This window comes from Burkholderia sp. Bp9140 (assembly GCF_003853425.1).
Classification (GTDB): Bacteria; Pseudomonadota; Gammaproteobacteria; order Burkholderiales; family Burkholderiaceae; genus Burkholderia.
This window is the reverse complement of sequence record NZ_QTPQ01000016.1, coordinates 1-57,411: the sequence shown is the minus strand read 5'-3', so window position 1 is coordinate 57,411 and position 57,411 is coordinate 1. Positions and strand designations below refer to the sequence as shown.

At 65.9% G+C, this 57,411-nt stretch carries 49 protein-coding genes, 1 tRNA gene and 2 pseudogenes (1 of these 52 only partly in view); 37 read left to right on the top strand and 15 right to left on the bottom strand.

Annotated features, from left to right (window positions below; genetic code table 11):
- From DIE21_RS15225 to DIE21_RS37770, 7 genes and pseudogenes are all read right to left on the bottom strand, one after another.
- A protein-coding gene (locus DIE21_RS15225; RefSeq protein ID WP_124498481.1) for a caspase family protein crosses the window boundary here: on the bottom strand, positions 1 to 378 show its 5' portion. It extends 594 nt beyond the left edge of the window; the window shows 378 of its 972 coding nt (coding positions 1-378); the start codon lies at positions 376 to 378; its stop codon lies off the left edge, out of view.
- Between the two features lie 9 nt (positions 379 to 387).
- Entirely contained in the window at positions 388 to 759 is a 372-nt protein-coding gene (locus tag DIE21_RS15220; RefSeq protein ID WP_124498480.1) for a TIR domain-containing protein, read from the bottom strand.
- An 837-nt stretch (positions 760 to 1,596) separates the two neighbouring features.
- Positions 1,597 to 1,865, bottom strand: a pseudogene (locus tag DIE21_RS37785) (hypothetical protein); the annotation flags it as partial.
- Positions 1,866 to 1,913: 48 nt separating this feature from the next.
- Positions 1,914 to 2,108, bottom strand: a complete 195-nt coding sequence (locus tag DIE21_RS37780; protein ID WP_124498479.1) for a hypothetical protein — start codon at positions 2,106 to 2,108, stop codon at positions 1,914 to 1,916.
- A gap of 57 nt (positions 2,109 to 2,165) precedes the next feature.
- Positions 2,166 to 2,486, bottom strand: coding sequence for a hypothetical protein (locus DIE21_RS37775; RefSeq protein WP_124498478.1), 321 nt, complete (start codon positions 2,484 to 2,486; stop codon positions 2,166 to 2,168).
- A gap of 32 nt (positions 2,487 to 2,518) precedes the next feature.
- Positions 2,519 to 3,109, bottom strand: a complete 591-nt coding sequence (locus DIE21_RS15200) for a hypothetical protein (protein ID WP_124498477.1) — start codon at positions 3,107 to 3,109, stop codon at positions 2,519 to 2,521.
- A gap of 268 nt (positions 3,110 to 3,377) precedes the next feature.
- Entirely contained in the window at positions 3,378 to 3,764 is a 387-nt protein-coding gene (locus DIE21_RS37770) for a hypothetical protein (protein WP_260432498.1), read from the bottom strand.
- Here DIE21_RS37770 and DIE21_RS15190 point away from each other — a divergent pair.
- The 20 genes from DIE21_RS15190 to DIE21_RS15090 all read left to right on the top strand — a co-directional run bounded on the left by DIE21_RS15190 (position 3,763) and on the right by DIE21_RS15090 (position 27,431).
- Complete coding sequence (locus DIE21_RS15190; protein WP_124498476.1) at positions 3,763 to 5,460, top strand: phage integrase family protein; 1,698 nt, start codon at positions 3,763 to 3,765, stop codon at positions 5,458 to 5,460. The two genes, DIE21_RS37770 and DIE21_RS15190, sit on opposite strands and share 2 nt — an antisense overlap.
- Before the next feature lie 309 nt (positions 5,461 to 5,769).
- Positions 5,770 to 8,112: a P-loop NTPase fold protein gene (locus DIE21_RS15185; RefSeq protein ID WP_124498475.1), complete on the top strand. Its 2,343-nt coding sequence runs from the start codon at positions 5,770 to 5,772 to the stop codon at positions 8,110 to 8,112.
- Positions 8,113 to 8,673: 561 nt separating this feature from the next.
- Positions 8,674 to 10,083 (top strand): 3-isopropylmalate dehydratase large subunit, encoded by a 1,410-nt coding sequence (gene leuC / locus DIE21_RS15180; RefSeq protein ID WP_124498474.1) that lies wholly within the window; start codon positions 8,674 to 8,676, stop codon positions 10,081 to 10,083.
- A 3-nt stretch (positions 10,084 to 10,086) separates the two neighbouring features.
- Positions 10,087 to 10,233, top strand: coding sequence for an entericidin A/B family lipoprotein (locus DIE21_RS15175; RefSeq protein WP_124498473.1), 147 nt, complete (start codon positions 10,087 to 10,089; stop codon positions 10,231 to 10,233).
- A gap of 65 nt (positions 10,234 to 10,298) precedes the next feature.
- Complete coding sequence (gene leuD, locus DIE21_RS15170) at positions 10,299 to 10,949, top strand: 3-isopropylmalate dehydratase small subunit (RefSeq protein ID WP_124498472.1); 651 nt, start codon at positions 10,299 to 10,301, stop codon at positions 10,947 to 10,949.
- 75 nt (positions 10,950 to 11,024) lie between these two features.
- Positions 11,025 to 12,092 carry a 3-isopropylmalate dehydrogenase gene (gene leuB, locus DIE21_RS15165; protein ID WP_124498471.1) on the top strand — a complete coding sequence of 356 codons (1,068 nt, stop codon included), beginning with the start codon at positions 11,025 to 11,027 and terminating at the stop codon, positions 12,090 to 12,092.
- Positions 12,093 to 12,212: 120 nt separating this feature from the next.
- Complete coding sequence (locus DIE21_RS37765; protein WP_039319027.1) at positions 12,213 to 12,332, top strand: hypothetical protein; 120 nt, start codon at positions 12,213 to 12,215, stop codon at positions 12,330 to 12,332.
- 82 nt (positions 12,333 to 12,414) lie between these two features.
- Entirely contained in the window at positions 12,415 to 13,536 is a 1,122-nt protein-coding gene (gene asd, locus DIE21_RS15155; RefSeq protein WP_124498470.1) for an aspartate-semialdehyde dehydrogenase, read from the top strand.
- Between the two features lie 546 nt (positions 13,537 to 14,082).
- Positions 14,083 to 16,143 (top strand): FimV/HubP family polar landmark protein, encoded by a 2,061-nt coding sequence (locus DIE21_RS15150; protein WP_124498469.1) that lies wholly within the window; start codon positions 14,083 to 14,085, stop codon positions 16,141 to 16,143.
- A complete protein-coding gene (truA, locus tag DIE21_RS15145; protein WP_185640517.1) occupies positions 16,143 to 16,955 on the top strand; it encodes a tRNA pseudouridine(38-40) synthase TruA in 813 nt (270 codons plus the stop codon). Before DIE21_RS15150 ends, truA begins: the two co-directional genes overlap by 1 nt.
- The gene (locus DIE21_RS15140) at positions 16,952 to 17,653 is read left to right on the top strand and encodes a phosphoribosylanthranilate isomerase (RefSeq protein ID WP_124498558.1); all 702 of its coding nucleotides are present in this window, start codon (positions 16,952 to 16,954) and stop codon (positions 17,651 to 17,653) included. The genes truA and DIE21_RS15140 overlap by 4 nt, the downstream gene beginning before the upstream one ends.
- A 56-nt stretch (positions 17,654 to 17,709) precedes the next feature.
- Entirely contained in the window at positions 17,710 to 18,903 is a 1,194-nt protein-coding gene (trpB, locus tag DIE21_RS15135) for a tryptophan synthase subunit beta (protein WP_124498467.1), read from the top strand.
- Between the two features lie 9 nt (positions 18,904 to 18,912).
- Positions 18,913 to 19,764: a site-specific DNA-methyltransferase gene (locus tag DIE21_RS15130; RefSeq protein WP_124498466.1), complete on the top strand. Its 852-nt coding sequence runs from the start codon at positions 18,913 to 18,915 to the stop codon at positions 19,762 to 19,764.
- An 88-nt stretch (positions 19,765 to 19,852) separates the two neighbouring features.
- Positions 19,853 to 20,668: a tryptophan synthase subunit alpha gene (gene trpA, locus DIE21_RS15125; protein WP_124498465.1), complete on the top strand. Its 816-nt coding sequence runs from the start codon at positions 19,853 to 19,855 to the stop codon at positions 20,666 to 20,668.
- 64 nt (positions 20,669 to 20,732) lie between these two features.
- Positions 20,733 to 21,605: an acetyl-CoA carboxylase, carboxyltransferase subunit beta gene (gene accD, locus DIE21_RS15120; RefSeq protein ID WP_044843820.1), complete on the top strand. Its 873-nt coding sequence runs from the start codon at positions 20,733 to 20,735 to the stop codon at positions 21,603 to 21,605.
- Between the two features lie 100 nt (positions 21,606 to 21,705).
- On the top strand, positions 21,706 to 23,016 hold the full coding sequence (gene folC, locus DIE21_RS15115; RefSeq protein ID WP_124498464.1) for a bifunctional tetrahydrofolate synthase/dihydrofolate synthase: 1,311 nt from the start codon (positions 21,706 to 21,708) through the stop codon (positions 23,014 to 23,016).
- 29 nt (positions 23,017 to 23,045) lie between these two features.
- Entirely contained in the window at positions 23,046 to 23,894 is an 849-nt protein-coding gene (locus tag DIE21_RS15110; RefSeq protein ID WP_124498463.1) for an SPOR domain-containing protein, read from the top strand.
- Between the two features lie 6 nt (positions 23,895 to 23,900).
- A complete protein-coding gene (locus tag DIE21_RS15105; RefSeq protein ID WP_124498462.1) occupies positions 23,901 to 24,395 on the top strand; it encodes a CvpA family protein in 495 nt (164 codons plus the stop codon).
- Between the two features lie 51 nt (positions 24,396 to 24,446).
- The gene (purF, locus tag DIE21_RS15100) at positions 24,447 to 25,979 is read left to right on the top strand and encodes an amidophosphoribosyltransferase (RefSeq protein ID WP_124498461.1); all 1,533 of its coding nucleotides are present in this window, start codon (positions 24,447 to 24,449) and stop codon (positions 25,977 to 25,979) included.
- 258 nt (positions 25,980 to 26,237) lie between these two features.
- Complete coding sequence (locus tag DIE21_RS15090) at positions 26,238 to 27,431, top strand: O-succinylhomoserine sulfhydrylase (RefSeq protein WP_124498459.1); 1,194 nt, start codon at positions 26,238 to 26,240, stop codon at positions 27,429 to 27,431.
- Between the two features lie 101 nt (positions 27,432 to 27,532).
- Here the strand turns inward: DIE21_RS15090 and DIE21_RS15085 are convergent, their stop codons facing one another.
- From DIE21_RS15085 to DIE21_RS15075, 3 genes are read right to left on the bottom strand one after another with little or no spacing between them, the layout of a single operon-like run.
- Positions 27,533 to 28,507: an NAD-dependent epimerase/dehydratase family protein gene (locus DIE21_RS15085; RefSeq protein WP_124498458.1), complete on the bottom strand. Its 975-nt coding sequence runs from the start codon at positions 28,505 to 28,507 to the stop codon at positions 27,533 to 27,535.
- A complete protein-coding gene (gmd, locus tag DIE21_RS15080; protein ID WP_124498457.1) occupies positions 28,494 to 29,540 on the bottom strand; it encodes a GDP-mannose 4,6-dehydratase in 1,047 nt (348 codons plus the stop codon). The genes DIE21_RS15085 and gmd overlap by 14 nt, the downstream gene beginning before the upstream one ends.
- Positions 29,541 to 29,575: 35 nt before the next feature.
- Positions 29,576 to 30,640 (bottom strand): acyltransferase, encoded by a 1,065-nt coding sequence (locus tag DIE21_RS15075; protein ID WP_124498456.1) that lies wholly within the window; start codon positions 30,638 to 30,640, stop codon positions 29,576 to 29,578.
- Between the two features lie 185 nt (positions 30,641 to 30,825).
- Here DIE21_RS15075 and DIE21_RS15070 point away from each other — a divergent pair, with 185 nt between their 5' ends.
- The 4 genes from DIE21_RS15070 to DIE21_RS15055 all read left to right on the top strand — a co-directional run bounded on the left by DIE21_RS15070 (position 30,826) and on the right by DIE21_RS15055 (position 37,274).
- Positions 30,826 to 31,029, top strand: coding sequence for a hypothetical protein (locus tag DIE21_RS15070; RefSeq protein WP_124498455.1), 204 nt, complete (start codon positions 30,826 to 30,828; stop codon positions 31,027 to 31,029).
- 104 nt (positions 31,030 to 31,133) lie between these two features.
- On the top strand, positions 31,134 to 33,326 hold the full coding sequence (locus tag DIE21_RS15065) for a hypothetical protein (protein ID WP_185640526.1): 2,193 nt from the start codon (positions 31,134 to 31,136) through the stop codon (positions 33,324 to 33,326).
- A 19-nt stretch (positions 33,327 to 33,345) separates the two neighbouring features.
- The gene (locus DIE21_RS15060; protein WP_124498453.1) at positions 33,346 to 34,812 is read left to right on the top strand and encodes a flippase; all 1,467 of its coding nucleotides are present in this window, start codon (positions 33,346 to 33,348) and stop codon (positions 34,810 to 34,812) included.
- Positions 34,809 to 37,274 carry a glycosyltransferase family 4 protein gene (locus DIE21_RS15055; protein ID WP_185642779.1) on the top strand — a complete coding sequence of 822 codons (2,466 nt, stop codon included), beginning with the start codon at positions 34,809 to 34,811 and terminating at the stop codon, positions 37,272 to 37,274. The genes DIE21_RS15060 and DIE21_RS15055 overlap by 4 nt, the downstream gene beginning before the upstream one ends.
- Positions 37,275 to 37,510: 236 nt before the next feature.
- Here the strand turns inward: DIE21_RS15055 and DIE21_RS15050 are convergent, their stop codons facing one another.
- The gene (locus DIE21_RS15050; RefSeq protein ID WP_124498451.1) at positions 37,511 to 38,686 is read right to left on the bottom strand and encodes an acyltransferase; all 1,176 of its coding nucleotides are present in this window, start codon (positions 38,684 to 38,686) and stop codon (positions 37,511 to 37,513) included.
- Between the two features lie 214 nt (positions 38,687 to 38,900).
- Between DIE21_RS15050 and DIE21_RS37215 the strand changes: the two genes are divergently transcribed.
- Both DIE21_RS37215 and galU read left to right on the top strand, forming a co-directional pair.
- Positions 38,901 to 39,044 (top strand): hypothetical protein, encoded by a 144-nt coding sequence (locus DIE21_RS37215; protein ID WP_006479318.1) that lies wholly within the window; start codon positions 38,901 to 38,903, stop codon positions 39,042 to 39,044.
- Between the two features lie 229 nt (positions 39,045 to 39,273).
- Positions 39,274 to 40,161, top strand: a complete 888-nt coding sequence (galU, locus tag DIE21_RS15040; RefSeq protein ID WP_027782643.1) for a UTP--glucose-1-phosphate uridylyltransferase GalU — start codon at positions 39,274 to 39,276, stop codon at positions 40,159 to 40,161.
- Between the two features lie 486 nt (positions 40,162 to 40,647).
- Here galU and DIE21_RS15035 read toward each other — a convergent pair whose 3' ends face one another.
- Positions 40,648 to 41,766 carry an acyltransferase gene (locus DIE21_RS15035; RefSeq protein ID WP_124498449.1) on the bottom strand — a complete coding sequence of 373 codons (1,119 nt, stop codon included), beginning with the start codon at positions 41,764 to 41,766 and terminating at the stop codon, positions 40,648 to 40,650.
- Positions 41,767 to 42,067: 301 nt separating this feature from the next.
- On the opposite strand from DIE21_RS15035, the gene DIE21_RS15025 reads away from it, so the two are divergent.
- The 3 genes and pseudogenes from DIE21_RS15025 to DIE21_RS15020 all read left to right on the top strand — a co-directional run bounded on the left by DIE21_RS15025 (position 42,068) and on the right by DIE21_RS15020 (position 43,530).
- A complete protein-coding gene (locus tag DIE21_RS15025) occupies positions 42,068 to 42,517 on the top strand; it encodes an HU family DNA-binding protein (protein WP_124498448.1) in 450 nt (149 codons plus the stop codon).
- 70 nt (positions 42,518 to 42,587) lie between these two features.
- Positions 42,588 to 42,755, top strand: a complete 168-nt coding sequence (locus tag DIE21_RS37210; protein ID WP_185642778.1) for a hypothetical protein — start codon at positions 42,588 to 42,590, stop codon at positions 42,753 to 42,755.
- A pseudogene (locus DIE21_RS15020) lies at positions 42,752 to 43,530 on the top strand (aminoglycoside adenylyltransferase family protein). Before DIE21_RS37210 ends, DIE21_RS15020 begins: the two are co-directional and overlap by 4 nt.
- 139 nt (positions 43,531 to 43,669) lie before the next feature.
- On the opposite strand, the gene DIE21_RS15015 reads toward DIE21_RS15020, so the two are convergent.
- From DIE21_RS15015 to DIE21_RS15005, 3 genes are all read right to left on the bottom strand, one after another.
- Positions 43,670 to 44,143, bottom strand: a complete 474-nt coding sequence (locus tag DIE21_RS15015; protein ID WP_124498447.1) for a VOC family protein — start codon at positions 44,141 to 44,143, stop codon at positions 43,670 to 43,672.
- A 364-nt stretch (positions 44,144 to 44,507) separates the two neighbouring features.
- Positions 44,508 to 45,665 carry a porin gene (locus tag DIE21_RS15010; protein ID WP_124498446.1) on the bottom strand — a complete coding sequence of 386 codons (1,158 nt, stop codon included), beginning with the start codon at positions 45,663 to 45,665 and terminating at the stop codon, positions 44,508 to 44,510.
- Positions 45,666 to 46,098: 433 nt separating this feature from the next.
- On the bottom strand, positions 46,099 to 47,019 hold the full coding sequence (locus DIE21_RS15005; protein WP_124498445.1) for a YihY/virulence factor BrkB family protein: 921 nt from the start codon (positions 47,017 to 47,019) through the stop codon (positions 46,099 to 46,101).
- A gap of 140 nt (positions 47,020 to 47,159) precedes the next feature.
- Between DIE21_RS15005 and fdnG the strand changes: the two genes are divergently transcribed.
- The 8 genes from fdnG (at position 47,160) to DIE21_RS14960 (ending at position 57,211) form a co-directional block, all read left to right on the top strand.
- Positions 47,160 to 50,231, top strand: a complete 3,072-nt coding sequence (fdnG, locus tag DIE21_RS14995) for a formate dehydrogenase-N subunit alpha (RefSeq protein ID WP_148092755.1) — start codon at positions 47,160 to 47,162, stop codon at positions 50,229 to 50,231.
- Between the two features lie 10 nt (positions 50,232 to 50,241).
- Positions 50,242 to 51,156 (top strand): formate dehydrogenase subunit beta, encoded by a 915-nt coding sequence (fdxH, locus tag DIE21_RS14990; protein ID WP_124498442.1) that lies wholly within the window; start codon positions 50,242 to 50,244, stop codon positions 51,154 to 51,156.
- On the top strand, positions 51,153 to 51,779 hold the full coding sequence (locus DIE21_RS14985) for a formate dehydrogenase subunit gamma (RefSeq protein ID WP_124498441.1): 627 nt from the start codon (positions 51,153 to 51,155) through the stop codon (positions 51,777 to 51,779). The genes fdxH and DIE21_RS14985 overlap by 4 nt, the downstream gene beginning before the upstream one ends.
- 109 nt (positions 51,780 to 51,888) lie before the next feature.
- On the top strand, positions 51,889 to 52,830 hold the full coding sequence (gene fdhE, locus DIE21_RS14980; protein ID WP_185642777.1) for a formate dehydrogenase accessory protein FdhE: 942 nt from the start codon (positions 51,889 to 51,891) through the stop codon (positions 52,828 to 52,830).
- A gap of 70 nt (positions 52,831 to 52,900) precedes the next feature.
- On the top strand, positions 52,901 to 54,340 hold the full coding sequence (gene selA, locus DIE21_RS14975; RefSeq protein WP_124498439.1) for an L-seryl-tRNA(Sec) selenium transferase: 1,440 nt from the start codon (positions 52,901 to 52,903) through the stop codon (positions 54,338 to 54,340).
- Positions 54,337 to 56,262, top strand: coding sequence for a selenocysteine-specific translation elongation factor (gene selB, locus DIE21_RS14970; protein ID WP_124498438.1), 1,926 nt, complete (start codon positions 54,337 to 54,339; stop codon positions 56,260 to 56,262). Before selA ends, selB begins: the two co-directional genes overlap by 4 nt.
- 41 nt (positions 56,263 to 56,303) lie before the next feature.
- Positions 56,304 to 56,399, top strand: a tRNA-Sec gene (locus tag DIE21_RS14965).
- 56 nt (positions 56,400 to 56,455) lie between these two features.
- A complete protein-coding gene (locus DIE21_RS14960; RefSeq protein ID WP_124498557.1) occupies positions 56,456 to 57,211 on the top strand; it encodes a Fic family protein in 756 nt (251 codons plus the stop codon).
- Positions 57,212 to 57,411: the final 200 nt, after the last annotated feature.

Here is a 57,411-nt window from a genome sequence, read left to right as displayed (position 1 = left end):
GAGAATGATAATTTTGTGTTGCGCTCGGCAGTTGGTCGCCATCGCGATAATGTCAGGCAGCGCGAGTCCCTCATCTCCCTGTTGTACATCGCTGCCGCAGATGTAGCCACCTGTAGACTCGACGTGCCCGTGGCCAGCGAAGTAGAGCAAGGCGACTTCGTCATCGGACTTGAAAAGCTCTTGGACAGCATCCTTCAATTGCCGGCGACTTATCGCATCACGATCGCTCGACGCAGTCATGAGCTTCATTCCGAAATTGGGCGATCCGTCTGCATCCCGCTCGAGCAACGTCTTGACGCCATATGCGTCGTTGACGCAGCCCCTTAAACTGCCGATGTGTTCGTAATGGTCGATGCCGACGACGAGCGCCTTTCGCATTTCAAACTCCTACAGCGAATTGATGAATGCCTTGATGTTGTCCCACGTCCAGTCTTTCACGGTAATTCCAGCGATTGTGCTGTTATCGTCTCGGTAGGCCCGAATACCAAGAATCTTCTTGCCTTCTTCTTTGGCGCACGCGATTTCCCACTTCTGCCCAGTAGACGCGGCCGAGTTCTTGCTCACCAGGACAATGACACCGTCTGACCGTTTGATCCGGGTGCGAACCTTCTCCTTCCAATCTGTTTCATATGCCTCCTTCACGGACATGTCGATATATTCGAAAGGGGAGTTGGTGAGCAAGGACTGCCCCTTGAGGAAGTTGCGTTGGTTCTCGTCCTCGATTGCAAACGCCACGAAAATCACTTTCTTGTTGGCCATTAGTGCTCCATTCAATCCGTCGAAAAATGTGCGACCACCATCGTATGATGGCGGGCGGGGTGGTTCGCCCGCGCTTGAAATGTTTCGCTTTAGTCAAGGGGGATGAGCCCTTAATCGAGCTCGTCTCCGAGGAGGGCGCTTACTTTTTGGGCTTACCCGCGCCATTGTGGGCCGGGCGGTCCATCGTATAGCTCTGCCCCGGCTTTGGCGTAGGCGGCATAGGCTTGCCTTTCACAGCCGTCCGCTCATCCCCGGTCTGGCCACCTCTCGGCCCCACAATTCCATACTCGCCAGATCGTGGCGCGATTTGCCCAGGTTTTAGTTTCTCGGTCATTGCTTGATGCTCCTAATTACACATGACAGATCCATGCCAGCGAGTTGCTGACATACAGTCACGATTGCCAAAGAAGCAGTCGCCTTGCTTGCCAAGATTTCGGCGGCTGACCAGGTGGCGTCACCCCGCAGTTTTTACATCGTTGTGCAACCACGAGTAAACTCTACCGCAAACGAAGCGTCTGAGGTTAACTCCGCACACAAAATACGATACGGAATTAATTGTGCGGCACAACATGTTGTGTTTTGGTGCACCCTGATCACACCGCCCAGGGGTGCGACCATTCATTGGAGTGCAGTAGCATCACGCGGCTTTGCTGCCATAGCGAGCCTGGCCCGCTCGATGCCGCGACCGTCAGCTGTCCGCCCCTTGCTCCCAGGGACAAAGCAGGCCCGAATGGTGAGAAAAGCCGACGACTCGCAGCCCGAGACGACACAGCAATGGCCATTCCAGTGTGAAACTTGCCGCAGCCCTCGCATTGGGGCGAAAGGCCGAAGGGGGATTCAATCGGTCGATGCGGGCTGGTTTACTATCGAACAGCGAACGCCTGATTTATCTGGCCGGTGCGTCGCTCGCAGGTAAATAATGGTGGTCGCGGTCGATGCATGAGCAGGTTATCGCGCACCGTCGTCAGTTCTGCTCCGCGACCAAGGGCGCGTGTTTCGTGGGTTTGGCCGGTCCAATGCAAGCTCGCGCGTCGCAACTTTTCGGTGATCACGAGATGGTCCGCGCCGATCACATCGACAGCCTGCCGGAAAAAACGCCGCATCACGTGTGCCGCAGGCGGGTAATGTCTCACATCATTCCATAGCACGCCGGGTTAGCTCGCCGCGGACTTCATTAGATACTCGGCTTCTTCTTGCACGACGGACCATCCCTCGTGCAGCATCCGCACGACTTCGTCGACTACGCCATAGCTCAGTTCACAACCATCGATGTCCGTGACGCCCATGAGCGCGAGGTCGGAGGCCGATGCCTCTCCAAGCGAAATTTTGAGGACCAGGGAATCAGCCATAGCGCCGGTGGGGCGCGACAATCATTTTGGCCGACCGGCCAAGCTGCTTGACGCTATCTAGCCGGTATCGTCCGTCTCGCCGCTCAGGATTTCTTCGGCCAACAGGCCGGCCATGCCGACGAGCATCTTCCAGTTCGCAGGCAGCTCGGGAGCGGCAAACCCATGGTTCAATGCTACCTTGTGCATCTCCTCAGGGCAGGTGCGGGGACGGAACTGGCCGAGCCACGCGCTCTCATCTGGATTGCCACTCTCGTTTTTCCACACGACTGCGTCGCCAGCGCCGCCGAAGCGCTCGTAAAGCATCTTGTGGCCCGCTTCGTGGTATGCGGCGTTTCGGAGTTCTCTGGCAGCTATCTGCTCTTCCGTGAAATCGACCATGTTCGTCAAAGGTGTCAGGCGCGGCTCTTTCCTTAAGCAGCATCTTCCATGCGTTTCTCTCGATAGCACCGGGCAATTTGAGTCCCCAGCCGCACCATCTCGAGTCCCAGTTCGGCCTGTTCGAGACACGTCATCAAGAGAAGTGCATGTTTGCCGCATTGCACTTCAGGCAACTGAGCCAAAAGCAATTCAGCGACCTGTCCGTTCCTGTCCAATTCCGCGCATATCCACTGCAAGGCTGCCACACCAGTCCTCGGACGAGCCGATTTCGGCAGTTCCATCATCTTCTCCGCCATGGCTTCAAAGAACCCGTTGCAAAAAAGTGCGAGGTCGACCTCGTGCAGGACTTCCTCTTCGGCGTTGCCACCAGTAGCTATAGCGCACCGCCAATTTGGATATTGGAGGGAGATTGCTTCGACCACTGCAGAGAGGTCGATGTCGCGCCAGAACCGCGGGTGTGGCTTGTATGCATACTCCAATGCCATTTCCCAAATCCCTGCTGTCAAGTCCCGGTCTGTCAGCCGGCAGTCCACAAGGAAGGCTACCGCGGTCTCCGCGACTTCGTTGCGCACGTTCGTTGCCGCGTTGTCGAGTAAGGAGGAGTTTTTATCTTTGGTGCTCATATCTTGCAAGTCAGGTGAGGCATCGTGTGCCTCGGAGATAGAGTATATGTACGCCGACGGACCATGTTTCGACATAAGTTGATATCTAGCCAACTGATTCCGAGATTTTGCGGCGGAGCGTTCTAAGAGGAAATTTTGAGGACTAGGGAATCCGCCATGGCGCCGGTATCCTCCGTCTCGCCGCTCCGGATTTCTTCGGCCAACAGGCCAGCCATGCCGACGAGCATCTTCCAGTTCGCAGGCAGCTCGGGAACGGCAAACCCATGGTTCAACGCCACCATTGTCCGAGCCACGCGCACTCCTCGGAATTGCCACTGTCGTTTTTCCACACGACTGCGTCGCCAGCGCCGCCGAAGCGCTCGTAAAGCAGCTTGTGGCCCGCTTCGTGGTAGGCGGTGCTTCGGAGCTCTCTGGCAGCTATCTGCTCTTCCGTGAAATCAATCATGGTCGTCGAATGTGGTCGGTGTGGTTCGGCCAGGGCATAGCTCAGTGAAAGGGCCATGACGCCGAATGTGAAGGGAGGATAGAAAAGCACGCCATCGCATCGGACGCCTGACCACAACAATTGAAAGCAATTTGTTTGTATTTGCGCGCATATGGGCAGATAAATAATATTATCGGTCCAGAATCGTTTTTGATCTAAACTGGCAATCATGAAAACGCGTGAGGTCCTTTCCGTCGACGACACCAGTTCCGACTTCCCGGGAGAGGCAGAGCTGGCGGCACTGCGCGGCTGGTACGCCGGCCTGGATGCACGGGCCGCCGTTTCCCGCTACCTGGGCGACCGCCGGCAAGCCGGTGTGTCGTCGCGCGGCATCCTCGGTCGTATCCGCCGGCAACTCGTCGCGTTTGCCGTACAGCGTCACCGCGCGGACCTGGCTGCTGTTTTCGTCGACCGCCCGTCGAAAGCGTCGGCCGATGGGGTGGCCCGTGCGATCGAAGCGCTGCGCAACGAGCCCATGCCGACGCCGTCGATTACCGACCCGCTCGAAGTGTGGTTCCCGCCGCGCATCGTTGCGGCGCTGCATGCACACAGCATCCGGACGCTGGCCGATCTGACTGTGCGGATTCCACGGCGCCGACGTTGGTGGGCAGCAATCGCCGGACTCGGTGTTGCTGGAGCGCACCGCATCGAGGCGTTCTTCGCCGCCCATCCGGCGCTGGCCGAACGGGCGCGGGCGCTGATCGTCGCTGCGCCGACTGGCAATATCGTGCCGTGGGAGCAACTGCGCGTGCCGCACGAAGTTGACGGCTCGCAGGGGCAGTTCCGGGCACCGCAGGCCGCCTGCCTGTTGAACGCTTCGAACGACTACGAGGCGATCCAGTCCTGGCTGGCGTTGCATGAATCGGTCGCCACGCAGCGTGCCTATCGCAAGGAAGCGGAACGCCTGATCCTTTGGGCCATCGTCGAGCGTGGCCGTGCGCTGTCGTCGCTCAACACGGACGATGCGATCGCCTACCGGGGCTTCTTGCGGAAGCCGACGCCACACGAGCGCTGGGTCGGGCCGTCGAGGCCGCGGCATAGTTTCGAATGGCGGCCGTTCACCGGCCCGCTCTCGGCTCGCTCGGCGGCATACGCGCTGAATGTCCTATCGGCGCTTTTTCGCTGGCTGGTCGAACAGCGCTACGTGCTCGCGAATCCGTTCGCCGGCGTCAAGGTCAAGAGCCAAGCACAGCGTGCGGGATTGGACGTGTCCCGTGGTTTCTCCGAAGGCGAATGGCTACTCATCCGCACGCTCGCCGACGGCCTCGAGTGGTCATGCGGCTGGAGCGTACCGGCCGCGCAGCGCCTGCGGTTCCTGCTGGACTTTGGCTACGCCACCGGTCTACGCGCGAGCGAATTGGTCGGCGCAACGCTCGGCGACGTCCGTCGCGACGAGCACGGCGATCACTGGCTGCATGTGCTCGGCAAGGGCGGCAAGCTGGGCAAGGTGGCGTTACCGTCGCTTGCTCGGACCGCGCTTGACCAGTATCTCGTTCAGCGTGGGCTGCCGGTCACGCCGAGTCGCTGGAACCCGGCGATGCCGTTGGTCACGAGCCTCGAGGAGGACGGCGCTGGCATTGAAAGCACGAGGCTTTGGCGCGTGCTGCGGCGGTTCTTCGTGCTGGTCGCCGACGCGATCCAGGACGAGCGGCCAGCGACGGCCGAAAAGTTGCGCCGCGCGAGCCCCCATTGGATGCGGCACACGCATGCGTCGCACGCGCTGGCGCGTGGGGCTGAGTTGCTCATGGTCCGCGACAACCTGCGGCACGCGTCAATCTCGACGACGTCGACTTATCTGCATAGTGACGAGGTGCAGCGAGCCAGGCAGTTCGATCAAGCTTTCAGTGCGGCGGCTGTCAAGCGGTAATTCGGCCTCGGAAAGCCAGCGTCATGCCGTCTCTCTCGAATCTGCCATTCGCTGCCCATTCGATTAATGTCGGCTGACTCGCCGTTAGCGGACGGGAAGAGCTAGGATGCGCAAACGCGGTGGGATCTCCTTGAGTATTACTGGGAATATAACTATGTGTCGAAAACGTTTCGAGAGTGGTCGCGGACGCAGAGGTAGCGAGAGACATTCGAGAGTCTCTATCCCGATGCCAGTGCCGTCGCTTCACACTTCGACGTCAGCGTTTCGCCCCGTCAGTGGCGCCGGCGATCCGATCGGCGTCGCTGCGCGATGACCGGACTGCTTGTCCGTCTGTCCGCCTGGCGTGCCCGTCGCCGTGCGAGGCTCAGTGCGGAGGCCGCAAGAACCGAACGGCCGGACGGCGGGATCGGTGCGGAGGCACCGATCCGGACTGCTTCCGAGGATCGCCTGAGAAGGGCGGACTTCGCAGGCCGCATAGCCGGCGTGCTCTCGGAACTCAGTTTGCGCGAGGGCAGGGTGTTCGCAATCCGAGGTGGGTGGGGTTTCGGCAAGTCCTCACTTAAGAACCTAATCACCGAGCGGCTCGATGCCAGGAGTGACGGGGCCGACTGGCTTGACTTCAATCCCTGGCAGTGGGGTGCGGGCGATGCGATCGCCCGTGCCCTCTTCGGACAGATAGCGGATCGTCTGGGAGGCGAACATTCGAAGGCAGCGCTCGCCCGCGCCGAAGCGCTTCGACGGTACGGCGCGATCCTTACGGGGGCCAGCGCGCCGCTAAAAAAGGCGGGCGGCTCAAGTCATCTTATCTCGACAGTGCTGACGAACGCCTCGGTGATCGCCGTCGCCTCGGCAATAGGCTTCGACCTCCCGACGGCAGCGAAGGTGGCGACTGGTCTTGCACTCCTCTCGATCGGCACGCCCGTGCTGGGACGAGCACTGTCGCATCTCGGACGTGATCGCGGCAGCGAACCGCTCGACAAGGTGCGCGATGCGCTGGAGGTTCGTCTTCGCGAACTCGACCGACCGCTGGTTGTCTTCGTCGACGACATCGACCGGCTCGAGCCCGAGCAGATCAGGATGCTTCTCCGGCAGGTGAAGGCTAACGCCAACCTGCCGAACATCGTCTTTGTCCTCCTGTTCCAACCCAGCATCATAGAGCGTGCGCTCGATCCGGTCGCAGACGGTGACGGTCGCGCTTTCCTCGAAAAGGTCGTGCAGGCTAGCTTCGATCTACCGGCGGTTCCGGTAGCGATTGTGCATCATATATTCGGTGAAGAGCTCTCCGAGCTGGCGGGAACGCATGCAACGGAGGCGAATGGGTTCTCGCAGACGCGTTGGGGTAACGCGTTCGTCGGCTGCATCCAGCCGCAATTGCGCAACATGCGCGATGCGCGCCGATTGATCTCGTCCATCGCTGTGCACTTACCGTTGCATGCGGCCGGCGACGTGTTTGAGGTCAACATTGTCGACTTCCTTCTTCTGGAGGCGCTCCGGGTCTTCGAGCCGGACCTTCATGAGGCGCTGTTCCGAGAGAGGGAACTAGTCCTCCAAGAGGGGCGTTTCCCGGGCTATGGCCGGCGGGATGAGGACAGGACGGCGGCCGAGCGACTTCTCGAGCTTGTGCCGGAGGAGCGCCGCGTCATCGCCCGGGACGTGCTCAAGGACCTCTTTCCGCCACTCGAATGGGCATACGGTGGCACGAACTACGCGGAGGGCTTCCAGCTCAAGTGGCTGACAGCCAAGAGGGTGTGCTCCCGGCGCTACTTCCCGCGTTACTTCGAACTCCAGACAGCGGCTGGCGAAATGTCGGAGCGCCGCTTCGTCGCGTTCCTCGATGCGACGGCGACGGAGGACGGGCTAGCTGCCGCGATCGCCGATGTCGAGACCGACGGCCTTCTGCCCTCGCTCGTCGCGAGGTTCGACGAGTCCGTCGACCGCCTTCCGGTCGACAACGCCGCCGTGCTGCTTCCCGCGATGTTCGGGATCGCCCAGAAGCTTGCTGGCCTGCGCGCCGGCGACCCCTTCAATTCGCCCTGGCTTTCAGCATGGCGAGCGACGAGCTGGTTTCTGAAACGGGTGCCGGAAGGTATGCGGGGTGGTCTGGCGCTTGAGGCGCTCCGCCAGACCAAGGCGCTGTCAATTGCTGCGATCCTGATTCATCTGAACGATCCCGCCGATCGGAAGGAAGGAGAGAACGACGCCTTCGATCCGGCGCTCGACACTGATACCGTCGAGGCAATGAAAGTCGAATGGCTGCGGTTGATGAGGAGCCGCGCCGCGGACGTCGACGCGCTGATCGTCGAACCGGACCTCATGTCGCTCCTGTACCGATGGAGGGACTATGCGGGTTCATTGGACGAACCACGCGAGTGGATGGTTGAGGCGATCCGGACCGACGAGGGCTTCGCAAGGATGGCCACACGCATGATGAGCCGAGGTACAGTCCACGCGTGGGGTGACAGAGTCTCTACACCGCACAACACATTCGACAAACAGACGATCGACGACTTCGTCGACATTGACGTGGCCAAGGTCAGGTGCGACGCGCTCGATCCCGCAGAATTTCCAGAGCACGGGGAGGCTCTGCGAACGCTGCGTCGCTCTGTTGATATATGGCTTGGACTAAGAGAGCGCGATCCATTCGATTTCTAATCGGTTGCCCATGTCAAGGCCGAATCCAAGCTATCCAACCAACGTGGGAGAATTTCGACGGAGGAGGAGGGCAGATTTGCTTGAATCGACAGGGCTGGCGTTGCTGATTGCGTATCGACGTGCTGCTGGAAACGAGGGTGCGTTTTTCCGCTGACGCCAAAGCCGTATCTCATTAGATGCGGATACGCGTTGTGCTGCGGGCGTGCCGGGCCGGTGGCGGCTACCCGTATCCGCATCTAGTCGACAGCTGTATCCGCTTCTAATCAAGTTCGACACACTTCGCGCATTCCCGAGGGCGGGATTAGTTCGTGAGACGTCTTGGGAGAGTAGGCCGGGCGGGCCGCTCGTGCATGTTGTCTCTAAAACTAATCGACCATAGTCTTCGAAACTAATCGGTAGGGACACCCGTTTGCCGGGTAATGCCGATACAGGTATTGGCACTACTAGCCAAACCACTGTTTTTAATGGGTTTTTTCGCGCCGGGCCTGCGCCGTGGCGCATTCTGCGTGGCATAATCGATCGCATTCGCAAGGCTTGTAGTCACAACGACCCCGCATACCCATGGCACAGACTCTCTACGACAAACTGTGGAATACCCACGTCGTCCACACCGAGGACGACGGCACGGCATTGCTCTATATCGACCGTCAGCTGCTGCACGAAGTCACGAGCCCGCAGGCATTCGAAGGGCTGAACGTCGCGCACCGCCCGGTGTGGCGCATCAGCGCGAACCTGGCCGTGTCGGACCACAACGTCCCGACCACGGATCGCAGCCACGGCATCGCCGATCCGGTCTCGAAGCTGCAGGTCGACACGCTCGACGCGAACTGCGACGCGTTCGGCATCACGCAGTTCAAGATGAACGACATGCGCCAGGGCATCGTGCACATCATCGGGCCGGAGCAGGGCGCGACGCTGCCGGGCATGACGATCGTCTGCGGCGATTCGCACACGTCGACGCACGGCGCGTTCGGCGCGCTTGCGCACGGCATCGGCACGTCGGAAGTCGAGCACGTGCTCGCGACGCAAACGCTGCTGCAGAAAAAGAGCAAGAACATGCTCGTGAAGGTCGAGGGCGCACTGCCGCGCGGCTGTACCGCGAAGGACATCGTGCTCGCGATCATCGGCAAGATCGGCACGGCCGGCGGCACGGGCTACGCGATCGAATTCGGCGGCTCGACGATCCGCGCGCTGACGATGGAAGGCCGGATGACCGTCTGCAACATGGCGATCGAAGCCGGCGCGCGCGCGGGCATGGTTGCCGTCGACGACACGACGATCGACTACCTGAAGGGCCGTCCGTTCGTGCCGACCGGCGCGGAATGGAATCAGGCCGTCGAGTACTGGCGCGAATTCAGGTCCGACGAAGGCGCGCAGTTCGACCGCGTCGTCGAGCTGAACGCGGCCGAGATCGTCCCGCAGGTCACGTGGGGCACGTCGCCGGAAATGGTCACGTCGATCGACGGTCGCGTGCCCGATCCCGAGCGCGAGAAGGATCCGGTCAAGCGCGACGCGATGGAACGCGCGCTGGCCTACATGGCGCTCGAGCCGAACACGCCGATGGAGTCGATCAAGGTCGACAAGATCTTCATCGGTTCGTGCACGAACGCGCGCATCGAGGATATCCGCGCGGCCGCGTATGTCGTGAAGAAGCTGAACCGTCGCATCGCCTCGAACGTGCGGCTCGCGATGGTCGTGCCGGGCTCGGGCCTCGTGAAGGCGCAGGCCGAGCGCGAAGGGCTCGACAAGGTGTTCACCGATGCCGGTTTCGAATGGCGCGAGCCGGGCTGCTCGATGTGCCTCGCGATGAACGCCGACCGGCTCGATCCGGGCGAGCGCTGCGCATCGACGTCGAACCGCAACTTCGAGGGCCGGCAGGGCGCGGGCGGTCGCACGCACCTCGTGAGCCCCGCGATGGCGGCGGCCGCGGCGATCGAAGGCCATTTCGTCGACATTCGCAAGCTGGGGTAACGCGTGACGGCATCGAAGCTCATCGCGCGGCTGGTTGCCGTGCTGGCGCTCGCGGGGCTGGGCTTCGGCCTGGCGGGCTGCAATACCGTCCGAGGCTTCGGCGAGGACGTCAATGCCGCCGGCAACGCGCTGCAGCGCGCCGCGGACTGACGCCCGCCGAGAATTTGTCGATGTGCGCCGGCTGAATGCCGGCCCTTCAACCGGATAGACGGATCATGGAAAAATTCAATGTGCATACCGGCGTCGTGGCGCCGCTCGATCGCGAGAACGTCGACACCGACGCGATCATCCCGAAGCAGTTCCTGAAGTCGATCAAGCGCACGGGCTTCGGTCCGAACGCGTTCGACGAATGGCGCTACCTCGACCACGGCGAGCCGGGCCAGGACAACTCGAAGCGCCCGCTGAACCCGGACTTCGTGCTGAACCAGCCGCGCTACCAGGGCGCATCGGTGCTGCTTGCCCGCAAGAACTTCGGCTGCGGCAGCTCGCGCGAGCACGCGCCGTGGGCGCTGCAGCAGTACGGTTTCCGCGCGATCATCGCGCCGAGCTTCGCCGACATCTTCTTCAACAACTGCTACAAGAACGGGCTGCTGCCGATCGTGCTGACCGAGCAGCAGGTCGATCACCTGTTCAACGACACGTATGCGTTCAACGGCTATCAGCTGACGATCGACCTCGACGCGCAGGTCGTGCGCACGGGCGACGGCCGCGAGTATCCGTTCGACATCGCCGCGTTCCGCAAGTACTGCCTGCTGAACGGCTTCGACGACATCGGCCTGACGCTGCGTCACGCGGACAAGATCCGCCAGTTCGAAGCCGAGCGGCTCGCGAAGCAGCCGTGGCTCAACAACAAGCTGGTCGGCTGAGATTGCCTCCGGGCGGGCGCGCATGACGCGCGCTCGCCGACTTGCCACCACCCCTTACCCAGTCAGGAATAACGCATGAAGATTGCAGTGCTGCCCGGCGACGGCATCGGTCCGGAAATCGTCAACGAAGCGGTCAAGGTGCTGAACGCCCTCGACGAGAAGTTCGAACTCGAGCAGGCGCCGGTCGGCGGCGCGGGTTACGAGGCGAGCGGTCATCCGCTGCCGGACGCGACGCTGAAACTCGCGAAGGAAGCGGACGCGATCCTGTTCGGCGCGGTCGGCGACTGGAAGTACGACTCGCTCGAGCGCGCGCTGCGCCCCGAGCAGGCGATCCTCGGGCTGCGCAAGCACCTCGAGCTGTTCGCGAACTTCCGCCCGGCGATCTGCTATCCGCAACTCGTCGATGCGTCGCCGCTGAAACCGGAGCTCGTCGCGGGCCTCGACATCCTGATCGTGCGCGAACTGAACGGCGACATCTACTTCGGCCAGCCGCGCGGCGTGCGCGCAGCGCCGGACGGCCCGTTCGCCGGCGCGCGCGAAGGCTTCGACACGATGCGTTACTCGGAACCGGAAGTGCGCCGCATCGCGCACGTCGCGTTCCAGGCCGCGCAAAAGCGCGCGAAGAAGCTGTTGTCGGTCGACAAGTCGAACGTGCTCGAGACGTCGCAGTTCTGGCGCGACATCATGATCGACGTGTCGAAGGAATACGCGGACGTCGAGCTGTCGCACATGTACGTCGACAACGCGGCGATGCAGCTCGCGAAGGCGCCGAAGCAGTTCGACGTGATCGTGACCGGCAACATGTTCGGCGACATCCTGTCGGATGAGGCATCGATGCTGACGGGCTCGATCGGCATGCTGCCGTCGGCGTCGCTCGACAAGAACAACAAGGGCCTGTACGAGCCGTCGCACGGTTCGGCGCCGGACATCGCGGGCAAGGGCATCGCGAACCCGCTGGCGACGATCTTGTCGGCCGCGATGCTGCTGCGCTACTCGCTGAATCGCGCGGAGCAGGCCGATCGCATCGAGCGCGCGGTGAAAACGGTGCTCGAACAAGGCTACCGCACCGGTGACATCGTGACGCCGGGCTGCAAGCAGGTCGGCACGGCGGCGATGGGCGACGCGGTGATCGCCGCGCTGTAACGCGCACGGCAATGCAGTACGGCAGTTGATTGTAGAAAGGGCGCGAACGGGCCGTGAAATCGGCCGGTTCGCGCACGGTTGGCCGTTGTGCGGGCAACCGGCTTTGTGTAGACTCGAACGATGGCGCTGATTTCCCTGATCTCCCCGGTCCTGAAACTCCACGGCAACACTGCCCGTGCGGGTACGCGCGCCATCGTCATCACGAAAACCATTACCACGAAAACGATCATTAAACGCTGATCGTCCGTCGTGCCCGCCTGTTTCCCCGCGCGGTCACGCCGGGGGCGGAAATGGCGGGGAAGCTCCATTCAAAGGGTTAGTCATGAACGTAGGTCTCGTAGGTTGGCGCGGCATGGTCGGCAGCGTGCTGATGCAGCGCATGCAGGAAGAAGGTGATTTCGACCTGATCGAACCGGTGTTTTTCAGCACCAGCAACACGGGCGGCAAGGCGCCGTCGTTCGCGAAAAACGAGACTACGCTCAAGGACGCGACCAACGTCGACGAGCTGAAGAAGTGCGACGTGATCATCACGTGCCAGGGCGGCGACTACACGAACGACGTGTTCCCGAAGCTGCGCGCGGCCGGCTGGAACGGCTACTGGATCGACGCGGCGTCGTCGCTGCGGATGCAGGACGACGCGGTCATCATCCTCGATCCGGTCAACCTCGACGTGATCAAGGACGCGCTCGTCAAGGGCACGAAGAACTTCGTCGGCGGCAACTGCACGGTCAGCCTGATGCTGATGGCGCTCGGCGGCCTGTTCCGCGAGAACCTCGTCGACTGGATGACGGCGATGACCTACCAGGCCGCATCGGGCGCGGGCGCGCAGAACATGCGCGAACTGCTGTCGCAGATGGGCGCGCTGCACGGCGCGGTGCAGGAACAGCTCGCCGATCCGGCTTCCGCGATTCTCGACATCGACCGCCGCGTGCTCGCGACGATGAACAGCGATGCGATGCCGACGAGCCAGTTCGGCGTGCCGCTCGCCGGTTCGCTGATTCCGTGGATCGACAAGGATCTCGGCAACGGGATGTCGAAGGAAGAGTGGAAGGGCGGCGCGGAAACCAACAAGATCCTCGGCAAGCCGGCGATGGGCGAGCCGGGCTCGATCCCGGTCGACGGCCTGTGCGTGCGGATCGGCGCGATGCGCTGCCACTCGCAGGCGCTGACGATCAAGCTGAAGAAGGACGTCCCGCTCGACGAAATCAACGGCATCCTCGCGTCGGCGAACGACTGGGTGAAGGTTGTGCCGAACGAGCGTGAAGCGTCGATGCGCGACCTGTCGCCGGCGAAGATCACCGGCACGCTGACGGTGCCGGTCGGCCGCCTGCGCAAGCTCGCGATGGGCGGCGAATACCTGTCCGCGTTCACGGTCGGCGACCAGCTGCTGTGGGGCGCGGCCGAGCCGCTGCGCCGCATGCTGCGCATCCTGCTCGACAAGTAAGGATCGGGCCGTGCCGCGCGCCGTTGGCGCGCGACGCGAGACGCCTGCCGGCCCTTCGCGGGGCGGCAGGCGTTTTTTATTGGCCGGCGCCGGCCCATGCCGAGCGCCCGAACCGCTCGCGCGGCCGGGCGCTTTCCTGGATCGAACCCTTCGATGCGAGGAGCGGCGGCGATGCGAAATATAGGGGGCCGAATTCGTTTCGGGCTCGATGCAGTGGCCGGGATTTTCATCGATTGATGATCGTTTTTTTGATAAAGCGCGTCGCGCGCGATTCGTTGTGGGGATCGGCACGGCAGTCGCGCCGATCCGCGCGCCGGCAGCCCGGCGCGGGCAGCGGTCGCGCCGACGCACGAGCGTGGACGGCCGCATCCGCCGGCGACGAATTCGGCCGGAATCCGATCGTGTGAAGTAAACTATGCGGTTACGACGCGCAGAGCCGCCGAAAGCGTCGCGTTCCGCGCGACGCTTTTGCATTTCTGCGGCGACTTTATTGACGCTTCCCTACGCGAATCCGAGCCGCGCCCGCGCGCGGCGATAGAGCCTACGATGTCCCGAATTTCCTTGTTTCCGCGTCAGTCCCGTCTGTCGCGTGCCGTGCGTGGCGCGCTGGCGATCCTCGCGCTCGGCGCGGCCGCGTCGGCCTGGGCGGCCGGCACCGGTGAACTGCCGGCGTCCGCCGCCGGCGGCGCCGTGCCGCTCAACGTGACGGTTCAGCCGGGCCAGTCGTTGAACGACCTCGCGAAAGCGGCCACGCAGTCGCACGACCCGGGCGTGCTCGCGCGCGCCGGCCGTGCGCTGTTCGACGCCAATCCGCAGGCGTTCATGAAGCACGACCCGAGCCGCCTGAAAGTCGGCGCGACGCTGACGGTGCCGGCGCTCGACGCGACGGGCGCGGCGCTCGTGCCGGCCGCTGCATCCGCTGCATCGGCAGCGGTCGTGCCGGCCGCCGCGTCGGGCACGGCCGCAGTCGCAGTCGCGCAGCGTGGTGCGTCCGCGCCGCACCCGGGGGCGGCCGTGCAAACCGCGCCGGCCGCATCGGCTGCGCATGCGGCGCCGGTCAGCGGCGCGAGCGTCGCGGCGGCGGGGGCGGGGGCGGCGGGGGCATTGGCTTCGATCGGCGCGTCTGCCGCACATGGCGCGTCGACGGTCGAACCCGTTCAGCCGGCAGCGCCTGCGGCCGGTGCGAGCGGGCCGCACGTGTGGAGCGGTGCGATTCAGTCCGCCCCGTCGTCCGCGAGCGAAGCCGCTGCCCAGCCCGCACCGGGCGGCTCGGCTCAAGGCATGCACGAACCGTCCGCGGCGGCACCCGTCGCGGGCGCGTCGCAACCGCGACCGTCGAGCCTGCAGCAACTGCTCGCGCTGAAGAACCGCGTGCTGATGGAGCTGCAGAAGCACGGAATCGGCAAGCCGGCCGCGACGAACAACCTTACGCCGGCACCGGCACCCGCTGCTCCGCGCCCCGCCGCGAATGACGCAGGTGCCTTCGCTGCCGCATCGTCGCCGGTCGCGAGCGAAGCGGCGTCCGGCGCGGCCGCCAGCGCGGTGCAGCCGGCATCGGCGTCGGTACGGCCGGCGGCGCCCGTGACGACAGCCGCGCCCGCGCGCGGTTCGGAACAGATCGACTGGCGTCCGGCTGCAGTGGCCGGCGCGGCCGTGGTCGTTCTCGCGGCCGGGTTCGCGTGGCGCAAGCGCCGCAAAGCGCGGCCTGCCGGTGCGGTAGCCGCGGAATCCGGCGGGACGGCTGCTGCCGATGCCGGCGCATCGTCGTCGTCCGTCGACCCGTTGCCGCCGATCCTTCCCGAGACGCCGGTTGCCCGCGACGCGGCCGCCGATGCGAATCTGATCGCGGCTACCGCGGCAGCGGCGCAGGCGAGCGATACGCGCGAAGCCGATCTCTCGCCGCCGCCGGAAGGGGGGAAGGCGCATGCCGATCAAGTGGAGGCGCCGTCCGCGCACGCCGCGCCGGAGCGCGACGCAGCACCGGCCACGCACGACGAGCAGCCTGTCACGGAAGCGGCCGCGGACAAGTTGCTTCAAATGCCTGCGGTGCCTTCGACGAACGACGCCCAGCACGCGGCACTGATGCAGAACGCGATCACCGCGCTCAACAGCCTCGACATGCCGTTGCCGCCGCGTACGGCGGACGAACCGGCCGCGCGGGAAGGGCAAGCCGAAAGCGAGCAAGTCGCAACTAACGGTCAGTCCGCGTCGCATCCGCCCATTGGCGCGGGCGATCTGTCCCCGGAACACCCGGCCGACCAGGACGACGCGTTCGACTGGGATCCGGAAGCGGCAACGCCCGCGCCGCATACGGGTGGTCCGTCCGCGCCGTCGTCGCTGCCGCCGCTCGGCGGCGCGCAGTTCGGCGCGTTGAAGCTGGATTTCGATCTCGATCTGCCGTCCGCGCCGGGTGCCGCGTTGCCGGCGCTGACGCCGGAAGAGCTGGCGCGCATCGCGCGCAACAAGCTGGATCTCGCGTCCGAGTACGTCGAGCTGGGCGACCTGTCCGGCGCGCGCACATTGCTGCAGGAAGTGGTCGACGCGAACGACGCCGCGACGCGCGACGATGCGCGCGCGCTGCTCGCGAAACTGGCGGAAGAGGCGTGATGCGGATCGCGCTGGGGATTCAGTACGACGGCGCGGCGTTCTGCGGCTGGCAGTCGCAGCCGCACGGCAAGACCGTGCAGGATGCGCTCGAGCGCGCGCTCGGCGAATTCGCGTGCGGGCCGCTGCACACGACGGTCGCGGGACGGACCGACACGGGCGTGCACGGGCTCGGACAGGTCGTGCACTTCGACACGGAGCTCGACCGCGCGGATTTCTCGTGGGTGCGCGGCACCAACGCATTCCTGCCGCCGACCGTCTCCGTGCAGTGGGCGAAGCCGATGCCGGACACGTTTCACGCGCGTTTCTCGGCGTTCGAACGCACCTACTACTACGCGCTGTACGTGCATCCCGTGCGCTCGCCGATGCTGGCCGGCCGTGCCGGCTGGATCCACACGCCGCTCGACGACGACGCGATGCGCACCGCCGCCGCGCACCTGATCGGCGAGCACGACTTCTCGTCGTTCCGGTCGTCGGAATGCCAGTCGAAGACGCCGGTCAAACACCTGTACCAGATCGACGTGCGGCGCGCGGGCCACTTCATTCATTTTCGTTTCCGCGCGAACGCGTTCCTGCACCACATGGTGCGCAACCTGATGGGCTGCCTCGTCGCGGTCGGGCGCGGCCGCTATCCGGCGGACTGGCTCGCCGACGTGCTGGCCGGGCGCGACCGCAATCTCGCCGCGCCCACGTTCATGGCCGACGGGCTGTATCTCGCCCATGTCGGCTACCCGGCGGAATTCGCCGTCCCGCCCGCGCAGCTCGGCAGCGTGCCGTGGAGCGGCGTCTGGGCAGATCTGGACCCACAACCATGACGGATCACGCCGTGTCTCCCTCGACTTCCGCCGCGACCGGTTTCGCGCCGCGCACGCGCGTCAAGCTGTGCGGCCTGTCGCGCCCCGAGGACGTGCTGCACGCCGCGGCACTCGGCGCCGATGCGATCGGCCTCGTGTTCTATCCGAAGAGCCCGCGCGCGGTGTCGATCGCTCAGGCGGCCGAGCTTGCGCGCCTCGCGCCGCCGTTCGTGTCGGTGGTCGGGCTGTTCGTGAACGCGACGGCAGCCGACATCGAGGCGGTCGTGCGCGACGTGCCGCTCACGGTGCTGCAGTTCCACGGCGACGAGACGCCCGAGCAGTGCGACACGCTCGGCCGCGCGGCGCGCCTGCCGTGGTTGCGCGCGGTGCGCGTCGGCCCCTCGACGCAGCCGTCCGATTTGGTAGAATCGGCTCTTCATTATTCGAAAGCGCGCGGCCTCCTGTTCGACACCCTGGTGCCGGACTACGGCGGTAGCGGCAAGGTCTTCGATTGGTCACTTATTCCCGCAGAGCTCGCGCATCGGGCCGTTTTGAGTGGTGGCTTGAACGCGCAAAACGTCGGTGATGCGATCCGCCAGTTGCGCCCGTTTGCTGTCGATGTCTCGAGCGGCATCGAAGTGGAGGGCGCGAAGGGCGTGAAGGATCACGCCCGGATGGCGGCGTTCGTACGCGCGGTGCGCGAAGCGGATGCCGGGTGATGCAAGTCGGTGCGGCCCCGAAAAGCGGCGCGCATCGACCAATCGAGAGTGACACCATGTACAACCTTCCTGATGATCGCGGCCACTTCGGCCCGTATGGCGGCGTGTTCGTCGCCGAAACGCTGATTCACGCGCTGGACGAACTGCGCACGGCGTATGAAAAATTCCGGAGCGACCCCGATTTCGTCGCCGAATACGAGCGCGAGCTGAAATATTTCGTCGGCCGTCCGTCGCCGATCTATCACGCGCAACGCTGGAGCGAGACGCTCGGCGGCGCGCAGATCTACCTGAAGCGCGAGGACCTGAACCACACCGGCGCGCACAAGATCAACAACGTGATCGGCCAGGCGCTGCTCGCGAAGCGCATGGGCAAGAAGCGCGTGATCGCCGAGACGGGCGCCGGCCAGCACGGCGTCGCGACGGCGACGATCTGCGCGCGCTTCGGGATGGAGTGCATCGTCTACATGGGCGCCGAGGACGTGCGCCGCCAGGCCGCGAACGTCTACCGGATGAAGCTGCTTGGAGCTACGGTCGTGCCGGTCGAATCGGGTTCGCGCACGCTGAAGGACGCGCTGAACGAAGCGATGCGCGACTGGGTCACGAACATCGAAAGCACCTTCTACATCATCGGCACGGTCGCGGGCCCGCACCCGTATCCGGCGATGGTGCGCGACTTCCAGCGCGTGATCGGCGACGAGTGCAAGGTGCAGATGCCGGAACTCGCCGGCCGGCAGCCGGACGCGGTGATTGCGTGCGTCGGCGGCGGCTCGAACGCGATGGGCATCTTCTATCCGTACATCGACGACACGTCGGTGCAGCTGATCGGCGTCGAAGCGGCCGGCGACGGCCTCGACACCGGCCGTCACGCGGCATCGCTGATCGCCGGCAGCCCCGGCGTGCTGCACGGCAACCGCACGTACCTGCTGCAGGACGACAACGGCCAGATCATCGAGACGCATTCGGTGTCGGCCGGTCTCGACTATCCGGGCGTCGGCCCCGAGCACGCATGGCTGAAGGACAGCGGCCGCGCGCAGTACGTGGCGATCACCGACGACGAGGCGCTGAAAGCGTTCCACGACTGCTGCCGGATCGAGGGGATCATCCCCGCGCTCGAGTCGAGCCACGCGATCGCGTATGGCGTGAAGCTCGCGCCGACGTTGCCGAAGGACAAGATCCTGCTCGTCAACCTGTCGGGCCGCGGCGACAAGGACATGCACACGGTCGCCGAGCGATCGGGCATCGCGCTCTGACCCCGACCGATGCGTGATCTGATCGAACAGCCGGGCGGCGGGGCCGCGAGCGAAGCGGAGGCGGGGCAGCCTGCCGTCGCCGTGCCGCGCGCACTGCCGTCCGGGATCGAACTGCACAACCGCGATTTCACGACCGAAGCCGCGCGCCTGCCGGATGCGTCGATCGACCTGATCGTCGCCGATCCGCCGTACGGGCTCGGCAAGGACTACGGCAACGACTCGGACAAGCGTTCGGGCGACGATTTCCTCGCGTGGACGCGCGAGTGGCTCGAGCTCGCGATTCCGAAGCTCAAGCCGAGCGGGTCGATGTACATCTTCTGCACGTGGCAGTACGCGCCGGAAATCTTCAGCTTCCTGAAGACGAAGCTCACGATGGTCAACGAGATCATCTGGGACCGGCGCGTGCCGAGCATGGGCGGCACGACGCGCCGTTTCACGTCGGTGCACGACAACATCGGCTTTTTCGCGGTTTCCAAGGCGTATTACTTCGATCTCGATCCGGTCCGCATCCCGTACGACGCCGACACGAAGAAGGCCCGCTCGCGCAAGCTGTTCGAAGGCAGCAAGTGGCTCGAGATGGGCTACAACCCGAAGGACGTCTGGTCGGTCTCGCGCCTGCATCGGCAGCACGCGGAGCGCGTCGATCATCCGACCCAGAAGCCGCTGGAAATCATCGAGCGGATGGTGCTCGCGAGCTGCCCGCCGGGCGGCCGCGTGCTCGATCCGTTCATGGGCAGCGGCACGACCGCGGTGGCCTGCGCACGGCAGGGGCGCGACTTCGTCGGCTACGAGATCAACGAAAGTTATTGTGCGATCGCGCATGAGCGCGTGAACGCGCTCGCCGCGCAGGCGTGCGCGTGAGTCGCGCCGCCGCAGTGCCGATCGCTGCTTTGCATGGGACCGGAGTAAGCGCTAAAGCGCTAACTCCGGTCGACAAAGGAAAATTGCCATGAATCGTATTCAGCAAACCTTCGCCGCACTCGCCGAACAAGGCCGCAAGGGCCTGATCCCGTTCATCACGGCCGGCGACCCCGATCCCGCGAAGACCGTCGAGTTCATGCACGCGCTCGCCGAAGGCGGCGCCGACGTGATCGAGCTCGGCGTGCCGTTCTCGGACCCGATGGCCGACGGCCCGGTGATCCAGCGCTCGTCGGAACGTGCGCTCGCGCGCGGCGTCACGCTGAGGAGCGTGCTCGCCGACGTGAAGCGCTTCCGCGAGACCGACCCGAAGACCCCCGTCGTGCTGATGGGCTATGCGAACCCGATCGAGCGGATGGGCGTCGACGCGTTCGCGACCGAAGCGCAGGCGGCCGGTGTCGACGGCGTGCTCGTCGTCGACTATCCGCCCGAGGAAGCGGGCGTGTTCGCCGAGAAAATGCGTGCCGCGCAGATCGATCCGATCTTCCTGCTCGCGCCGACGTCGACCGACGAACGCATCGCCGACGTGGGCAAGATCGCGAGCGGCTACGTGTACTACGTGTCGCTCAAGGGCGTGACCGGCGCCGGAAATCTGGATGTTTCGAGCATTGCGGGTAAAATCCCGGCCATCAAGTCGCGCGTGCCGGTTCCGGTGGGCGTCGGCTTCGGCATCCGCGACGCCGAAACGGCGCGTGCGGTGGCCGAAGTGTCGGACGCCGTCGTGATCGGCAGCCGCCTGGTGCAGCTGCTCGAGAGCGCCGCGCCGGAGGGTGCCGCCGCCGCGCTGAAGACATTCATCGCCGAACTGCGCGCCGCCCTGGACGGCGCCGGCGACACGGCGCGATAAACACAACACAGGAAGCGGGAACGGGCCGATTGGTCCGCCCCGCCACGGAACAGGAAACCATACGATGAGCTGGCTCGACAAACTGTTGCCGCCGAAGATCAAGCAGACCGACCCGAAAAGCCGCAAGGGCATTCCGGAAGGTCTGTGGGTCAAGTGCCCGTCCTGCGAGGCCGTGCTGTACCGCAACGACGTGGACGCGAACCTGCACGTGTGCCCGAAGTGCGATCACCACATGCGCATCGGCGCGCGCGAGCGCCTCGACGGGCTGCTCGATCCGGAAGGCCGCTATGAAATCGGCCAGGAAATCGTGCCGGTCGACTCGCTGAAGTTCAAGGACAGCCGCAAGTACCCCGATCGTCTGAAGGAAGCGATGGACGAGACGGGCGAGACCGACGCGATGGTCGTGATGGGTGGGGCGATCCACACGCTGCCCGTCGTCGCGGCCTGCTTCGAGTTCTCGTTCATGGGCGGCTCGATGGGTTCGGTCGTCGGCGAGCGCTTCGCGCGCGGCGCGCAGAATGCGCTGGAACAGCAAGTGCCGTTCATCTGCTTCACGGCGTCGGGCGGCGCACGGATGCAGGAAAGCCTGCTGTCGCTGATGCAGATGGCCAAGACCACCGCGATGCTGACCAAGCTGGCCGAAGCCAAGCTGCCGTTCATCTCGGTGCTGACCGACCCGACGATGGGCGGCGTGTCGGCGAGCTTCGCGTTCCTCGGCGACGTCGTGATCGCCGAGCCGAAGGCGCTGATCGGCTTCGCCGGCCCGCGCGTGATCGAGCAGACGGTTCGTGAGAAGCTGCCGGAAGGCTTCCAGCGCGCGGAATTCCTGCTGAAGACGGGCGCGATCGACATGATCGTCGACCGCCGCAAGATGCGCGACGAGATCGCGCAGCTGCTCGCGCTGCTGCAGCGACAGCCGGCCGACGCGCTGGCCTGACAGGCGGGCGTTGTGAACCGCGCGCGTCGCCCGGCTGAACCGCCGGGCGGCGCGTTTCGTTTTTTTGGCGTAGTGGCGGTACCGATTCAGATTTGATCCGATGAGCACTTTTCCCACTCTCGACGCGTGGCTTTCGCATCTCGAACGCGCGCACCCGGTCGGCATCGACATGGGCCTCACCCGCATCGGGCAGGTCAAGGCGGCGCTGCAGCTCGAATTCGCGTGTCCCGTGATCACGGTCGGCGGCACGAACGGCAAGGGCTCGACCTGCGCGTTCCTCGAGGCGATCCTCGTTCATGCGGGCTACAAGGTCGGTTGCCACACGTCGCCGCACCTGCTCGAATTCGGCGAGCGCGCGCGCGTGAACGGGCAGCAGGTCAGCGACGTCGAATTGCTGCCGCACTTCGAAGCCGTCGAAGCCGCGCGCACGTCGCTACCCGAGCCGGTGTCGCTCACGTACTTCGAATTCACGACGCTCGCGATCCTGCACCTGTTCGCGTCGCGCGGGCTCGATGCAGTGATCCTCGAAGTCGGCCTCGGCGGCCGGCTCGATGCGGTCAACATCATCGATACCGATTGCGCGATCGTCACGAGCATCGACATCGATCACACCGAATACCTCGGCGACACGCGCGAGAAGATCGCGTTCGAGAAGGCGGGGATCTTCCGCGCGGGCAAGCCCGCGATCTGCGGCGATCCCGCGGTGCCGAACACGCTGGTCGACCATGCCCGGGCGATCGGCGCGGACCTGTGGCTGGTCGGCCGCGATTTCCGCTATGAAGCGCAGCCGGGCGCGGAGCGCCAGCAATGGAGCTACCTCGGCCGCGAAAAGCGCTATCCGGCGCTCGCGTATCCGGCGCTGCGCGGCGCGAACCAGCTGATCAATGCATCGGCCGCGCTGGCCGCGCTCGAGGCGCTGCGCCCGGTGCTGCCGGTGTCCGCGCAGGACATCCGGCTCGGGCTCGCGAACGTGGAGCTGCCGGGGCGCTTCCAGGTGCTGCCCGGCAAGCCGGCGATCGTGCTGGACGTCGCGCACAACCCGCACGCGGCGGCCGTGTTGGAGCAGAACCTCGGCAACATGGGCTTCTTCCCGTACACGTACGCGGTGTTCGGCGCGATGCACGACAAGGACATCGACGGCGTGTTGCGGCACCTCAAGGGCGAGATCGACCACTGGTGCGTGACCGACCTGCCGCTGCCGCGCGCGGCGAGCGCGGAGCAACTCGAAGCCGCGCTGCGCAAGGCCGGCGTGGAGGAGGGGGCCGATTCGAGCGTGACGCGGTTCGCGTCGCCGGCCGAAGCGTTTCGCGATGCACTAAAAAGAGCATCCGAGAATGATAGAATCGTGGTTTTCGGCAGTTTCCATACGGTGGCAGGTGTGATGGCCTACCGGAAATCGCAGCAACACTGACTGACGGGCAGTTTCGGACTCAGCCATTCATGGGAATTTTCTCGTTCGGCAAGAAAGACGACGACGCGCCCACCCGGCGCGGCGGTCGTACCGGGGCCTCCCGGAACGTGCGCACGGAGCGCACTGAACGCGTCGAGCGACGCACGCGCCGTACCGAGCGTCCGGAATCGGACGCACTGCTCCTCGATCCGACCCTTCCTGAAAAGCAACGCGCCCGCCGGCGTCTCGTCGGCGCGATCGCGCTCGTCGTCGCCGCGGTGATCGTCTTGCCGATGGTGCTCGATTCGCACCCGAAGCCGGTGACGGACGATATCGCGATCGATATTCCGAACCGGCCTGCGCACCAGGCGGTCGCGTCGCGTGACGACGACGCGTCCGACGTGCAGGCGGGCGTCGCGCACGACGAACTGCCGGCCTCCGATGTCGCGGTGGCGGCCGCTCCAGCGCCCGCGGCGAAGGATGCGGCCAAGCCGGCCGCGAAACCCGATACCACGACCTCGACGACCACGGCGAGCGTGACGCCGCCGAAGCCCGCTGCCAAGCCGGCCGCGGCCGCCCCCGCGGCGAAGCCGGTCGCGCCGAAGCCGGCGCCCGCGGCGGTCGCGAACGCCGACGCCGCGGCCGACAGCGGCGACGCGTCGTCGCCGGCATCGCCGGCCGGTGCGCGCTTCGCGGTGCAGCTCGGTTCGTTCAAGGACGCCGCGACGGCCCGTTCGTGGGCCACCAAGTTGAAATCGGCGGGCGTGCCCGCATATGTCGAGCACAGCAAGCAGGCGGACGGCAGCGCGGCTACACTGCTGCGTGCCGGCCCGTTCGCGGATCGTGCGGCGGCATCCGCCGCGATCGCGAAGGTGCGCGAAGCCGGACTCACGCAGTAACGTGCGATGCTGACGGCTTTCGACTACGCTGTATTGGCGGTGATCGCGTTGTCTGCGCTGCGTGGCGCATGGCGCGGTTTCGTCTCGGAGATTTTCGGGCTGATCGGCTGGATCGCGGCGGTCGTGATCGCGGCCCGCTATGTCGGACTGGTGGTGCCGTATATTCCGGCGAACTGGCCGGGCGGCGCGCTGACACAGTGGGTGCTCGCGTTCGCGCTGATCGTGATCGGCGTCGTGTTCGTCGCGGGCGTTGCGAACGCGCTGTTGTCGCGGATCGCGCAGGCGACGGGCCTCGGCGGGGTCGATCGTTCGCTGGGCATGATGTTCGGGCTCGTCCGCGGCTGCGTGCTGGTGGTGCTGCTGGTCGCGGCGGCCGGGCTGACCGAATTGCCCAAACAGGATTTCTGGCGCAATGCGCTATTGCGTCCTTTCGCCGAACAGGGCGTGCACGAGCTGAAGCAGCTCCTGCCCGACGGCATGGCCCAGTATGTGCGCGTGTGACGACGCGGCCGGGCAGGACGGAACCGATTTTGTCATCTTGAAGGACATGCCATGTGCGGCATCGTAGGTGTTATCTCCCAATCCCCGGTCAATCAGCTGATCTATGACAGCCTGCTGCTGCTGCAGCATCGCGGTCAGGACGCAGCGGGCATCGCGACGGCGGACGGCAGCAATTTCCACATGTACAAGGCGAACGGCATGGTGCGCGACGTGTTCCGCACGCGCAACATGCGCAGCCTGCCCGGCACCTTCGGCATCGGCCAGGTCCGCTATCCGACGGCCGGCTCGGCGTCGAGCGAAGCCGAGGCGCAGCCGTTCTACGTGAACGCGCCGTTCGGGATCATCCTCGCGCACAACGGCAACCTGACGAACTGGGAACAGCTGAAGGACGAGATGTTCCGGATCGACCGCCGGCACATCAACACCAATTCCGACAGCGAAGTGCTGCTCAACGTGTTCGCGCACGAGCTGCAGCTGGCGACGACGGGCCTCGAGCTCGATCCGGCCGCCGTGTTCAAGGCCGTCGCGGGCGTGCATCGCCGCCTGCAGGGCTCGTACGCGATCGTGTCGCTGATCGCCGGCTACGGCCTGCTCGCGTTCCGCGATCCGTTCGGCATCCGCCCGCTGTGCATCGGCAAGCTCGAGACCGAACACGGCACCGAGTGGATGGTCGCGTCGGAGTCGGTGGCGGTCGAAGGCATCGGTTTCGAATTCGTGCGCGACGTGCGGCCGGGCGAAGCGATCTTCATCGACAGGGCCGGCAATTTCCACAGCCAGCAGTGCGCGGAGCACCCGACGCTGAATCCGTGCATGTTCGAATACGTGTATCTCGCGCGTCCGGACTCGTGCCTCGACGGCGTGCCCGTCTACAACGTGCGCCTGCGCATGGGCGACTACCTCGCCGAGAAGATCAAGCGCGAGCTGCCGAACGTGCCGATCGACGTCGTGATGCCGATTCCCGATTCGTCGCGTCCGGCCGCGATGCAGGTCGCCGCGAAGCTCGGCGTCGAGTACCGCGAAGGCTTCTTCAAGAACCGCTACGTCGGCCGCACCTTCATCATGCCGGGCCAGGCCGTGCGCAAGAAGTCGGTGCGCCAGAAGCTCAATGCGATGAGCATCGAGTTCAAGGACAAGAACGTGCTGATCGTCGACGACTCGATCGTGCGCGGCACGACCTCGCACGAGATCGTGCAGATGGCGCGCGATGCGGGCGCGAAGTCGGTGATCTTCGCGTCGGCGGCACCGCCCGTGAAGTTCCCGAACGTGTACGGCATCGACATGCCGACGCGCGGCGAGCTGGTCGCACACGGCCGCACCGACGACGAAGTCGCGAAGATCATCGGTGCCGACTACCTGATCTATCAGGACGTCGACGACCTGCGCCGCGCGGTACGCGACATCAACCCGAAGCTCGAGCGCTTCGAGGCGTCGTGCTTCGACGGCAACTACATCACCGGCGCCGTGACGCCCGAGTATCTCGATGCGATCGAGCGCGCCCGTCTCGCGCCGGCGTCGCAGGCCGATCGCGACACGGCGGGCGACACCGCGCGTTCGCAGATGAACCTGCAGCTGTCGGTCGAGTGATGCCGGCGCACGCTTCCGACGAAGCGTGATAGGATGTGGCCTTGCGTCGATTTGATTCAGCTTGCGGACGCGGGGCGATTTCCCAAAACAGCTAAAGCGAAGGCCGGCGCCAGCCGGCCCGAGTCGATCGCTGTCGTACCGCACCGAAGCCCGCTGATGCCGACGCATAGCGGGCTTTTTGTTTTGGCCTGATTTTGTGGCTGGGTTCGCGCCTGATGCATGACCCTCGGCGCGACCCTCGAATACGGAAAACGGAACATGGACGACTCCCTCAACTTCGACACGCTCGCCGTGCGTGCGGGCACGCTGCGCAGCAGTGACTTCAACGAGCATTCGGAAGCGCTGTTCCTGACGTCGAGCTTCTGCTTCACGAGCGCGGCCGAGGCGGCCGAGCGCTTCGCGAATTCGGAAGACTATTTCACCTATTCGCGCTTCACGAACCCGACCGTCACCATGTTCCAGGACCGTCTCGCCGCGCTCGAAGGCGGCGAGGCCTGCATCGCGACGGCGTCGGGCATGGCCGCGATCATGTCGGTCGTGATGTCCGCGCTGCAGGCGGGCGATCACCTCGTCAGTTCGCGCAGCCTGTTCGGCTCGACGCTCGGGATGTTCTCGCAGATCTTCAGCAAGTTCGGCATCACGACGACCTTCGTCGATCCGACCGACCTGAACGCGTGGCAGGAAGCCGTGCGGCCCGAGACGAAGATGTTCTTCCTCGAGACGCCGTCGAACCCGCTGACCGAACTCGCCGACATCGAGGCGATCGGCAAGATCGCGAAGGCCGCGAACGCGCTGTTCGTCGTCGACAACTGTTTCTGCAGCCCGGTGCTGCAGCAGCCGCTGAAGCTCGGCGCGGACGTCGTGATGCACTCGGCGACGAAGTTCCTCGACGGCCAGGGCCGCGTGCTCGGCGGCGCGCTGGTTGGCTCGAAGGCATTCATCATGGGCAAGGTGTTCCCGTTCGTGCGCAGCGCGGGGCCGACGCTGTCGGCGTTCAACGCGTGGGTGCTGCTGAAGGGGATGGAGACGCTGTCGCTGCGCGTCGAGAAGCAGTCGGCGAATGCGCTGGAAATCGCGCGCTGGCTCGATTCGCATCCGGCCGTCGCACGCGTGTTCTATCCGGGGCTCGAATCGCATCCGCAGCACGAACTCGCGAAGCGCCAGCAGAAGGCGGGCGGCGCGATCGTGTCGTTCGAGCTGAAGGGCGACACGCCCGAGCAGCAGCGCGCGAACGCGTGGCGCGTGATCGACAGCACGAAGCTGATCTCGATCACCGGCAACCTCGGCGATACGCGCACGACGATCACGCATCCGGCGACGACGACGCACGCGCGCATCACGCCGGAAGCGCGTGCGGCCGCGGGGATCACGGAAGGGCTGATCCGTCTCGCGGTCGGCCTGGAGCATGCGGGCGACGTGCGCAACGATCTCGCGCGCGGCCTCGAGGGCTGAGCGCGGCGGCTCCGATTTCAGGGCCGACATGACGACGGGCCGCTCGACAGAGCGGCCCGTTTTCTTTTGACTGGCGACGAACGCGCGTTGTGTTGCCGGAATCAGCCGGTCTGCCCAACCTGCTCGGGCCGCTGCACATTGCGCATCGCTTCCATCATCCAGCGCAGCGTGTCGTCGAGCGGCGTCGCGGGCAGCTCGCCCACCGCGCGCCGCAGCTTGTCGCGCGACCCGCTCAGGCGCTTTACTTCGTTGTGCCGCACGAAACGCGGATAGATCGTCACGTCGATCACGTAGCCGGCAATCCTCGACAGCATTGCCAGCACTTCCTTCAGCGAATACGCGCGCTCCGAGCAGACGTTGAACGTCTCGCCGGCCGGCGCGGCTTCGAGCAGCTTCAGATAGGCTGCCGTCACGTCGCGCACGTCGGAGAAATCGCGGCTCACGTCGAGATTGCCGAGCGAGATGCGCGGCGCGTTGCGCGCATAGTGCGACACGAGCTTCGGCAGCAGATACGCGTCGTCCTGGCCGACGCCCGTGTAGTTGAACGGCCGCGCGATCACGATCGGCAGCCGGTCGGCCCACAGCTTCGCCGCGTATTCCATCGCGAGCTTGCTGACCGCGTAGTCGTTCGCGGGCGCGGGCGCGACGGTCTCGTCGAGCACGCCGGCCGTCGAATTGCCGTAGACGTTCGCGCTGCTGGCGAGCAGCACCGCCGACGGACGGCGGTCGAGGCCGGCGAGCGCGGCCAGCAGGTTGCGCGTGCCGGCGATGTTGACCGCGTAGGTTTGCGACGGCTCGTCCTGCGCGACATGCGCACGCGCGGCGAGATGCACGACCGCATCGGGCCGCGCATCGGCCGCCGCTGCCCGCATCGCGTTCGCATCGAGCAGGTCGACCGGCAGCAGCGTGCAGTTCGCGAACGCCGGATCGTCCTGCCGTGCCGCGCCGGGCGCCACGGTACCCCACACGTCGTAGCCGGCCGCTTCGAGGCGTTGCGCCATGTAGCGGCCGGTGAAGCCCGTCAGGCCCGTGACGAACGCACGCCGCGACGGGCGTGCGGCTTCAGTACGTGTCATGGTGACGATTCCGCGTCAGGTCCGCTTCGACCATCATCTGGCAGAGCTGTTCGAGCGTCGTCTCCGGCGCCCAGCCCAGCTTGGATTTGGCCTTGTCCGCGCAGCCGATCAGCAGGTCGACTTCGGCAGGGCGGTAGAACTTCGGATTCACTTCGACGAGCACGTTGCCGTTCGACGCGTCGAGGCCGCGCTCCTGCTCGCCCTTGCCGGTCCATTCGAGCTGGTAGCCGGCGGCCGCGAACGCCATCCGCACGAAGTCGCGCACGGTCTCGGTGCGGTTGGTCGCGAGCACGTAGGTATCGGGCTCGTCGACCTGCAGCATCCGCCACATCCCTTCGACGTATTCGAGCGCGAAGCCCCAGTCGCGCTTCGCGTCGAGGTTGCCGAGCTCGAGCCGGGTCGCCTTGCCGAGCTTGATCTTCGCGACGGTGTCGGTGATCTTGCGCGTGACGAACTCGCGGCCGCGCAGCGGCGATTCGTGGTTGAACAGGATGCCGCTGCAGCCGAACAGGTCGTAGGATTCGCGGTAGTTCACGGTCATCCAGTGCGCGTACAGCTTCGCGACGCCATACGGGCTGCGCGGATAGAACGCGGTCGTTTCCGTCTGCGGGATCGACTGCACCTTGCCGAACATCTCGGACGTCGACGCCTGGTAGAAGCGCGTCTTCGGGCTCACCACGCGGATCGCCTCGAGCAGGTTCAGCGGGCCAAGGCCCGTGACTTCGGCGGTCGTCGCCGGCTGGTCGAACGACACGCCGACGAAGCTCTGCGCGGCCAGGTTGTACAGCTCGTCGGGCTGCGTGCGTTCGAGCAGCCGCAGGCTGGAGCCGGCGTCCGTCAGGTCGTGCTCGACGAGCGACAGGTTCGGGTGCGTGTCGACGCCGAGCTCGGCGATGCGCCAGAAGTTCACCGAGCTGGTGCGGCGGTAGGTGCCCGTGACCTCATAGCCCTTGTCGAGCAGCAGCTTGGTCAGGTAGGCGCCGTCCTGCCCCGTGATCCCCGTGATGATGGCCTTCTTGCGGTTTTGGCTCATGGCAATGTCCTGGTCGAAACGATGGATTGAGAAAGTCAGGCGGTCGTGCGCGCGGCGGCGGGCACCGTGGGGCGCGCCGGGCCGCGTGTCAGGCGCCGCTCGAAGCCGTACCAGCTCAGGGTGGCGTACGCGAGCGTGATGGCGAGTGCGAGCGCGGCCGTGACGAAGCGGTTCAGGTGCAGCGGCCACAGCGCGTACAGCACGCTCAGGTGAATCAGGTAGACGGTGTAGCTGACGGTGCCGACGTACACGAGCAGCGGGTTCGTCAGCACGCGCTGCACGAAGCCGCGTCCGCGCAGCGCGATCACGACGATCGACGTGCACAGCAGCAGCGAGATGCTGTAGAGCGCGGCATTCGACATCGGCGTGTTCGCCGCGCGGAAGCGCGGGAACGACAGGTGCAGCCAGCCGAGGATCGCGAGCGACACGAGCGCGCCGACGATCGCGAGCGGGTAGAACGGTTCCAGCGCGCGCCGGTCGCGGCGCAGCACGATCGCGAGCAGCGCGCCGGCGGCGAGCAGGTCCATCCGGAACGGCGTCAGGTAGTAGATCGGCCAGAACGAATCGAACCACGGCGTCGCGATCGCGCGCAGCACGGGCGCCGCGACGATCAGCGCGGCGGCGATCCACAGCAGCGCGCGTTCCGAGCACCACAGCACGACGAACGGCCAGAAGATGTAGAACTGCTCCTCGACGGCGAGCGACCACAGCACGTTCAGGCTGTCGTGGCCGATGCTGCCGAGCGACAGGCCGATGTTGGTCGAGAAGAACGCGAACCACGGCCAGTGCGGCAGCCAGCTCGCGCCGAACAGCAGCGTCGACACGACCAGCAGCAGCACGTACGGCGGCAGGATCCGGCGCACGCGGCGCGCGTAGAAGTGGCTGAAGTACGACTGCCCGCGCGCCTTGCGATCGAGCAGGATGCCGGTGATCAGCAGGCCGCTCAGCACGAAGAACAGGTCGACGCCCATCCACAGCGGCGCCTTCAGCGCGTGTTGCAGGAACACGGCGCCGACGGCGATCGCGCGCAACCCGTCGAGTTGCACGATGCGGCCGTGTTGCGGCGGGGCGAGGTCGGCGGTGCGCGAGATGCCCGTCATCGCGCCGCTCCTTCGCGACGCGCGGCCGATGCCGTGGCGCGCCGCGCATCCGATGCGTGAACGTAATGCATGCGTTTAAATGAAATATTGAGTCGAAATCGATTCTAGGGAAAAGAAATCGGCAAAAAAACGCATGGCATTTATCCGATTGAAAACATTCAAATGCCGGTCGTTTCAATCGCGACATGAAAGGTTTGCAGGCTGTGCGCCCCGTCGGACGGGCTGGAGCGGCATTTTCTACGGATCGTCGCGTGAAGGGCGGTCGATATTTCCGCTTCGCCGGGCCGATTCAAGTCTGTTCCGGCTCGATATTTCAGGCGGAAACATCCCCAAATATTTCCAAATTTCTTGTGATTATTTTTGCTTGTAACCTGCATCGCGACGTTTGAAACCTATTTAGCGACAGGGCATCCGGGCAGGCAGTTTCGCCGCGGCGCCGGTCGCTTCCGCATCGAGTCTGGAGAGCGCATTGCGACGTCTGATTCTGGTTGGCATGACGGTATGCGCGGCGCTGTCCGCGAGCGCCGCTCCGGCTGAAACCGTGTTGCCCGCGACCACGTCGTGGATCGGCAACACGTTCGGCTATGGCGACGGCAGCTGGACGCAGATCGACATCCGCGCGATCGCGGTGACGCCCGACGGCAAGGTGTATACGAACGCGCCGTGGGACGAGAGCGGTGCCGAGGCGAGCGTCTACCAGGACGGGAAGATGCTCGGCTTCGCAGGCGGCACGCACGGCTGGGGCAACCTCGGCGGCAACGCGGTCGCGGTGAACGGCAAGTATGCATACGTCGCGATCGGCGTCGGCAACGAGCGCGGCCACCTGCAGTCGCCCGGCATCTGGCCGGACAAGGGCAAGCAGTGGTTCGGCATCTCGCGGCGCACGATCGGCGACATGAAGCAGCCGGCGCCGTTCCGCGCGGCGCCGCAGGTCGCGCCCGGCGGGCGCGCCGATGCCGGCCGCGCGCGGATGGCCGCCAGCTTCATGGTGATGAACGAGGTGGCGGCCCCCGCGCGCTCGGAGGTGGGCGAGGCGAAGGCTGAAGTGGGCGGCCTTGCGGCGGACGACAGGACGCTGTTCGCGACGAACCCGGCGCATGACGAAGTCGACGTGTACGACGCCGAGACGATGCAGAAGAAGGGCACCTGGAGTGCGCACGAGCCGGGCCGCATCGCGCTTGCCGGCGACGGCACGCTGTGGCTGCTCACCGATACGATCAACGGGCCCGCGCATCTCGTGCACGTGCGCGCGGACGGCCGCAAGCTCGACGACGCGCCCGCGCTGCCCGAAGGCACCGAAGCGGTGGACGTGGCGGTCGATGCGAAAGGGCGCGTGCTGGTGGCGGACAACGGTCCGCGCCAGCAGGTGCTGATCTTCTCGAAAGGCGGCAAGGGCTATGCGCCGTCCGGCACGCTCGGCGAGCGCGGCGGGATCTTCACGGGCCCGGTGCCGGGCCGCCCGGGGCCGCAGCGCTTCAACGGGCTGACGGGCGTGGGCGTCGATCGCGCGGGCAACGTGTACGTGTCCATGAACGGCATCGGGCCGCGTCACGACACGATCGGCGCGGGGCTCGGCGCCGTGCTCGAGAGCTATACGCCGGACGGCAAGCTGCGCTGGCAGGTACAGGGGCTGCTGTTCGTCGACGGCGCGTGGCTCGATCCCGCGCGGCCGAACAGCGTGTATACGGGCAACAAGCGCTTCGAGCTCGACCTGTCGAAGCCGCCCGGCCAGGACTGGAAATACGCCGGCTTCCTGTCGAACCGCTTCAAGTATCCGGACGATCCGGTGTTCCACACGGACCAGTATCCCGGCATGCCGTTCGCACGGCGCGTCGACGGCCGCACGTTCCTGTACCTGACCGACATGTACGCCGATCACCTGAAGATCTACCGCTTCGACGCGAAGCGCGACGGCGAGGTCGCGATTCCGTCGGGCCTGATCGCGGGCCGCGCGCGGCCGGTCGACAAGGTGCCGAACAAGCCGCCGGGCGGCGACTGGATCTGGCGCGATGCGAACGGCAACGGCCGGCTGGACGAGGACGAGTTCACGACCAACACGACGGGCAAGGCGAAGGCGGGCGGCTGGGGCTGGTGGGTCGACACGAAGGGCGACATCTGGCGCACGAGCGACGTGCGCGGGATCCACCGCTTCGGCTATGGCGGCGTCGACAAGGCCGGCAACCCGGTCTACGCGTACGACAAGGTCACGACCTATCCGATGCCGCAGCCGTTCACGCAGCTGCGCCGCGCGATCTACGAACCGCAGACGGACACGCTGTACGTGACCGGCTACACGGCCGACGCGCCGCCGCAGCCGGGCATCAACAAGGAAGTCGGCCGCGTGCTGGTGCGCTTCGACAAGTGGTCGACCGGCTCGCCGGTGGTGCGCTACACGGTCGCGCTGCCGTGGCAGCTCGACGCGAAGCCGATCCTCGACCTGATCGGGATCACGGTCGAGGGCCGCTACCTCTTCACGGTGGAGCCGGTCGGCAAGATCCACGTGTACGACAAGGAATCCGGCAAGGAAGTCGGCGTGATGAGCCCGGGCGCGGAGGTCGGCAAGGCGTCGGGCTGGGTCGACGTGCCGTTCGGCATCAGCGCGTTCCGGCGCGAGAACGGCGAATACCTGGTGTTCGTCGAGGAAGACGCACGCGGCAAGGTGCTCATGTACCGCTGGAAACCGTAACAGGCCCATGGGCAAAAGCATGGACAAAGGCATACTCAAGAACGTTTCGATCAACTTCATCGGGCTGATCCTGCCGACCTTCGTGTCGCTGGTCACGGTGCCCGCGTATATCCACGCGCTGGGCGTCGAGCGCTACGGCGTCGTCAGCCTCGTGTGGACCCTGATCGGCTATTTCGGGATCCTCGATCTCGGGATGAGCATGGCCGCGCAGAACCACATCTCGAAGGCGCTCGCGAGCGGCAACGCGGACGAAAGCGCGCGTGTCTTCTGGAGCGCGTTCTGGCTGAACCTCGGCACCGGCATCGTCGGCGGCCTGCTGATCTATTTCGGCGCGTTCGTCTACACCGCGTATTTCACGAAGGCGTCGGCGGCCATGCAGCACGAGGTGTATCTCGCGCTGCCGTGGCTCGCGCTCGCGATTCCGCTCGCGAACGTATCGTGGGTGTTCGCCGGCGCGATCAACGGCGCCGAACGGTTCGGCGTGTTCAACACGAACCAGACGATCGGCACGTTCCTGTTCCAGCTGCTGCCGCTCGGCGCCGCGTGGTGGATCGCGCCGAACCTGCAGACGGTGCTGGCGGCCGCGGTCGTCGCGCGGCTGATCGCGGCGGTGATGCTCGGTCACGCGAGCATCAAGGTGCTCGGGATCCGGCGCATCGACCCGCCGCAGTGGGGCACCGCGAAGGGGCTGTTCAACTTCGGCGGCTGGATGCTGATCGCGAGCACGACGAGCATGATCGCCGACACGCTCGATCGCGTGATGCTCGGCGCCGGCATGGGCGCGAAGTTCGTCACCTACTACACGGTGCCGCAGAACCTCGTCACGCGCCTGAACATGCTGCCGAACGCGCTGGTGCGCACGCTGTTCCCGCGCCTGTCGGCGGTCGGCCGCGATCACGCCGACACGCTCGCGCGCCAGTCGCTCGAATTCCTGAATGGCGTGTTCACGCCGGTCGGCATCGTCGCGATCTTCGCGCTCGCGCCGTTCCTCACGCTGTGGGTCGGCGCCGATCTCGCCGCGCATTCGGCGCCGGTCGGCCGCGTGCTGGTGGTCAGCGTGTGGCTCGTCGGCCAGGCGAGCGTCACGCGGATCCTGATCCAGTCGCAGGTCAACCCGGCGCGCGCCGCGTTTGCCGGCCTCATCGAAATGCCGTTCTTCGTCGGCGGCCTGTGGTTCGGCATTCATCACTTCGGGCTGATCGGCGCGGCGGTGGTCGTCGCGACGCGGGCGCTGGTCGACTACGGCGTGCTGCTTTACCTGTCGGCGATCCGGATGCGCGCCATCGTGCTCGACATGCTCGCGCATCTCGCCTTCCTGCTCGCGAGCCTGTTGCTCGCGCAAGCGTGGTCGGGGCTCGGCGAGTCGATCGGCCTGTGCGCGGTCGTGCTGGTGCTGAACCTGGCGTGGTCGTTCACGATGACGCCGGGGCTGCGCGCGCTCGTGCGCGACCTGTTCGTCCGTCTCAATGCGAGGAAAACCATATGAATCGCGATCTGGCGGAACACGCCATCCTGAACGTGGCCACGGCCGATGCCGCCGTGGCCGAAGCCGGCGACGCCGCCGCGCTGCGCCGGTCCGGGCCCGCCGGGCGGGCAGGCGCACGCGATGCGTGGCGTCCGCTGCGCGTGGCGATCGTCCACGACTGGCTCGTCACGTACGCCGGCGCCGAGCGCGTGCTCGAACAGATCGTCGCGTGCTTTCCCGACGCGGACCTGTTCAGCCTCGTCGACTTTCTCGACGATCGTGCGTTCGTGCGCGGCAAACCGGTGACGACCTCGTTCATCCAGAAACTGCCGTTCGCGCGCACCAAGTACCGCAGCTACCTGCCGCTGATGCCGCTCGCGATCGAGCAGCTCGACGTGTCGGACTACGACCTCGTGATCTCCAGCAGCCATGCGGTCGCGAAGGGCGTGCTGACGGGGCCGGACCAGATGCACATCAGCTACGTGCATTCGCCGATCCGCTATGCGTGGGACCTGCAGCACCAGTATCTGGAACAGTCGAACCTCACGCACGGGCCGAAGTCGCTGCTCGCGCGGATGATCCTGCACTACATCCGCAACTGGGACACGCGCACCGCGAACGCGGTGGACGGCTTCGTCGCGAACTCCGCGTTCATCGCGCGACGCATCCGCAAGGTGTATCACCGCGATGCGGCGGTGATCTTCCCGCCGGTCGACGTCGACGGCTTCTCGCTGAACGAGGTGAAGGACGATTTCTACCTGACCGCGTCGCGCATGGTGCCGTACAAGAAGATCGACCTGATCGTCGAGGCATTCTCGCGCACGCCGGAGCGCAAGCTCGTCGTGATCGGCGACGGCCCGGAGATGCAGAAGATCCGCGCGAAGGCCGGCCCGAACGTCGAGATCATGGGCTACCAGCCTTTCGCGGTGCTGCATGACCGGATGCGCCGCGCGAAGGCGTTCGTGTTCGCGGCCGAAGAGGATTTCGGAATTTCGGTGGTCGAGGCACAGGCGTGTGGCACGCCCGTGATCGCGTACGGCAAGGGCGGTGCGCTCGAAACCGTGCTCGAACCGCGCTCGCACGCGAACCCGACCGGGCTGTTCTTCGACGAGCAGACGCCGCACGCGATCGTCGCGGCGGTCGACGATTTCGAGCGGGCGCCGCAGCGCTTCACGCCGCACGCGTGCCGCGCGAATGCGGAGCGCTTCTCCGCCGGCACGTTCCGCCGGCGTTTTCTCGATTATGTGGAGGCCGCGCTGCCCGGCTCGACCGCGCAGCGCGGCACGGCCGTCGCGCCGATGCCGGCCGCGCGCGGCCCGGCGACGCTCGTGCTGGACCAGAGCGGCGTGCTCGGCGGCGCGGAGCTGTCGCTGCTGGAGATCATGAAGCACATGCGCGCGAACGCCGACGTGCTGCTATTCGACGACGGCCCGTTCCGCGCGGCGCTCGACGAGATCGGCGCGCGCGTCGACGTGCTCGACCAGGGCGCGCTCGCCGGCGTGCGCAAGCAGGGCGGCGTGTCGGCCGGTGCGTTGAAGCGGCTCGTCGGCATGGTGCGCGACGTCGCGCGGCGCGCGCGGCGCGCCGAGGTGATCTACGCGAACACGCAGCGCGCGATGGTGGTCGCGGCGCTGGCCGGGCGGCTCGCGCGCAAGCCGGTGGTCTGGCACCTGCGCGACATCGTCAGCGGCGACCACTTCGGCAGCAAGCAGCTGATGGCGATCAAGTACGGCGCGCGGTTCGGCGTCACGCGCGTGATCGCGAACTCGGACGCATCCGCGCAGGCGTTCCGCGCGCTGACGGGCTTCACGCCGCAGCACGTCGACGTCGTGTTCAACGGCATTTCGGCCGCACCGTTCGACGCGCTGGACACTGTCAGCCAGGCCGCGCTGCGTGCGCGCTTCGGGCTGCCCGAGCACGCATGGCTGGTCGGGTCGTTCAGCCGCCTCGCGCACTGGAAGGGGCAGCACCTGCTGCTGGAGGCCGCGGCCCGCCATCCCGACATGCACGTGGTGCTGGTCGGCGCGCCGCTGTTCGGCGAGGATGAATACGCGGCGCAGCTGCACGAGATCGTCGCGCGCCACGGGATGGACGACCGCGTCCACTTCCTCGGATTCCAGCGCGACGTGGCCGCGTGCATGAAGGCGGTCGACGTGGTCGCGCATACGTCGATCACGCCCGAGCCGTTCGGGCGGGTGATCGTCGAGGGGATGCTTGCGCGGCGGCCGGTGGTCGCGGCCCGCGCGGGCGGGGTCGTCGAGATCATCGAGGACGATGACAACGGGCTGCTCTGCGAGCCGGGCGATGCGGCCGCGCTGGCCGCTGCGCTGGGCAGGCTGAAGCACGACGCCGCGTTGCGCGAGCGGCTCGTCGCGAGCGGGCGGGCGACCGCGGTGCGCCGGTTCGGCACCGACACCTATGTGGAGCGGGTCGAGAAGATTCTCTCGGATACGGCGAAGGCCGCGAAGGCGAAGAAGCGGTAGGCGCGGCGCGAACTGATGCGCCATGCATCGGGAAACGAGCCCTCATGCGGTGTCGCGCTGCATGAGGGCTTTGCTTTGGGGGGGGCGGGCGCCTGTCGCGCGGTCAGGCGGAGGTTTGTCGGATGGGCCGGCGATGCGCTGGCGCATGCGTCACCGGGCTCGCTCGTCCCACCCAGGAAAATGCCCCCGCGCAGCCTGACGCCGGGCGGGGGCAGTGAGCGCGGGAACGATGCCGCTCAGACAGCCCGTTCGGGCGCCGGTGAGACGACGCGAGCGGTGCGCGTCGGTTTCAGGCTGGCCGACCACATCATCGCGGGGCGTTCGAACAGCCGGTAGAACACGTAGGCGACCGGAATCGCGGCGGCCATGAACGCGAACGACGGCCAGATCGACAGTTGCAGCTCGGAATGGAACAGCACCGAGCCGAGGCAGACGAACAGCGGCAGGTGAACGAGGTACAGCGAGTAGCTGAAGTCGCCGAACCAGCCGAGCACGCGCAAGAGCGGCGTTGGGCGCGGCGGGCAGGCGAGCGCGCGGTACAGGAAGCACGCGAAGCCGGCCGCCCACAGCTGGAACGCACCGTACTGGCCGACATGGAAGGCGCCGCAGCCCGCGGCCAGCAGCACGCCGGCCGCGAGGTACCACGCGCGCGACGGCACGGTGGCCTTGCCGCGCGCCGGCTGCGCGCGCACGTCGGCGATCCACGCGCCGATCGTCCAGGACAGCCAGTACGACGTGAAGAACTGCAGGTCGTGCCGTTCGAGCAGCCAGGCCGACGCAACGTTGACGAGCGCGACGGCCGCGACGATCGCCGGCATCCCGATGCGCCGGCGCAACGCGAACAGCAGCGGGTAGATCGCATAGAACTGCACTTCGAGCGACAGCGTCCACAGCGCGCCGTTCGACCCGTACGTATAGCCGGCGACGCCCTGCAGCGAGAACAGGTTCACGAGGAACGCGGTGAGGCCGACGTCGCGGATCTTGTGGCTGACGGGCGCGATCTGCAGGCTGACCGCGTCCATCGCGAGCGTGAACAGCAGCGCCGCGAGCAGCACCGGGTAGATGCGGGTGAAGCGGCGCGCCCAGAAGTTCGGCGCGTCGAGCCGGTACGCGGGGTTGGCCGCAAGCTTGAGCGCCGCGTTGCGGTGGATGCAGTAGCCGCTGATCACGAAGAAGATCGGCACGCCCGCGGATCCCCACCCGAACGGAAAGGTCAGGTAGCCGACGATCACGCTCGGGTCGAGCGCATGACCGTAAGCGCGATGGAAGCTCTGCATGCCGACCCAGACGACCTGGCGGCAATGGAAATAGGCGACGAGCAGCGCCGCGAACCCGCGCATCGCGTCGATCACGTGTTCCTTGTGGTCGGCGACGGGCGGCGCAGTCAAAGACGGTCCGCTGAAAGCTTGCATGCGATTCGATTCCTTGCGACGGATGAAGGGGATGGTCCAATCGTAATGCGCAAGAATTCGATCGAATGAATAAAAAAATCCCGTCGCGAAATAACGGCATTTCAGATGGTGGTTTTATTCGGGTCTGAAAGCGGTTCCGCTGGCGCCACAATTATTTGCCGATTTTTTTCTGATAGCTTGAAGCTTCCAGTTGATTGATGCAAGGAGCGGCAAGATGGACATGCATTGGATCGCGAGCGCGGCAGTACTGCTGGTCATGGCCGTGCTGTCGGCGTACCGCGAGGCGCTGAAGAACGAGCCGATTCGCCCCGGTCTCGAGCGGGGCGGCGTCCCGTATATCGAGGAATTCGAATCGTAAGAATTTGTATCCGGAAAATCGGTAATTTGTTTCTGTTTCGGCAATCGGTTCGGCAATATCGACCGGGTTCGCGGATTATCTCTTTTTACGGAAACATGGGCAATCAGTCCATATCGAAAATGAGCGGAGTGGAATTGGCCGTGCCGTCGGTTCTCGATATGCCGTTCGGAAAACAATCGCGCCGGGTCGCAGGGCGACGCGGCGCAGTCAACGCAATCAGGATGCGAACATGTTGAAAGTCACCAGGGCCGTGTTCCCCGTTGCCGGTCTCGGCACGCGGTTCCTCCCGGCAACGAAGGCGAGCCCGAAGGAAATGCTGCCCGTCGTCGACAAGCCACTGATCCAGTACGCGGTCGAGGAAGCGATCAACGCCGGTATCACCGAGATGATCTTCGTGACCGGGCGCAGCAAGCGCGCGATCGAGGATCACTTCGACAAGTCGTACGAGATCGAGGCCGAGCTCGAGGCGCGTGGCAAGGAAAAGCTGCTCGAGCTCGTGCGCGGCATCAAGCCGAGCCACGTGAACTGCTTCTACGTGCGCCAGCCGGAAGCGCTGGGTCTCGGCCATGCGGTGCTGTGTGCGGAAAAGCTGGTGCACGGCGAGCCGTTCGCGGTGATCCTCGCCGACGACCTGCTGCACGGCGAACAGCCGGTGCTCAAGCAGCTCGTCGACGTGTTCGACCACTATCACAGCTCGGTGATCGGGGTCGAGACGATTCCGCGCGAGGACAGCCGCTCGTACGGCGTCGTCGAAGGCCGCGAGTGGGAAGAGGACATCATCAAGCTGTCGGGCATCATCGAGAAGCCGGCGCCGGAAGACGCGCCGTCGAACCTCGGCGTGGTCGGCCGCTACGTGTTCATGCCGACGATCTTCGATCATCTGCGCAAGCTCAAGCCGGGCGCCGGCGGCGAACTGCAGCTCACCGACGCGGTGCAGTCGCTGCTCGCGAACGAACAGGTGCTTGCCTATCGCTACTACGGCACGCGTTTCGATTGCGGCAGCAAGATCGGCTATCTCAAGGCGACCGTCGAGCTCGCGCTCCAGCATCCGGAAGTGAGCCGCGAATTCGAGGCGTACCTGCGTACCTGCCTGCCCGCGCTGGCTGCTGTCGCATAAGCAGCCGCGCTGCTCCGCTGTTTCAGGTGGTGGTTGTTCCGTTGGCCCCGGCTGCCTTGTGCGTCGGGGCTTTTTTGCGTGCGGGCGGGCGAGGCGGAGCCGCGGGGTGGCGGGCGATCGACGGTGTTGAATCCGACGTGAACAAACAAGGAGGGGCGTGGCGATTCTGGTGCGCCGCCAGGCGGCGATGCTGTTTCCTGGTGCGCGCGATGCCGGGCGCCATGGCGATGAAGCCGGTGCCGACATGCCGGTTGCATGCGGCCCGATGGGCGAGGGCTGTGCTTCGCAATAGCCGCCGTTGATACCTGGTCCAGAGTGTCGAATCGCCGCGGACGTCAACGCGGCGCCGCGGTGCCGTGCGGCACGTTCATCTTCCGGCGCAACGCGTGTCCCGGCGGGGCGAACCGGCCGGCGGCCGCACCGCTTCGGCGCCCGGCGTCGCCGGCCCCGGCGCACGTTTTCCGGTTGCGTCGCGCCGTGCCCCGCTCAGCGCGGCGACGTGCTCGGCCGTGCGACGAAGTACCGGGCCAGCATCGCGGTGATCGGCTTCTTGAAGTCGAGCAGGCGCCTTTCCAGATAGCGCCACGACAGATGGGCAAGCAGCACGGCGAGCGCGAACTGCAGCAGTTCGGGCAGCGCTTCCCGGACGCTTGCGGGCATCGGCACGCGTGCGAACAGCGCGGGCATCTCGCCGAAACGTGCCGGAATCAGGTTGTGGAACAGGTAGAAGCCGTAGCTGATCGTGCCGAGATAGACGAGCGGCGCCCGGTCGAGCAGCGCCACGGCCGGATGGTCGGGCTCGGTGACGATCCACAGCATCAGCGTGCCGAGCGACACGGACAGTCCAAGATCCGCGAGTCCCGTGACGACATCCGGCAGCGTCGCAAACGCGGGCAGCGCGAGGAAGAACACCACGCCGGCGGCGCCGAGCCAGCCGGGCGGAATGCGACGGACGACGCTCGGGCCGCGATCGGCAAGTGCGATCGCGCCGACGCCGCCCAGCGCGATCAGTGCGAAATTCCACGGGGAAAACGCGTAGATCAGCACCGGCGATGCGTCGAGCGCGTAGAGCACGAGATGCGCGAGCGCGCACAGCGCGACGGCCGCGACGCCGAGCGCGACGTGGCGCGCGGCCGGCACCGCGAGCAGCGCGAGCGGCGCAATCAGATAGAACTGCTGCTCAACCGCGAGGCTCCAGAAGTGCGACGTGGAGCCCGGCCAGCCGTCCTTGACGACGCCGATCCAGTAATTCGACAGGAACGCGGCGTGCCACGCGAGCCCGAGATTGACGCCGCGCTGGTAGAACAGCGCGTGCGCGATCGCGAGCGCGGCGAGCAGCAGGTAGTAGACGGGAAAGATCCGCAGCGCGCGCTTCGCGAGGAACAGCGCCAGCGCGTGGCGGCGCGTCATCGTGCCGCGCTCGATCGCCTGGCGGTTGCGATGCAGCTCGCCGACGATCAGGAATCCGCTGATGAGGAAAAACGTCCACACACCGAGCTTGCCCACGTCGACAGCGAGGACGTGGCCCTTGTGGGACAGGAAAACGAGGATGACGGCGAGGGCTCGCAGGCCGTCGAGTCCTTTGACGTATCTGACTTCGCGCATGAAGGCATCCGGGGCACTGAGCGAGGTCAGTATAGGTGCGCAAATATCGAACGTAATTCGCGTTCGGACGTATACGTGAAGGCGTTTTTCGATGCGGGGGGCTGTTTGCGCATCTGCGTTACAGGCGTAAACAGACCCTGGAGCGTCGATGAAGTCGGTCTCGCGCAACAAAACCTGCGGGAAACCCCGCGAAAACGCATAAAAGTACTGCACGAAGCGTCAAGGCGCTTGTAGAATCCGGCGTTGAAGCGCGCGCGTTGCACGCTTCGTGTATCCAACGACCACACCTGGTAGGAGAAACATGGCGACTTCCGCAAAAAAGGTGGCCAAGAAGGCTGCCGCACCGGCCACCAAGAAAGTGGCTGCCAAAAAGGCTGCGCCCGCGAAGAAAGTAGTGGCCAAGAAGGCTGTCGCGAAGGCAGCACCGGCCGCTCCGACGCCGCTGAAGGACAAGTTCACGAAGGCATCGCTCGCAACGCACATCGCTGAGCGTGCCGCTGTCGAACTGAAGGCGGTCAAGGCAGTGCTCGTCGCACTCGAGAACGTCGTGCTGGGCTCGGTTCACAAGAAGGGCGCAGGCGAGTTCACGCTGCCGGGTCTGCTGAAGATCACGGCGCAAGTCGTGCCGGCGAAGAAGAAGCGCTTCGGCAAGGATCCGTTCACGGGCGAAGAGCGCTGGTTCCCGGCAAAGCCGGCCAGCGTGCGCGTGAAGGCACGTGCGCTGAAGAAGCTGAAGGACGCGGCTGCGTAATGCCGCGTAACGGTTGCCGAATGCATGTCGGCGACCGTTGCGATGTCCGACGGTCCCCGTACGCGAAAGCGTGCGGGGATTTTTTATTGCGCTGCGCAAATCGCGCGGCGACGACGTGGTGCAGCGCGGATGCGGCAGACGTGATGCGCATCCGGTGCTGCGGGCCGCTCGTGTGGATGGCCGGATCGTCATCGTGCCGGCCACGGCCTTGCATCGCCGCGCGTCGCGCACGTCATGAGCGCAGCGATCGTTCCTGTCGAGATCACCGGCCCGGTGGCTGCCGCGTGCGCCGTGATCGAACGGCATCTCGGCGCAACGCTGCAGGCGCTGCATCTGTTCGGCTCGGCGCTCGACGGCGGGCTGAAACCGCGCAGCGACATCGACCTGCTGGTGACGGTCGCTGCATCGCCGGACGAAGCGGTGCGGCGTGCGCTGATGCTCGACTTGCTCGATGTGTCGGCGCCGCCGGGGGGCACGGCGCGCATGCGCGCGCTGGAAGAGACGGTCGTCGTGCGCGGCGACGTGGTTCCGTGGCGTCATCCGGCCCGGCGCGCGCTGCAGTTCGGCGAGTGGCTGCGCCGCGATCTGCACGCGGGCATCGTCGAGCCGCCATGCGTCGATCACGATCTGGCGATTCTGTTGACGACGGTGCGGCAGCATGACGTTGCGCGGCGGCGTGGTTCGAGCCGGTGCCCGCGCGCGTCTTCGCCGCCGCGCTATTGGCCACCGTTGCGCAGTGGCATGCCGAGCCGGACTGGCGCGGCGACGCATGCAACGTCGTGCTCGCGCTCGCACGCATCTGGTACAGCGCCGCGACCGGCAGGATCGCGCCGAAGGATGTCGCCGCGGCGTGGGTGCTGGCGCGCCTGCCCGACGCGTACCGCCCCGTCCTGTCGGCCGCGCGTACCGTCTATCTGCGCGGTGAGGGCGACGATGCGCTGCTGTCCGGCGAACCGGTCGCTGCGTTCGTGCGCGACGCGCGACGGATCGTCGAAGCAATGCTGCCGGTGTAGCGGCGCAAGAATGACCGCTGTCCGCGATTGCGTCGCCGCGCGATGCAATCGCGTCGACGGATGCGGTCAGGCGCGGGCCGCACGTGCGCCACGAACGTGCCAGTACCCCGCGAAGGACGTGCAGCGCCCCGTTGCTTCGTCAGCCCGCCGTGCCGGCATGCGCGGCCTTCAGCGCGGCGACGTCGAACTTCGTCATCTGCATCATCGCCGCGGCCACACGCGCCGCCTTGACCTCGTCGCGGTCGGCCATCATCGGGATCAGTGCGTCCGGAACGATCTGCCACGAGACGCCGTAGCGGTCCCGCAGCCAGCCGCAGCCGTCGGCCGTGCCGCCGTTGTCGAGCAGCGCGCTCCAGTAACGGTCGAGTTCGGCCTGGTCGGCGCAACTGATCATCAGCGAGATCGCGTGGTTGAACGTCTCGGTGCGCGGGTGGCTCATCGCGATGAACGGCTGCCCGAACAGTTCGAACTCGACCATTCGGGTGCCGCTGGTGCCGGACACCGCCGTGACACGCACGACCCGCGAGTTCGGGAAAATGCCCGCATAGAAGGCCGCGGCTTCTTCGGCTTCCGCCGAGTACCAGAGGAACGGCGTGATCTTCTGAATCGTCATGGAGCGTCTCCTGTCAGCTGTCGGTGAGGGACGGGCAATCTGCATGCCGCCATCGATACGACGGATGCAGGTCGCCGAAATCGACATGTCGAAGCATACGTGCTTCGTATCGGGGATATCGGTGTATCGGAGTCGGCAGGGCGAGGTGTCCGGCATGCCTGCAAATGGGCTTCCCGCGCGTGACAGGCGGCCCAGGCGCCGCTCCCGGCCGGTTGCCGTACCCGAGGCCCCGGCCGCGGTCGTCGCCTGCCATGGCGCCGCCGGCAACGGACGAAAAAAAACCAGCCATGGCCGAAGCCGATGACTGGTTTTGCAGTTCGGCGACATGGCGTCGGAGACGCCATGCACACCGGAAACGTACTTCTTAGAACTTGTGGCGAATGCCGAGCGCGACCAGTTCGGCCGAGCTCTTGCCGGCGAAGCCGTACGAAGCGATCGACGCTTGCGCGCTTTGCTGCACGCCGTCGACGAGCTGCGTGCCGCTCGCGTGCTGGTATGCGCCAACCAGGTAGATGTCCGTGCGCTTCGACAGCGAGTAGTCCGCGCCGACGCCGACCTGGTGGTACTTCGCGGTCGTGTCGCCGCTTGCCTTCGTGTACGAGTAGCCGAGGCCCAGCAGCAGCGGCGGCGTGACCTGGTACGTCACGAACGCGCGGCCCGTGTTGTACTTTTCGGTCGAGCCGAAGCCCGAGAATGCGTCCGGCTTGTACTGTGCGTTGCTGTAGCCGAGACCGAACGTCACCGGGCCGATTGCATACTGGCCCGCGACTTGCGCGATGGCGATCGACTTCGCGGTTGCGTAACCCGAGTTGATCGGGCCGTCGAAGATCGCGTCGGACGTCGTCGAGCCCCAGCCTGCGCGGCCGACAGCCGTCGTCGGCGACGGGTTGGCTGCGTAGAAGTAGCCTGCAGCAACGCCGACCGGGCCGTTGTTGTATGCAGCCGCAACCGCCCACGTCTGGCCCGAACCCGTCTTGCCTGCGACGCCGCCGAGGGCGTACATGCCTTCGACCTGGAAGCCGCCCCAGACCGGCGACGTGTACTTGATCGCGTTGCTGACGCGCAGCGAGTTGTCGTTGTTGTCGACGTCGCCCGGCGTTGCCATCACGCTGCCGAAGTAGTTGTCAGCCGTCACTGCCTGGACCAGATCGACCAGCGGGTCGTACTGGCGGCCGAGCGTCAGCGTACCGTACTGGTTGCTTTCGAGGCCGACGTATGCCTGACGACCGAACATGCGACCGCCCTGGTTCAGGTGGCCGGTGCCCGGATCAAAACCGTTTTCCAACTGGAAGATCGCCTTCAGGCCGCCGCCGAGGTCTTCAGCGCCTTTCAGGCCCCAACGGCTGCCTTGCAGGTTGCCCGACAGCATTTGCCACGAGTTGTTGGCCTGGCCGTCGTTACCGTGAACCCATGCGATCGACGTGTCGATCACGCCGTACAGCGTCACGCTCGACTGAGCGTGAGCAGCGCCGGCGGCGCCCAGCAGGGCGAGCGAGAGGGTCGAGAGAGCGAGTTTCTTCATCGTTGAGTATCTCCACGCAAGTGATTCGTGATTCGTTATTTGTTGCGGATTGGAGAATAGCGCAGTGCAAGACAGGCAAGAAAGCTTAAAAAATAAAGTGTCTCGAAAAGGTAACAGCGAGAAAAAGTTCATATATATCAAGCACATCAAGAACTGTTCCTCTTTTTGAAATAGTTGACAGTTGCTGCGTTGCGATTGTTGCAACGGTTGGTGCGTCCGGCAGCGGAAGGGCGAGTTTCGACGATTGGTGCACGGAAATCGAGGCATGCAAACGTTTGCCGTTGCAGCCTGCATCGCGCGCCGATGCAAAGGACGCATCAGCGCGCGGCGGGCGGGGGTGGTTGCGGAAAGGAAGGCAGTCGCGTAGGGCGACGATGCGGCGCGCGCGATGCGCGGCCGCGCGGGAAGCAATACGCGGGGAATCCGTGGGGAATCAGTTGCCGCTTGCGCGATCCGTCGGCGCGGACACGGCCGCGACGTTGCCCGTGCGGCGATGCGCATCGCCGCGCGCGGCCGCGAATTCCGCGCCGAGCAGCAGCACGGCCGCCGAGAAGTACAGCCACATCAGCAGGACCGCGAACGATCCGGCAGCACCGAATGCACTTGCCGTGCCCGCGCGCGCGAGATACAGCGCGAACAGCTTCTTGCCGCCGGAGAACAGGATCGCGGATACGATCCCGCCGACCATCGCGTCGTGCCATGCGACGCGCGCGTCGGGCAGGAACTTCATCAGCGCGGCGAACGCGCCCGCGAGTACCGCGATGCCGACGAAGAACTGCAACAGGTTGGTGATCGCGACGTATGGTGAATTCCCTAGCAGCCAGGTGCCGACGAATGTGATCGCGGTATCGAGCACGAGCGACACGATCAGCAGGAACGCGACACCGAGCACGAGCCCGAACGAAACCAGCCGCACGCGTACGAGCCCGAGCATGCTCGACCAGCGGTTTTCCGTACTCGGCCAGATCACGCTCAACGCCGTGTTCAGCGATGCGAACGTCGCCGATGCACCGAGCGCGAGCGCGGCGAACGAGATCAGCGTCGCGATGCCGCCGCGCTCGCCCGCGCGATGCGCGTTCTGCACGATCGTCTGGATGCTGGCCGCCGCATCGTCGCCGATCAACTGGTGTGCCTGCTCGAACACCTGGCCGCGCGCGGCGTCGTCGCCGTAGAACCATCCGGCCACGGCGATCACCATCACGAGCGTCGGCGCGAGCGAGAACGCCGAGAAGAACGCGATGCTCGCGGCCATTGCCGAGCAGCGGTCGGACGAGAAGCGCCTGAACGCGTTGAGTGCCCAGTTGGCCTGTTGTTGCGCGAGACGGGTGGCTTCGGACGTGATCTGTCGTTTCATGACGGTTGGGTTGTGCGTTGAACGCCGGGCATCGGTGGATCAGACAAATCGGTATTGATCCGAGGATTCAATCATAGTTGCCTGAACTGTCTATAATTCCTTTCAGTTTCACCCCACCCCACAAAAACGCCGAGACCATCATGCTACAAATGTCCCGGCGCCAGTTCCTGAAGGTGACGGCCACGTCGCTTGCCGGATCGAGTCTTGCCCTGATGGGCTTTTCTCCGACGGAAGCGCTTGCCGAAGTCCGACAGTACAAGCTGGCGCGCACCGTCGAAACGCGCAACACCTGTCCTTATTGTTCAGTGGGTTGCGGCATCCTCATGTACAGCCTCGGCGACGGCGCGAAGAACGCGCAGCCGAGCATCATCCACATCGAAGGCGATCCCGACCACCCCGTCAATCGCGGCACGCTGTGCCCGAAGGGCGCGAGCCTGATCGACTTCATCCACAGCCCGAGCCGCCTGACGCATCCCGAGTACCGTGCGCCCGGCTCGGACAAGTGGGAACCGATCTCGTGGAATGACGCGCTCGACCGGATCGCGAAGCTGATGAAGGCCGACCGCGACGCGAACTTCGTCGAGGCGGCGGAAGACGGCGCGAAGGTCAACCGCTGGCTGACCACCGGCATGCTGGCCGCGTCGGCGGGCAGCAACGAAGTCGGCTACCTCACGCACAAGGCTGTCCGCAGTCTGGGAATGCTCGTATTCGACAATCAGGCGCGTGTCTGACATGGCCCGACGGTGGCAGGTCTTGCCCCGACGTTTGGCCGTGGAGCGATGACGAACCATTGGGTCGACATCAAGAACGCGGACGTGATTCTCGTGATGGGCGGCAATGCAGCCGAGGCCCATCCGTGCGGTTTCAAGTGGGTAACGGAGGCGAAGGCGCACCGCAAGGCGCGGCTGATCGTCGTCGACCCGCGCTTTACGCGCACGGCCTCGGTGGCCGACTACTACGCGCCGATCCGCACCGGCACCGACATCGTCTTCCTGGGCGGCGTCATCAACTATCTGCTGACGAACGACAAGATCCAGCATGAGTACGTGAAGAACTACACGGACTTCTCGTTCATCGTGCGCGAGGATTTCGCGTTCAACGACGGCATCTATTCCGGCTACGACGCCGAGAAGCACGCGTATCCGGACAAATCGAGCTGGGATTACGAGCGCGGCGACGATGGCTTCGCGAAGGTCGATCCGACGCTGCAGCATCCTCGCTGCGTGGTCAACCTGCTGAAGCAGCACTACGCGCGCTATACGCCGGACATGGTCCAGCAGACGTGCGGCACGCCGAAGGAGAAATTCCTGAAGGTGTGCGAGATGCTCGCGACGACGGCCGTTCCCGGCCGCGCCGGCACGGTGCTGTACGCGCTCGGCTGGACCCACCATTCGATCGGCGCGCAGATGATCCGCACCGGCGCGATGGTGCAGCTGCTGCTCGGCAACATCGGCATCGCCGGCGGCGGGATGAACGCGCTGCGCGGCCACTCGAACATCCAGGGGTTGACCGACCTCGGGCTGATGTCGAACCTGCTGCCGGGCTACATGACGCTGCCGATGCAGGCCGAGCAGGATTTCGACGGCTACCTCAAGAAGCGCACGCAATTGCCGCTGCGGCCGAACCAGCTGAGCTACTGGAAGAACTACAAGGCCTTCCACGTCAGCTTCATGAAGTCCTGGTGGGGCGATGCGGCGACCGCCGAGAACAACTGGGCCTACGACTACCTGCCGAAGCTGGACAAGCAGTACGACCTGCTGCAGGCGATCGAGCTGATGAGTGCCGGCAAGATGAACGGCTACATCTGCCAGGGCTTCAACCCGCTCGCGGCGGCGCCGTCGAAGGTGAAGACGGCAGCAGGCCTCGCGAAGCTGAAGTGGCTCGTGATCATGGATCCGCTCGCGACCGAGACGTCCGAGTTCTGGAAGCATCACGGCGACTTCAACGACGTCGATTCGTCGAAGATCCAGACCGAGGTGTTCCGCCTGCCGACCACCTGCTTCGCGGAGGAAAACGGCTCGCTCGTCAGTTCGAGCCGTGTGCTGCAATGGCACTGGAAGGGCGCGGAGCCGCCGGGCGAGGCGCGGAGCGACCTCGAGATCATGTCGGGGCTGTTCCTGCGCATGCGCAAGATGTACCAGACGGACGGCGGCAAGTATCCGGATCCGATCGTGAACCTGACCTGGCCGTACGCGAACCCGGAAAGCCCGACGCCCGAAGAGCTCGCGATGGAGTTCAACGGCCGTGCGCTCGCGGACTTGCCCGATCCGAAGGACCCGACCAAGACGCTCGTGAAGAAGGGCGAGCAGCTCGCCGCGTTCGCGCAGCTGAAGGACGACGGCACGACCGCGAGCGGCTGCTGGATCTTCTGCGGCGCCTGGACGCAGGCCGGCAACCAGATGGGGCGGCGCGACAACTCGGACCCGACCGGCATCGGCCAGACGCTGAACTGGGCGTGGGCCTGGCCGGCGAACCGGCGGATCCTGTACAACCGCGCGTCGTGCGACGTGAGCGGCAAGCCGTTCGACCCGACCCGCAAGCTGATCGGCTGGAACGGCAGCGCGTGGAAGGGCGTCGACGTGCCCGACTTCAAGGCGGACGAGCCGCCTGAAAACGGGATGGGGCCGTTCATCATGAACCCTGAAGGTGTCGCGCGCTTCTTCGCCCGCGCGGGGATGAACGAAGGTCCGTTCCCCGAGCACTACGAGCCGTTCGAGACGCCGCTTGCGGCGAACCCGCTGCACCCTGACAACCCGCAGGCGCTGAACAACCCGGCCGCCCGCGTGTTCCCGGACGACCGCGCGTCGTTCGGCAAGGTGTCGGAGTTCCCGCACGTCGCGACGACGTACCGGCTGACCGAGCATTTCCATTACTGGACCAAGCATGCGCGGCTGAACGCGATCATCCAGCCCGAGCAATTCGTCGAGATCGGCGAAGACCTCGCGAAGGAAGTCGGCGTCGCGCACGGCGATCGCGTGAAGGTGTCGTCCAAGCGCGGCTACATCGTCGCGGTCGCGCTCGTCACGAAGCGGATCAAGCCGCTGACGATCGAAGGCAAGAAGGTCCAGACGGTCGGCATCCCGTTGCACTGGGGCTTCAAGGGTCTGACGAAGCCCGGCTATCTCGCCAATACCCTGACTCCGTCCGTGGGCGACGGCAACTCGTACACACCGGAATTCAAGTCGTTCCTGGTGAAGGTCGAAAAGGCGTAAGGGGGAAGAGATGGCATTGCAATCGCTGGATATCAAGCGCGTCTCGGCCACCACGACGCCGCCGCCCACGGTGCGCGAACCGGTGACCGGGAGCGTCGCGAAGCTGATCGACGTATCGAAGTGCATCGGCTGCAAGGCGTGCCAGACGGCATGCATGGAGTGGAACGACCTGCGCGACGAGGTCGGCACCAACGTCGGCGTGTACGACAACCCGGCCGACCTGTCGGAGCACTCGTGGACGGTGATGCGGTTCGCCGAATACGAGAACCCGGCAGGCGACCTCGAGTGGCTGATCCGCAAGGACGGCTGCATGCACTGCGAGGATCCGGGCTGCCTGAAGGCATGCCCGTCGCCGGGCGCGATCGTGCAGTACAACAACGGGATCGTCGATTTCCACGAGGAGAACTGCATCGGTTGCGGCTATTGCGTGACCGGCTGCCCGTTCAACGTGCCGCGGATCTCGAAGAAGGACCATCGCGCGTACAAGTGCACGCTCTGTTCCGACCGCGTCGCGGTCGGCCAGGAACCGGCCTGCGTGAAAACCTGCCCGACCGGCGCGATCGTGTTCGGCACCAAGGAGGACATGAAGCGGCACGCGGCCGAGCGGATCGAGGACCTGAAGGAGCGCGGCTTCGAGCATGCGGGGCTGTACGACCCGCAGGGCGTCGGCGGCACGCACGTGATGTACGTGCTGCACCACGCGGACAAGCCGTCGCTGTACTACGGGCTGCCCGACAATCCGTCGATCAGCCCGATGGTGAAGCTGTGGAAGGGCATCGCGAAGCCGCTCGCGGTCGCCGGCCTCGCGCTGACCGCGCTGGCCGGGTTCTTCCACTACACGCGGGTCGGTCCGAACGAGGTCAGCGACGAGGAAGAAGCCGCCGCCCGCGACGACGCGCGACGCATCAAGGAGGACGCAAAATGAAGCACGACGACCCCAACCTGATCGTCCGCTACACGCCGAACGAGCGCACGAACCACTGGATCACCGCGATCACCTTCGTGCTGTTGGCGCTGTCCGGGCTCGCGCTGTTCCATCCGTCGATGTTCTGGCTCACCGCGCTGTTCGGCGGCGGCCAGTGGACGCGGATCCTGCATCCGTTCGTCGGCCTCGTGATGTTCGTGTCGTTCGCGATTCTCGTGGTGCGCTTCTGGCACCACAACGCGCTCGACGCGGACGATCGCCAGTGGCTGAAGCAGATCGGCGACGTGCTGACCAACCAGGAAGACAAGCTGCCGCCGGTCGGCCGCTATAACGCCGGACAGAAGCTGCTATTCTTCACGTTGGTGGCGTGCCTGCTGCTGCTCCTGCTGTCGGGGATCGTGATCTGGCGGCGCTACTTCTCGTTCTACTTCCCGATCGGGGTGATCCGCGCGGCGGCCGTCGTGCATGCCGTGGCGGCCTTCGTGCTGATCGCGAGCATCATCGTGCACATTTACGCGGCGTTGTGGGTGAAGGGCTCGATCGGGGCGATGGTGCGCGGCACCGTCACGCTGGGCTGGGCCCGCAAGCATCACCCGAAGTGGTTCCGTGAAAGCGTGAAATAACGCATCGGAGCGGGGCGGCTCGCCGATTGAGGCGGGCCGCCCCGTCGGCCGTCGGAACCGCCTGAAAGCGCCGACCTGTCGGCGCTTGTTTTTTTTGGAAGACATTTTTGTGACACAACGCATTCTCGAACCGACCGAGATCTCGGCGCTCGATCATTCGGCCATTCCGCGCTTTCGCCTGCCGGAGCGCGCGACCGCGTTCGCGGCGCGCGCCGCGCGGCTGCGCAAGCTCGCCGACCTGAACCCGATCAGCGGCTACCTGCGGCTGATGGCGACCGTTGCCGACGCGCAGCACGCGATGCTGCAGGCGCTGAACCTGCCGATGCCGTCGCCCGAAGCGATCGCGCGTGCGCAGCAGCATTCGATGCCGCTCGTGCCGGCGCTCGACGGCGAGCGCAACCCGCAGTGGCGGGCCGTGCTGTACGAACTGCTCGACCGCGTCGAAAGCGCCGGGCTCGTCAATCCGTCGCTCGCGAAGCTGCTCGACCGGCTGCGCCTGTTGGCGCCCGCCGAACTCGACGCACAGGCCGACGCGATCCTCGCGCTGCGCTTCGCCGAGGTCGACCCGGCCACCGCGCCGTTCCTGATGGCCGCGCTGCAGGTCGTCTGGACCGATCTCGCGAGCCGCGTCGCGCCGGCCGACGTCCCGTATCTCGACCAGCCGGGGCTGTGCCCCGTGTGCGGCACGCATCCGGTCGCGAGCGTCGTGCGTGTCGGCGGCCAGTTCCAGGGCTACCGTTTCCTGCAGTGCGGGCTGTGCACGACCGAGTGGCACATGGTGCGCACGAAATGTTCGCACTGCGACTCGACCAAGGGCATCGCTTACCACGGGATCGAGGGCGGCAGCGAAGCCGTCAAGGCCGAATCGTGCGACGAATGCAAGACCTATCGCAAGATCGGCTACCAGGAGAAGGACTACGAGTTCGAGCCGCTGGCCGACGATCTCGCGAGCCTCACGCTCGACCTGCTGATGAACGAAGCCGGCTACCAGCGCAGTTCGCCGAACCCGCTGCTGTGGCCGGACATGTCGCGCGAAGCCGACGTGGACTGACGGCAGGCAGCCGGGTGCGCGAGCGCCGGCGCCCGCTGCCTGCCGCGCTTGGAAATGGAGCCACCATTACGTGACCGAACCGGGTTTGAATGAACTGAATGCCGTCCTCGCGCGCGTGCCGTCGGTGGAGCGCGTGCTGTCGTCGGCGCCGCTGCAGCCGCTGCTCGCCGACTATGGCCGGACGCGCGTGCTGAACGCGGTGCGCGCCGAACTCGAACGCTGGCGCACCGCTGCGCAGCAGGATCCGTCGGCGGCCGAGCCGCTCGACGAGCCGCGCATCGCGGCCGCTGTCGCCCGCACGCTGGCCGCGCAGAGCGCGGGCGCCGTGCGCGCGGTGTTCAATCTGACCGGCACCGTGCTGCACACCAATCTCGGACGCGCGCTGTTGCCCGACGACGCGGTGCGCGCGGTGGTCGACGCGCTGACCCAACCCGTCAACCTCGAATTCGATCTCGCCACCGGCCGCCGCGGCGACCGCGACGACCTGATCGACGATCTGCTGTGCGAACTGACGGGCGCGGAAGCCGCGACCGTCGTCAACAACAATGCGGCGGCCGTGTTCCTGACGCTGTCGGCGCTGGCAGCGAAGAAGGAAGTCGTCGTGTCGCGCGGCGAGCTGGTCGAGATCGGCGGCGCGTTTCGCATTCCCGACATCATGAGCCGCGCGGGCGCGAAGCTGCGCGAGGTCGGGACGACCAACCGCACCCATTTGCGCGACTATGCGGACGCGATCGGCCCGCGTACCGCGCTGCTGATGAAGGTGCACTGCAGCAACTACGCAATCAGCGGCTTCACGAAGGAGGTGGCGCTTGCCGAACTCTCGCCGCTTGCCCGCGAGCACGGTCTGCCGGTGGCGGTCGATCTCGGCAGCGGCACGCTCGCCGATCTGTCGCAGTGGGGGCTGCCGCACGAGACGACCGTGCAGGAAACCGTCGCGGCCGGCGCGAACCTCGTCACGTTCAGCGGCGACAAGCTGCTCGGCGGGCCGCAGGCCGGCCTGATCGTCGGCGATCGCGCGCTCGTCGCGAAGATCAAGAAGCATCCGCTCAAGCGCGCGCTGCGCGTCGGCAAGCTGACGCTCGCCGCGCTCGAGCCCGTGCTGCGGCTCTACCAGGCGCCGGAATTCCTGTGCGAGCGGCTCACGACGCTGCGGCTGCTGACGCGGCCGCAACGCGACATCGCCGAGGCCGCCGAGCGCGTGCGTCCGGTGTTGCAGGCGGCGCTCGGCAGCGCCTTCGACGTGCATGTCGAGCCGATGTTCAGCCAGATCGGCAGCGGTGCGCTGCCGGTCGATCAGTTGCCGAGTGCCGGGCTCGTCGTGCGCACGCCGGACGGCAAGCGCGGCGGCCGTGCGCTCGCGCAGCTCGAGAAGCGGCTGCGCGAATGGCCGCGTCCGGTGATCGGCCGCGTGGCCGACAATGCGCTGCGGCTCGACCTGCGCTGCCTCGAGGCGGCCGACGAAGCGGCACTCGTCGCGCAATGCGTGCAGATCGCGGGGCCCGCTGCATGATCGTCGGTACCGCGGGACATATCGATCACGGCAAGACGACGCTCGTGCGGGCGCTGACGGGCGTCGACACCGACCGGTTGAAGGAAGAGAAGGCGCGCGGCATCTCGATCGAGCTCGGCTACGCGTATACGCCGCTCGAGAATGGCGACGTGCTCGGCCTGATCGACGTGCCGGGCCACGAGAAGCTGATACATACGATGGCGGCCGGCGCGTGCGGGATCGACTTCGCGCTGCTCGTGATCGCCGCCGACGACGGTGTGATGCCGCAGACCCGCGAGCATCTCGCGATCCTGCAACTGCTCGGCGTCACGCATGGCGCGGTCGCACTGACGAAGTGCGATCGCGTCGACGCCGCACGCCTGTCGGCCGTGCGCGACGAGATCGTCGTATGGCTGCACGGTTCGACGCTGGATGGCGTACCGATCTTCGAAACCTGCGCGACGCGCGAGGACGATCCGGGCGTCGCCGCATTGAAGCGTCACCTCGCCGACGCGGCGCTCGCGTGGCGCGGGCGTCGCGACGACGGCCTGTTCCGGCTCGCGGTCGATCGCGTATTTACGCTCGCGGGGCAGGGCACCGTCGTGACCGGCACCGCGTTCGCGGGCCGCGTGGCGACCGGCGACACGCTCGCGGTCGTGCGCACCGGCGGCGCGGCGCGCGTGCGCAGCATCCATGCGCAGAATCGTCCGGTGGATACGGGCCGCGCGGGCGAGCGCTGCGCGCTGAACCTGGCCGGTGTCGACAAGACGGCCGTCGAGCGCGGCGATACCGTCGCGGATGCGCGGCTCGTCGCGACGTCGCCGCGGCTTGACGTCGAACTGACGCTGCTGGCCGACGCGGGGCTCACGCTGACGCACTGGGCGCCGCTGCACGTGCATCTGGGCACGCTGCACCGCGTCGCGCACGTTGCGCTGCTCGACGGCGATACGCTCGCGGCCGGCCGGAAGATGCGCGTACAACTGGTGTTCGACGAACCCGTGTTCGCGCTGCCGGGCGATCGCTTCATCGTCCGCAATCCGCAAGCGACGCGCACCGTCGGCGGCGGCCGCGTGCTCGACCCGTTCGGTCCCGCGCGCAAGCGCCGCACGCCCGCGCGCCGCGCATGGCTCGATGCGCTGGCGGCGTGGCTCGATGAAGGGCGGGTCGATGCGCTGCTCGCGCAGGCGCCGCTCGGCATCGCACGCACGACGCTCACGCACCTGACGGGGTTCGCGCCGGATACGCTCGCATTGCCGGACGACGCGCTGGCGATCGGCCAGCGCGACGCCGCATCGAACGACGGCACGGTGATCGCGCGGGCGCACTGGGATGCGCTGCGGGCGCGGGCGATCGACACGCTGCGCGCGTATCACGAGCGCGTGCCGGACGAGCAGGGGCTCGATGCGGCGCGCCTGCGGCGGATGGCGGCGCCGCTCGTCGGCGATGCGCCATGGCGCGCGCTGGTCGATGCGCTGGTGAACGGCGCGGAGGTTGCGCGAAGCGGGCCGTGGCTGCATCTGCCGTCGCATTCGGTGAGTTTCGATGCGCGCGAGGAAGCGCTGGCAAAGCAACTGTTGCCGCTGATTCATGCCGGGCGCTTCGATCCGCCGTGGGTCCGCGATCTGGCGCGCGACACGGGCGCGGCCGAGGAAGCCGTGCGCACGCTGCTGCGCAAGCTCGCGCGACGCGGTGACGTGCATCAGGTCGTGCGCGACCTGTTCTATCACGCGGATGTCGTGCGCGAACTGGCCGGGCTGGTGGCGCATCTCGCGCCGACGCGCGGCGGCGGGCTCGACGCGGCGACGTTTCGCGACGCGACCGGGCTCGGCCGCAAGCGCGCGATCCAGATTCTCGAGTTCTTCGATCGGGTTGGGTATACTCGCTTCCACCGCGATCTTCACTTCCTGCGGCCTGACAGCGGTTGGGTGGGTATTCAGGCGTAGGCGCTCGTCGTTCTTCTCGCTCTTTTGGTTCTTTTCCCCACGGAAGGCATTCGTATCCGGTGGTACGGCCGGGCTTCAAACCCGGTTGGGGGTGTCAGACACTCCCGGGTCGGTTCGACTCCGGCTGCCTTCCGCCACTAGCCCTCCCCGATGGGGACTAAAATGGCTCGAATTGGCCGAAATGGGTGATTTCATGGATTCGTCCGTACTGCTTCTGCTGGAAGCCGTCGATGCCGACAAGGCAAAGCTGGACGCAGCGCGTCCGCTTCCGCCGCATACGCTGGCGTCATTGCGCGAAAAGCTGATGCTGGAGTGGACCTATCATTCGAATGCGATCGAAGGCAACACGCTGACCCTGCGGGAAACGAAGGTCGTGCTCGAAGGCATTACGGTCGGCGGCAAGTCGCTGCGCGAGCATTTCGAAGCCACGAATCATCGCGACGCGATTCTCTATGTCGAAGAAATCGTCGGCAAGCAGGAGACGCTGTCCGAGTGGCAAATCCGGAATATTCATGGGCTGGTACTGAAGGGTATCGACGACGGCGAGGCCGGGCGGTATCGCCGGGAGAACGTCGTGATCGCAGGCGCCAGCACGACGCCGCCGGATTTCCTGCATTTGCCGGCCGAAATGGCCGCGCTCATCGATTGGGACACACAGGCGGGGGCGATGCATCCCGTGGCGCGTGCCGCCGAACTGCATACGCGGTTCGTGAAGATCCATCCGTTTGTCGACGGCAATGGAAGAACGGGGCGGTTGCTGCTGAATTTCGAACTGATGAAGTCCGGCTACCCGCCTGCCGTCATTCGCAAGGAAGATCGGCTGGCTTACTACGATACGCTGGACGAGGCGTGTGTGACCGGCGACTACAGCGGCATCACGCGCCTGGTGGCCGAGTCTGTCCAGCGCTCGCTCGATGCCTACCTCGGCGTACTTGGATTGCGCAAGTAGGGAAGGCATTCGGAACGCCAGTCAGGGCGGCCTGATCACTGGGGCGTCCTGTTTCGGCCGGTGGCCTGGACACCGGCAACAAACGGCCGCCTGCTGTTCTTTTCTCCGAGAAAGGTAGTCGTATCCGGTGGTACGGCCGGGCTTCAAACCCGGTTGGGGGTGTCAGACACTCCCGGGTCGGTTCGACTCCGGCTGCCTTC

Excerpts from the sequence above, each read along its gene's own strand:
- DIE21_RS37215 (WP_006479318.1), top strand. The coding sequence starts at position 38,901 with ATGGACATGCATTGGATCGCGAGCGCGGCAGTACTGCTGGTCATGGCC.
- DIE21_RS15010 (WP_124498446.1), bottom strand. The coding sequence starts at position 45,665 with ATGAAGAAACTCGCTCTCTCGACCCTCTCGCTCGCCCTGCTGGGCGCC.
- asd (WP_124498470.1), top strand. The coding sequence starts at position 12,415 with ATGAACGTAGGTCTCGTAGGTTGGCGCGGCATGGTCGGCAGCGTGCTG.
- DIE21_RS15185 (WP_124498475.1), top strand. The coding sequence starts at position 5,770 with ATGACCGGACTGCTTGTCCGTCTGTCCGCCTGGCGTGCCCGTCGCCGT.
- leuB (WP_124498471.1), top strand. The coding sequence starts at position 11,025 with ATGAAGATTGCAGTGCTGCCCGGCGACGGCATCGGTCCGGAAATCGTC.
- purF (WP_124498461.1), top strand. The coding sequence starts at position 24,447 with ATGTGCGGCATCGTAGGTGTTATCTCCCAATCCCCGGTCAATCAGCTG.
- DIE21_RS15070 (WP_124498455.1), top strand. The coding sequence starts at position 30,826 with ATGAAAGGTTTGCAGGCTGTGCGCCCCGTCGGACGGGCTGGAGCGGCA.
- DIE21_RS15105 (WP_124498462.1), top strand. The coding sequence starts at position 23,901 with ATGCTGACGGCTTTCGACTACGCTGTATTGGCGGTGATCGCGTTGTCT.
- DIE21_RS15220 (WP_124498480.1), bottom strand. The coding sequence starts at position 759 with ATGGCCAACAAGAAAGTGATTTTCGTGGCGTTTGCAATCGAGGACGAG.
- DIE21_RS15075 (WP_124498456.1), bottom strand. The coding sequence starts at position 30,640 with ATGACGGGCATCTCGCGCACCGCCGACCTCGCCCCGCCGCAACACGGC.
- DIE21_RS15055 (WP_185642779.1), top strand. The coding sequence starts at position 34,809 with ATGAATCGCGATCTGGCGGAACACGCCATCCTGAACGTGGCCACGGCC.
- DIE21_RS15200 (WP_124498477.1), bottom strand. The coding sequence starts at position 3,109 with ATGAGCACCAAAGATAAAAACTCCTCCTTACTCGACAACGCGGCAACG.
- DIE21_RS15050 (WP_124498451.1), bottom strand. The coding sequence starts at position 38,686 with ATGCAAGCTTTCAGCGGACCGTCTTTGACTGCGCCGCCCGTCGCCGAC.
- DIE21_RS15065 (WP_185640526.1), top strand. The coding sequence starts at position 31,134 with ATGACGGTATGCGCGGCGCTGTCCGCGAGCGCCGCTCCGGCTGAAACC.
- DIE21_RS37775 (WP_124498478.1), bottom strand. The coding sequence starts at position 2,486 with ATGGTCGATTTCACGGAAGAGCAGATAGCTGCCAGAGAACTCCGAAAC.
- folC (WP_124498464.1), top strand. The coding sequence starts at position 21,706 with ATGAGCACTTTTCCCACTCTCGACGCGTGGCTTTCGCATCTCGAACGC.
- DIE21_RS15090 (WP_124498459.1), top strand. The coding sequence starts at position 26,238 with ATGGACGACTCCCTCAACTTCGACACGCTCGCCGTGCGTGCGGGCACG.
- selB (WP_124498438.1), top strand. The coding sequence starts at position 54,337 with ATGATCGTCGGTACCGCGGGACATATCGATCACGGCAAGACGACGCTC.
- DIE21_RS15140 (WP_124498558.1), top strand. The coding sequence starts at position 16,952 with ATGACGGATCACGCCGTGTCTCCCTCGACTTCCGCCGCGACCGGTTTC.
- leuD (WP_124498472.1), top strand. The coding sequence starts at position 10,299 with ATGGAAAAATTCAATGTGCATACCGGCGTCGTGGCGCCGCTCGATCGC.
- DIE21_RS14960 (WP_124498557.1), top strand. The coding sequence starts at position 56,456 with ATGGATTCGTCCGTACTGCTTCTGCTGGAAGCCGTCGATGCCGACAAG.
- DIE21_RS15150 (WP_124498469.1), top strand. The coding sequence starts at position 14,083 with ATGTCCCGAATTTCCTTGTTTCCGCGTCAGTCCCGTCTGTCGCGTGCC.
- DIE21_RS37765 (WP_039319027.1), top strand. The coding sequence starts at position 12,213 with ATGGCGCTGATTTCCCTGATCTCCCCGGTCCTGAAACTCCACGGCAAC.
- DIE21_RS15190 (WP_124498476.1), top strand. The coding sequence starts at position 3,763 with ATGAAAACGCGTGAGGTCCTTTCCGTCGACGACACCAGTTCCGACTTC.
- galU (WP_027782643.1), top strand. The coding sequence starts at position 39,274 with ATGTTGAAAGTCACCAGGGCCGTGTTCCCCGTTGCCGGTCTCGGCACG.
- gmd (WP_124498457.1), bottom strand. The coding sequence starts at position 29,540 with ATGAGCCAAAACCGCAAGAAGGCCATCATCACGGGGATCACGGGGCAG.
- DIE21_RS15005 (WP_124498445.1), bottom strand. The coding sequence starts at position 47,019 with ATGAAACGACAGATCACGTCCGAAGCCACCCGTCTCGCGCAACAACAG.
- DIE21_RS14985 (WP_124498441.1), top strand. The coding sequence starts at position 51,153 with ATGAAGCACGACGACCCCAACCTGATCGTCCGCTACACGCCGAACGAG.
- accD (WP_044843820.1), top strand. The coding sequence starts at position 20,733 with ATGAGCTGGCTCGACAAACTGTTGCCGCCGAAGATCAAGCAGACCGAC.
- DIE21_RS15110 (WP_124498463.1), top strand. The coding sequence starts at position 23,046 with ATGGGAATTTTCTCGTTCGGCAAGAAAGACGACGACGCGCCCACCCGG.
- DIE21_RS15015 (WP_124498447.1), bottom strand. The coding sequence starts at position 44,143 with ATGACGATTCAGAAGATCACGCCGTTCCTCTGGTACTCGGCGGAAGCC.
- DIE21_RS15085 (WP_124498458.1), bottom strand. The coding sequence starts at position 28,507 with ATGACACGTACTGAAGCCGCACGCCCGTCGCGGCGTGCGTTCGTCACG.
- trpA (WP_124498465.1), top strand. The coding sequence starts at position 19,853 with ATGAATCGTATTCAGCAAACCTTCGCCGCACTCGCCGAACAAGGCCGC.
- fdxH (WP_124498442.1), top strand. The coding sequence starts at position 50,242 with ATGGCATTGCAATCGCTGGATATCAAGCGCGTCTCGGCCACCACGACG.
- DIE21_RS37770 (WP_260432498.1), bottom strand. The coding sequence starts at position 3,764 with ATGATTGCCAGTTTAGATCAAAAACGATTCTGGACCGATAATATTATT.
- leuC (WP_124498474.1), top strand. The coding sequence starts at position 8,674 with ATGGCACAGACTCTCTACGACAAACTGTGGAATACCCACGTCGTCCAC.
- truA (WP_185640517.1), top strand. The coding sequence starts at position 16,143 with ATGCGGATCGCGCTGGGGATTCAGTACGACGGCGCGGCGTTCTGCGGC.
- trpB (WP_124498467.1), top strand. The coding sequence starts at position 17,710 with ATGTACAACCTTCCTGATGATCGCGGCCACTTCGGCCCGTATGGCGGC.
- DIE21_RS15060 (WP_124498453.1), top strand. The coding sequence starts at position 33,346 with ATGGACAAAGGCATACTCAAGAACGTTTCGATCAACTTCATCGGGCTG.
- DIE21_RS15130 (WP_124498466.1), top strand. The coding sequence starts at position 18,913 with ATGCGTGATCTGATCGAACAGCCGGGCGGCGGGGCCGCGAGCGAAGCG.
- DIE21_RS15035 (WP_124498449.1), bottom strand. The coding sequence starts at position 41,766 with ATGCGCGAAGTCAGATACGTCAAAGGACTCGACGGCCTGCGAGCCCTC.
- DIE21_RS15025 (WP_124498448.1), top strand. The coding sequence starts at position 42,068 with ATGGCGACTTCCGCAAAAAAGGTGGCCAAGAAGGCTGCCGCACCGGCC.
- DIE21_RS37780 (WP_124498479.1), bottom strand. The coding sequence starts at position 2,108 with ATGGCTGATTCCCTGGTCCTCAAAATTTCGCTTGGAGAGGCATCGGCC.